The sequence below is a fragment of the Candidatus Omnitrophota bacterium genome (assembly GCA_041648975.1).
Classification (GTDB): Bacteria; Omnitrophota; Gorgyraeia; order 2-01-FULL-45-10; family 2-01-FULL-45-10; genus JAQUSE01.
In genome coordinates this window covers 1-46,761 of the sequence record JBAZNZ010000021.1, presented here as the reverse complement: position 1 = coordinate 46,761, position 46,761 = coordinate 1, and the positions used below count along the sequence as shown (strand labels likewise).

The following is a 46,761-nucleotide window of genomic DNA, read 5'->3' as shown; positions in this document are numbered from 1 at the left end:
CGAATTAATGACTCGCTCATCAATATTTCTTTGTTTCATGTAACGTAAAGCCTGAATAACCAAGCCGCTCACGCGCCCGGCAGTCGCCATATTTTTTGGTGATGTCTTCCTAAACATAATGTGCCAGTTACCAACTTGAACCACCCGGGTAGAGCCGTCTGTTAATAAAGCAATCTTTGCCGGTACTTGATCGGACAACCCCAGCAAGTTAGCCGCATATGCTCCTGAAGGCTGAATCTTAAGATTGTCTTTCTCGGCAAGCGCGGCAGTAACACGATTAACGTTTGGCGGCATTTCTCCAAAATCCGGATGTTTCCGTGGATAATCATAAAGCCCGCGCGCTAATCGGCGAATGTCACCAGATCGAACTAACCGGCTCAACGCTTGATCTACAGCGGCACGATTGCCAAGATCAAGAAAATGACTTGGGGCAAACACCCAGCCTTTTTTCTTGCCGATAATTCGACGAAGGATTTTACTCTCAATGGATTCTGTCATATTAATCGCTTTTCATTGTCAGAAATAATATATCGCACTTCTGACACAAAGTAAAGCTGTTTTTAAGCTCCGGCGCCATTTCACACCCTAAAATGTCCATTGCCTTAAAATGTCCACTTTTTAGTGGCTTTGGCTAAGTGGAAGCCAAACCACGGCCTTTTTGGCCGCGGACATTTCGATTTAGTGGACATTTACGTGTCCATCCATGTCCATCAAAATGGCCCTTTTTGACCTTCCCGGACACCCACAAGACACCCCTTAAATCGCCTGTTTTCCGACGCTGGACGCTTGTTTTGGCCGGGTTGACCACTTATGCCCAAACCCCAAAAGTGATGGACATGGACATCGATTTTTTTGACCACTATCACTGGCTCCTTGCGCCTCGCCCGACCCTCACCGAGGCCCATTTCCAAGGACCCACGGCCGCCTCCCAGCATAAAAAATCCCTATGACCTCGCTTTTCAAAACGACCATAGGGATGAGTTGTTATTACAACAGGTTTTGAGACTTAAAGATGCTCTCTATGATCGTCCGGGCAGTCTTGCCCGATGGATTATCGCCTCCGGTAATGTTACACGCGAAAACGTAGGTCGTACCGTTATGTTCAAGAAAACCTACAAACCATCCCACATTCCATTTACCATCCGGCCCCGTGCCGGATCCGGTCTTACCGTAAAGCGTTCCTTTACCGGTCTTCTCTGCCTGCATAATATCGCGTAGTATCGCGATATTCTTTTCAGAGAACGGAAGTTTACCATCCAAAAGCTTATTCAAAAGAACAACCTGCTCATCCGCGCTGATCTTGATGGATGTAGTATCCGGACGCGGAAGCCAGAAAATATCGATCCCTGATGAAATATCCTGTGAGCCGTAGCCGATCTTTTCAATATATTCCTTCATCCGGGCTTCGCCTATTTCCCGCGCCAATATCTGATATGCAGGAACGGCCGACACCCGAAACGCCTCACGTAGCGTTAAGTCCTGATTCCACCCTTCTATATCACGCTTCACCTCATCCCACTTATACCACGGCTCATCAGCGTCCTTGATAAGCCCGAGCTCCAGCCCGATAAGAGTGTTGAAAATCTTGAATGTCGAACAGGGCGCAAGGCGCTGGTTAGCGCGCGCAGAATTAATATTGACCATCTCACCGGTTGCGCGATTATAGATCACCAGAGCCGCGTCATACCCTTGCAAAAGAGACCTGTCGATCTCTTGAGCAAACGCAACCGCGCTCATAAGCAAAAATCCAACGATCAAAGCGAATTTTTTCATGCTCATGCCTTTTTATTCCCCAACGACCGCCTCGGCCAAACTCCTCATCGCATTACTATAATCCTGCCACCGGCCATCCAAAAGTCCGGATAAATACTTTTTTCATAATTTCCTATAAATAAACAAGTTATGGTTATTTGACATATTTCATATTTACTAACACGACCGTACGTATATCTCTCTATTAAATTGAGCCTCTTTTACCTATTACTTTACCGTCTTTAATAACAAGCTCAAGTTTATTTGTCGTGGCCGCACCAACGCCAGCACTTATAATAGTATAAACAACTCCCCCAATGAGATCGCGACCAACATTACCTGTGCCATGTAATATTTGGTAATCTGCCTCGGAATCCCTGATGGCGTTTCCTACACTTTTTTCCACATCGTCATATATCCAAACCACCGCATCATCATATTTGCCGGTATCAATCTTACTAGGTTGTCCCAATAACCGCAAAACGTCTTCTTTAGTCATACCATTTTTTAATTTTAGCATTATTCTTTTTTGACTTGATTTGCGATATTTTGTCACATCATTTTTTACGTAGTCTGGCAACATATCGAATACAGAGTTTTTGTCTATCTTGCTTTCTAACCCATCAATAGTTTCTTTCGTTAGCAGCATATCTTTTGAATTTCCAACATAAAAAAATTTTTCGTCTATGACTTTATCGTCATCTGCGTAATAAACAATTAATTTCCATATCCCATTTTTTTCTGTCTCCAACCGTATATCTTTTTTAAATCTGGCATAATAATTTATACTACCCGACGCGCGCGATATAGATAAACGGTCGTTTGTATAAACTTTTCCATCTGGAGAAAATATGTACAGAAAAACTGCGGGACTAAGTACCATATCGCCACCATAAACGTTAAGTAAATAACTTATTTTTTCTACAGGACTGATGCAAAAGGTAGGTTGATAAATTCTTTGCTGACCGAAATAATGATCAAAATTATGCAGTAAATATGAGGTAAGTTTAAAATCATACGATTTATCTGTTAATCTGGCCACTTCATCATGTTTTTGGATTTGATTGTTAAGATTTGCGGTCTCGGTTTCGGACGGCTCTTTATTAGTTCCATATGAAAAATAACGTTGCTCGATCACATTATCATTCCATATAAAGCGGACGGCCCAGACCCCACTGGAGATGCCTTTTGTATCTAAAGAATAAATACGCTCCAGGACTTTTGGCCTGAATGGGCTGGCCACATCAAAAACATCGTTAGTTTCCTTAAACCATAATTCCCCCTCCGGAGAAAACCACTCAACAGATTGGATACTCCCCATACCTCCGGTATCTTTAGAAAAATCTACCCAATACTTAATAGTCTTTACGCGCTCCCCAAAAACTTTTTTATATGTCTCCGGATCCTTAGGGTCATACCTATCTATCAAACCTGAAGACGTAATTAAAGAAGATTCCCCACTAAATTGCTCGGCATATAATATATGCGTTGTAAAAGCCGCACAAACAAAAAAAATTATTATCTTTTTCATCACTTTTCTCCATAAATATCTTCCATAAAATCTATTTCCCTGAGCGCCTGTTGATACACCGCCGTTTTGGTCAATCCAATGATATGAATGATAGGAAATATTTTCCTGGCCATCTATTATTCCAACAATTTGCGCGATAAACGGTGGAGGTCGGGATTTGCAAGAGCCAGTACCTTTTTCTTTACGGCGCGGGAAAAATATTCCTTTTCCGTTTTAGTAAAGACTTCTCCTTTCAATTTTTTCAAGAACAACTCTTTCTGCTTAGGTGAAAAAACCTGCGACATAGCATATTCAAGACCCATTTCGTCCTTAGCCGATAGAAGATCGTGCAGGCCTTCTGCCTGTTTCCGGAAATAGGTGGTTACAACAGACTTTAACCTTTCGGCCGACATCGTGCGCCCACCGACATTCAGACTTTTATCCTTTTCGAGCGCGTCAAGAAATGCCGCATATTCTTTTTTCTTCTCCGAGCTAAGCGAATCATACAAGGAGCCAGTCCATGAAAATTTCATATTGAGATTCTTGTAAAGGGCAAGAGACATGGCCACTAAAGTTGCTAACAAGGGCTTATCAAACAGTTTCTTAAGAGATGCCGCGACTGTATTATAATTAAAAAGCCCCTTTTCAGCGCTGGTAGCAAGCACAACAGGAAATCCTTCCCAGAAACGGAGGTCTTTAGACTGTACGACATCCGCCAGAGTAAGGTTAGCGTCCTCCGCCTCTTCCGTCTCAAAGAGAGGAAAACCCAATTTTCGTAAACGCTTTAAAAGATCTTTATCTCTCATGGCGCAAGCCTTTCCTTATTTATAAGTTTTTTGAAATGTTCAAGATTTTTTAGGACTCTATCTTCAGAAACATCATATGATGCAGTCTCATTGAAACGCTTAGTAAGCTCTTTTATATCTATCTCCTTAACTTTTGCCCTCATAAGCATCAAACATAAAACCATCGTCTCTTGCCCATCCTGCGCCGCTTGCGCTCTTATACCCAAGATCTTTCAATGTCTTTATAAGTTAGCGGCATTCTTCGGTTACAGGCACAAGAAGGTCGATGTCTTTTGTCGATGGCTTAACATCTAAAAGTGTAAGCGCAGTACCACCACAAGCAATGAGGTGAACCTTTCTTTTAAGAAAGCCGTTCCATATGCCAAGTCGATCCCATAATCCTGTTTTATCTATTCTATATTCCATACAATTAGTTGTATTGTTTTATACAATTCTATGTATTAAAGTATACAATATAAGTGCTGTTTTATCAAGCCTTATAAATTACATGCCGCTACTGGCTCGCTATCATCTATTTCACCGCGACGACGAGCATCTCGAAATCTTTGGTGGTCAACTTGTCATTCCTTGAAAACGCTCCCAGCTTCGCGCCAAAAATATCGATCTTTTTGAACCCGAGCGTCTTTAAAAGCCACGTTATCTCGCTGGGCACGTAATAACGCTCGTTACACTTAAGCTCCCTTTTATTGCCGGAATCGTCTTCAAAAACAGCGGTGTTATAATCACGGAAAGTCATCAGATCAAAGGAGCACTCCTTGCACCGGGACTGGCCTTCTTTCTCGGCCGACTTATAGAACTCATTGACCGAATGAAACAGCGGGAACAATCCGTTTAATGTAGTGAAAATAAGCTTTCCTTTATCGTTCAGCGCTTTTGTCGCGTTCTTGAGAATCTCAAAGTTCATCTCATCTGTTTCCATAAGAGAAAACCCGCCTTCGCAAAGCATAATTGCCAGATCAAATTCACCGTCAAACGGAAGATTGCGGGCATCTTGTATTTGGAAGTCGATGGTCACCCTTGCCTCTTCGGCCTTTTCCCTTGCCCCCTTGATCTGATTCCCGGAAAGATCAACGCCGGTCACATTATATCCCCTCTTTGTCAGTTCAATCGCATGACGGCCGGTACCGCAACCGATGTCGATGATCTTTAAGGACTTATCGCGGGCTATCTCCTCTTCGATAAAATCACATTCACCCGCAGTGCCCTGAACAAAACACTCCTTATCATATTTCCGCGCGTAGTTCTCATATAACGACTCATACCATTGTTTCATTGTCATATCATTATATCCCCGCCTTCTTCTTCGCGGCCCTTAGAACCGGATCGAAATGCTCGAACTTCAGGAATTGGCATATGAGATTGAATGCGGGCCTCAGCATCCTGTTTCTCAGTTTGGCATATATGTAAAGCGGCACCAGATCAAAGCCGAGCCTCAGCTTAGGCTCATAAGCCGTTATACCCATCTCATATTTCTTTATCTTATGCTTGATACACCAGATCAACGCTTCCCTGAACTTCAGAAAATAGAGGTGATATTTATGCGCGACGGAATAATCCAGCCCGACGAAATAGTCTATGAACCGCTCCTGCGACACCATCGAAAAAAGGAACGCGACTATCTTTCCGTCGATCTTCCAGAGAAAAAATTTCGCGCGCCCCGGCATGTTGACTGATATGTCCCTGAAAAAAGCCTCAGGCAGCAGCTCGAAGTTCATGTCATGGCGAGATACTATTTCGAGATACATCTTGTAGACAGCCTTCATTTCGTCCGCTTCAAGGCTATCGACGATCTTCAGGTCGATCTTCACATGGCCGTCGACTTTCTTGAATTTCCTGCGCAGGTCATAACGCGTAGCGCCGCTCAGCGTCTTAAGATACTCTTCGAAATCTTTATGCCATACATTAAGCTCTGTGTTCGGCAGGCTGTCAAACTTCGCGAATCCGGCCCTTTGAAGAGGGTCGAGTATTTCTGTATAGGGCCCGTCAAAGTCCTTGAACGCGACGATCGACGCCTTACTCTTTTTCGCGATATGGTCCATCTTGCGAAGCATTGCTTTGAACACCGCGCTTTTATCGCCGGCCAACCCGATCTTGCCCTGCGCCATAGGCACACCACAGACTAATGTCTTTATGCTGAAGATGTTCGGCTTCAATCTCTTTATCGAGTTGGTGATACGCCGCAGAGGGCCGTTTATGCTTGTATCGAGCGAATAGTCCACCAGGAAACAGGCAGTGGCGCCGACAGGATGGTTTTTGTCGTAGACTATTATATAATAGAACGAGAATTGGGTTATGCCGGAGCTGTCGATCGTCCTAAAAAAATCGTAGTTCTCCAATACGTCCGGATAGACCTTCTTCCAGTCATGCGCGGGTATCTCCGATATCTTCCGCGTGACTTTTATCCTTAATCCTGTCTTCTTATGGCGTTTCGATACTATCATTTTATTACCATTACGCGTATATCTCTCTTCTCATCATGAAAAATGGGACAAATGCAAGAAGCTCGATAACTATTATAGAGGTTATTACAAACGATAACGACCTGTCATATAAGAAGCCCAGCAACGCGCTTCCCAGGAAGAACGCCAGGCCGTATGCGGTATTGAATATGCCATATCCCGTGCCGCGCTTTGCCAGAGAGGTAATATCGGCTATCGCTGACCTCATGATCGTCTCATGGATGCCCATTACGACCCCCCAGCAGAGCACGCCTATTATTATCAGAGAATGATCCTTTGAAAATATAAAAAGCGGCATTAAAAGCGATAATAACGGTATTATCGCAAGCAGATTCAATCCGGCATTGCGGTTATTTCTTTTATTTTTCAATACATCATACGCTTTACCGATCGCGAGGGCGGAGGCCGCGTCAATTCCCATTGCGATAGTATAAGATAACGGTATCTGCGCGTCGGACAGCGCGGAAGTGGACTTAAAATGAAAGGCGATAAGGATGAAACTGCAAAAACCCGCTGTCGTAATGAAAGTAAATAATGTATACAGCCAAAAAACCCTTGAGAGCTTATCCGGCATCTCATCTTTTCGCGTTGTCTCCAGGGTATCGGTATCAGGAACTTTACGGTAGGTAAAAAATAGGCAAAGCATCACCAGCAGGAACGGGATCCATAAAAACGCGTATCCTCTCCGGTAATCGGAGACGCCCGCCTCTTTGCCGGCCATCATGAAAAAGACTGCGAATATGAGAGGCCCCGCGACCGCCCCGACCTGATCCATCGCCTCATGCAGGCCGAACCCGAATCCCGTTCCGACCTGCGAACTTGCCTGCGAAAGTATCGTATCTCTCGCCGGACTGCGGATAGCTTTTCCGATCCGTTCCAGTATTATGAAGAGGGCCGCTGTCTGCCAGACGCCCGCCAAGGCAAGCAAAGGCACGCTGACCAGCATTCCATACCCCAGAAACGTAAAGAGCCAGTAATATCTTGTCTTATCCGAAAAATATCCTGAAACAAGGCGCAGCGCGTATCCGAAGAATTCTCCCGCTCCGGCTATTATTCCCAAAGCAGTCGCATTAACGGCAAGAAGTTTCAGATAAGGCCCGTTAATGCTGCGCGCTCCTTCATAAACGATATCGCCGAAGAGGCTGACCAACCCGAACGAAATAATAACGCCAAAGGCTCTTCTTCTCGTCATATTAAAATAAGGCTTAAAGCCATCACCGCCATGCCCGTTATAACGCCGAAAATAGATATATGATAGCCGTCGCTCTGGCAGGAAAGAGGAAGAAGTTCATCAAAACTGATAAAGACCATCACCCCCGCAACGAATGCAAGCATGAAAGAGAGGATGGAATGGTTTAAAAAAGGTATGAGGACCAATATTGTTATGACCGCGCCGGCCGGTTCCGCGAATCCGGCCAGGAATGAATACCAGAAGGCCTTCCTCTTGCTCTTCGTAGCGTAGAAGATCGGCATAGCTACGGCTATCCCTTCCGGAATATTATGCAAAGCTATAGCGATGGCCAGCATAACGCCTACCTTGATATTTACGAGCGCGCTCATGAAAACCGCCATGCCTTCCGGAAAGTTATGGATACCTATGCCTAAGGCCATGAATATCCCGGCAGTCATAAGCCGCTTGTCATGGTGGCCCACTTTTATACGTTCGGCTATATATTCATGAGGGATGAAAAAGTCGATGAGCATTACGGTGATTATTCCGACAAAAAACGCGACATTGGCGTTCAGGGGGCCTATATCGCGGATCGAAGACGGTAGAAGTTCGACGAACGAAACATATATCATAACGCCGCCCGACAGTCCCAAAAAGAACTGAAGGTAGCTCTTCTTAAAATCCTTAACAAAAAAAGTTATGAAGCTGCCGGCTACCGTGAATATACCCGCTAGAAAGCTAAGCAGTAAAGGCAGCCATATCCTGTTAATATCCATATAGTATCTTTTAACCGGGCTACTTTATTATATCGATGACCGCGTTTATTACATCGTCCGTGTCCTTATCGGTCAATTTTGCCGAAACGGGTAGCGACACGGTCCTTTCCGAGATCCATTCCGCGTTTGGAAAATCTCCGCGGCGGTAACCGAAGGTCTTCCTGTAATAAGGATGTAGGTGCAGGGCTATATAATGGACGCCCACACCGATCCTCCTCAGGGTCATTTCATGCAAAAAAGCGTCCCTCGTGATCCTGAGGCGAGCTATGTCGAGCAACAAGGTATACAGGTGGTAAGCATGCTTGATATCCTTGCTTTCCGGCGCCGGCAAGAACAGAGGCAGGCCTTCGAATGCCTCGTTATATTTTCTCCAAATACTGCGGCGCTTTCGCCAGTACCTATCTATCCTGGGCAGCTGATGCATCCCGATAGCCGCCTGCAGGTCAGTCATGTTATATTTATAGCCGGAATATATGACCTGGTAGTGCTTATACCCTTTATCGGAAAACCGCCGCCATGCGTCTTTCGTCATGCCGTGGAGGGCCAGTATCTTTATCTTCTCTTCGTATCTCGGGTTACCGGTCACTACCATGCCGCCTTCGCCTGTAGTGATATTCTTTGTGACATAAAAACTGAAGCAGCCCAGGTCGCCGAGCGTGCCCGTCTTCTTGCCGCGGTATTCAGCTTCGATAGCGTGGGCACAGTCTTCTATCACTTTCAGGCGGTATCTCCGGGCAATATCCATTATCTTATCCATATCGCATGGCCGCCCGGCAAAATGGACAGGAACTATAGCTTTTGTCTTCTTATTGATCTTTTTCTCTATGTCCCCGGGATCTATGTTCATAGTATCCCGGCGGCAATCCGCGAATACCGGCCTTGCCCCGGCGTGTATGACCGCATTTGCGGTGGCTGCGAATGTCAGTGTCGGGACGATGACTTCATCGCCCGGTTTGATCCCGGCTGAGAGCATGGAAAGATGCAAGGCTGCCGTGCAAGAATTGACGGCGACGGCATATCTTGTCCCTTTATACTTCCTGAACATATCTTCAAATTTCCGGACCTTGGGCCCCGTACCGAGCCAGCCGGACTTCATCGAGGCAACGACCTCGCCGACCTCACCCGCTTCTATCAACGGGCTGCCGAAAACCAGAAAATCTTTTCTAATACAACGCATAGCCGCCTTTACCGGTTATTGAAAGACCGCGGGCTCTTCGGAGAGCGTATCCTTGAACTGGCTTGCGAATAACTCGCCGTACCTTAAGTTTTTCCTCACCAGTTCTTCATGAGTCCCGGACTCCATAGTTGAGGAATCCTTTAAAAAATATACCATGTCCATCTTCTCTACCGTCGATAGGCGGTGCGAGACTATTATAACCGTAGAGTCTTTGAACTCCCGTTTTATATTGTCGATGATCTTATCTTCCGTCTCCGAATCGAGAGACGACATCGCCTCATCCAGGACGAGTAACCTGGGCTTTGATATGAACGCCCTGGCGATAGCGATACGCTGCTTCTGGCCCTCGGAAAGGCTGTGGCCCGCTTCCCCTACATTGGAATCATACCCGTCCCTTGATCTTATTATAAATTCATGCGCCTCGGCAAGTTTTGCGGCTTCTATCATATCCTGCCTCGTAGAGCCTCCGGCGCCGTACAGGATGTTGTTCGCTATCGTATCGTTCCACAGGTAGGACTGCTGAAGGGCAATGCTTGTCTGAGATTTAAGAGAAGCAAGCTTTATCTTTTTTATATCAACCCCGTCAATATATATACCGCCTTCCCCGGGTTCATAGAGACGCGATATAAGGGAGATCATAGTGGTCTTCCCGGATCCCGACAGGCCCACAAAGGCCGCCTTGGAATAAGGCTCGACGAGAAAACTGATGCCGTCGATGACGGAGGCGTCTTTCCGGTATCCGAACGATACATCCCTGAATTCTACGCTGCCCGTCTCGATTATATGATCAGCCGCGCCGGGCGAATCGCATATGGACGGTTCTGTTTCCAGGATCTCGCCGATACGTTTCTCGGCCACGCGCCCTACGACTATATTCTGATAAAAATCGTATATGGATTTCAATAACCCCATCATCTGCGCCACATATATGGCGATGGCTGTCAGACTCCCCAAAGTCATCTCGCCTCTTATTACCTGAAAGCCGCCGAATAAAACCACGACTCCCGACAGGGCCTTGCTGAGGATCGCCCCGGAGACATTGAAGACGCCCGTCATTCTGGCATCCTTCAGTTCCGCTTCCATGACATCCTTAAGGCCGGCTTCGAACTTCTTTATCTCATTTTTTTCCCTTCCGAACGATTTTATGAGGTGCATGTGGCTGAATGTTTCGTGCAGGTTTTTAAATAACTTCTGGATCTTCGCCATCTTTGAGCGGGCTATGTTCCCGATCCATCTCAATATCAGCGTAGATTGTATGTGGGATATCGGGACAAGCATCAAGGCGAACAACGCCAGCTTCCAATTTAAATAGAATATAACCGCGACAATAGCTAAAAACCTGAATAGAAGCACGGGAAAGCGCGGTATCTGGTCACTCAGCAACGCGCTGACCGATTCGGTATCATTGCGCAGTCTGTAGACATACTCGCCGCTTGAACGGTCGGCGTGATAAGCGAACGGCAGGTCCTGCAAACGTTTAAAGAGGTCCCTGGAGATGTCGAAATTCACTTTTCTGCTCAGGAGTCTGGAGCGGTCGCTTTTTACAAAATCGAGCAGGTTACCTATCAAAAAAAAGGCGGCGCCGACCGAGGCGAGCAATATAAAAAGCTTGATATCCCTGTTGCCGTAAGCATTATCTATCGTAAGCTTGGCAAAGTATGGATTTATGATCCCGAGAAGTACGCTGACGACGCCCAATGACATTGTCAGCAATACGAGTTTCCAATAAGGTATGAGATAACTGAAAAATCCCGCGCGACCGATCTTCGCCATATCAGCAACCCTGCCTTGCGCAAAGCGCCTCTTCTATCTTCACCCAGAACTCGCCGTCCAGAGTGCAGCGCAGTTTGAATGACGGGACTGCCTTTACTAAACGGCAGACATTATTGAACAGGTCTTTTTTACGGCCGGTTTCCCCGCCGGGATTCCTGCCCGCATGGCCCTTAAAAAACGCCTGATGGGCCGAGAGATTCATAAGGGCCGCGGCCATGGCGCCGCCGACAGGCTCAACCTCATCGACCGGGGCCTGTTCCAGAAAAAATACCGCATCAAGAGCGACATTCTTTTCCACCTTCCAGGTGTTGTTTGCGCGCTTCCACAAATAATCGCTCCATGTCGGAAAAGGATGGGCGAGATACCCTTTTATCTTATCATATATTATCAGAACCTCGTCATCGCAAAGCGCTTTCCGCGGCGGCGGTATCCGGCGGCAGCAGGTAGATTTGCCGGTATTCCCCGGGGCCGCGATCACTATGCCGCGGCCGTCGCGCTCTATCAACCCGGCATGGAGAGGAACGCCTCCTGTCCTTTGCGCTTTGATGTATATGGAATATAACGCATGCCACATCTGTATGATATCCATATCCTCATTGGCTACAGCGGATATCTCGCAGATAACGTCATCTAAAAAAATATTATACCATATCTTTAATACCCGGGCATCGTATAACGACCACGCATCCGCAGGAACGTCTTTCCCCAGGATATCCGCCAGTTCATTTCTTGAGTTCGGGGTTCCCTTGTCACTTATAATTTTTTTGCGGCTGAAGACCACTTTTGAATGGCCGTCCGGAAGCGAGCGTTCCAGTTCCAGTATGGAAGCAAATTTCTCCAGCCATCCGCTTGAATCCGCGGTAGCCGCCAGAGATAAACATTGCCCGTTCCCGAATCGCAGGTTATAGGTATCTTTTATCACTTTATATAATCCTCGACAAACAACCGGAAAGGTTTTCGCACATACCATTTATCCTGCCAGGGGCGGCGGCGCGCTATCAACAGATTGCCCATGAAGACCTGGATGTCCTCTCCGTGGGGGCGTTTAAATACTACCGTACGTATCTTCTCCCGGCATGGGATGAGGCGCAGCGCTATTCCCGTCTTAGCCAGCTTGATATAAGCGTTGCCGAATAGATACGACAGCGCCCGGCCCGAAGATTGCTTAGTTTTAAATAAAAACGCGTATGCCCGCCCAATGGCCCCCCCATATATCCGGAAACGCTTTTTCCCTCTCTCGAAATATTCGACCTTCCCGACTATCTTTTCGGAAGATACGGATAACGTATCGACCTTATTATTATTATCACCCTTTGTAAGTATCTTTCCCTGCTTTACCGATACTACTCGATGGGCTATTTTATGTTCGCAGTCATTGGAAAAAAAAACGATCACGTCGCCCGGACGGATCTTCTTTCCATTATATGGAGCGACATCCAGCATGTCCAAAGGCGATAACGTCGGTTTCATGCTGTTGCCTATACAGACCAGCTTTTCCGTTTTCATGCTGCCTCCCAATTACTTCGGAACGCTTCCCGCTTTCGGCATCTTGCGTGTAGCCGGGAATAGCCCCGCCTTCTCCGCCTCTTCGCAATACCAGAACCCGGCCCACAGGTTCCTCGAGCGGTAGTAGTTCTGCGCCACACAGCTTCCGAGGCACCGCGACTTCATGATACAGTCGCCGCATATGCCTTCCAGGCGCTTGGGCATCCCTTCGCGCAGCTCTTTTAAGACCGACGTATTATTATACATCCTCAAGGCGGTCTTTGGCGACATGGCCGAAGACGAGTTCCGGGACGCTCTCGCCTATGCCGCAGAGCGCGTAAGAGCCGTTCGCCAGCACTCCGAGTATGCCCAGTATGCCGCATGTACCGCATCCGCTCGGGTTCTCACCGTACATCTTACCCAAAGACCTGAATGCCGGCGTATGATGGTAATAAAGCCGCAATTTCGTCTTCCCCTGCAATACATCATCCGCCCACCTGCCCAGGCTTACAAGTTCCTGGATACTCAAAGTCTCATTCTGCTTATGCATATCTTCACCGCGCGCCGTAGGCTGTACTATATTGAACTTGACCGAGCCCGCGCCCAGGGATTCGGCAAGGCGGACCATCTCCTCGAGGCTGTCTTTATTACAGCGCATCAACGTCATGATGATCTGAGGCTTCAGGCCCACAGCGACCAGGTTCCGGATGCCCTCTTTCGCTTTATCAAAACAACCTTCCACCCCGCGCACCCATTCATGCGTCTTCGCATCGGGGGAATCTATGCTAACAGATACAAACGGACTTTTATTTTCCTTTATCTTTTTCGCAAGTTCCGGCGTGCAAAGAACACCATTCGTTTCAATGATAAGACGCAGGTCGTTCGCCTTTACATGATCCAGAATATCGTTTATCCGGAGATGCAGGAGCGGCTCCCCGCCTGTCAGCTTAACGCCTGATAATCCCAGCGGCTTGGCCTGTTCAATTATGGATTTGAACAGCTCAATGTCAAGCGCCGGATACTCGCGGCCGTTCGCCTGGAACTTAGGCGCTATCCAGCAATGCCTGCAGGCCAGATTACAGCCTTCGGTAAGATAAAAATATATCTGGTTCAATGAATATTTGGGATTGATCGTCTCTTTAAAATCTGTCCGGGTGGTATTCATACTTTCTCCAATTCCATATCCGGCAGCCTTCCGCCTTCTTCCAGAAACCGTTTAAGGCACGCGTCGGGGCTGGGGCAGTCATCGCGGCCGGTAAACGTATACGCGAGCGCCGGGCAGTTGCCGGTGCAGTAATTAACATAATCACAATCCATACAATATGGAAAATCGCTCAATGGGATATCCCTTCGCTCCCGTAACCGTTTAAGTTCCGGATGGTTCTGCCAAACCTCTTCGAGCGGATCGTGATTTATCCGGCCAAGCTCAATATGGCTTAACTGAACACACGGTACCATGACACCATCCGCGCGGACGCCTATCTTGGAATTCACCCCGCCGCAGGCAACAAGATGGCCTCTCCCGGGCATGCCTTCTATGCCTTCCTTGCGGGCCTTCTCCATCTTAAGCCACATATTCGCCTCTGCCAAAGGCCCGGCGGCCGCGCTTATACGACCGCCGTATTTTTTATTGAGCTTCAATAACGTCTCCATCGCCAGCACCCTCTCTTCGGGAGTAAGCTGGACCTGTTCGGCGTTTGCCCGGCATAGCCCCATATGCGAGGCGCTGTTCGTCCCGAAAGAGGGAAGCCCTATATCCTCCAGCAATAATTTCGCTATCCCCTCCAGATCGCGGACGTTCTCGCGGTGAATCGTGACACGCACCGCGGCTCGGATACCGTTTCGCCTAAGAGCCCTCATCCCCTCGAGGGCTTTGATAAAATTGCCTTCGCCGCGCATCGCGTCGTGCGTGGTCGGGATGGAGCCGTCGATCGAAACCTGGACATAATTGCATCTTTTTGTGGAAGCCAGGAATTTCGCGATGTCGTCCGTTATCAGCGTGCCGTTGGACAGGATGTCGAAACGCATGCGGTTCCCGACAATCCCCTTGACAAGCTCTTTCAAATCATCCCTGCAAAAAGCCTCTCCTCCGCACAGACAGACGTTCATCACGGCGCGGGCGTTGAGCTCCTCAAAAAACTTAAGCCACTCCTCTGTCGGCAGGTCCCTGTCTGTATCGCCAGCGCTTGAGAAATGGCTGCAGTATTTGCATCGGAGATTGCACTTATTCGTTATGTCTATCTCTACGGCTTTGGGCGTCCTCATTATCTTCATACTGATACCATCTCTTTCCGGGTTTTTACAGCGCTCTATAAGAGACACTAAATCCTCCATCGCCCTCTACTGCATGATATATTTTTCATAAGTCTTAACGTGATATACCATAATACCTAAGCCGCAGCTTGTTTCCAGGCACGCTTTTTATTTTTTGACTTCGTATCCCGCAAGGCCGTGCTTCATGAGGTCCTGGAGGAAATCATCGATATGCTTGGACGCGTCCGGCGGCATGCCGTCGCAGACAGGTTTCAGCTCTTTGATTATATCTTCCGTGATGTGCTTGCCGTCAAGCCTTTTCCAGATAAACACGGATACAGGATCGATCGTAAAGATATCGTTCGTATCCGGATCGAATAAAAGCGCCCAGTCATCGAACTCCTCTCTCAACACCACCATCGGATTAGCTATAAGTTTATTATTTTCAGTCATGATCAGGTTCCTCCATTTTTTACTTTCGCATCTTTAATTGCACGACACCGCAAATTTTTCGCCCCGAAAATATATCCTTCGGCAGATCATTCTTAAGCAGTCGAAAAAATCTTTCGAATACAGAAAGCTCAGAATAAAAAAATACCAGATTCTTCCGGAGAAGCGCGACCTGTGCATCCATTTTACGGAGGACTCCATAACGGCTTTCCTGTTTATCCATATCTTTAAAAAGGTTTCCTTGGCCGGGCCGGGTTTTATCTTTTTTAAAAAAGCTTCCGGCGCTTCGCATCCGAATAACTCACAGGCCAGCTTAACGGCAAAATATACGGCGGTCCTGCTGCGAAGATAGTCACGGCTGCACGCGATGCGCTCCCAGTCCAGGGTATCGCCGTACCGCGAGATTATCACGCTGAGATCGTAGATGTAGCTTGCGTCAAGCGACATCGAGAGCAGCGAGAAATATATAAACAATTTCTCATCGGACGGAATAGCCGCTTTATTGCCGTCGATATCGAGCTCCCTGAGGCCCTGCCACAGGCCTGCCTGGTCCGGAAACATAAACGGATCGAATATCATCCGGTGCAGGTCAAGGCATAAATTGCCGAGCGGATTCCGCGTCTGCTTTGTAAGGCTCACCTGCCCGACATATTTCAGCGTATCTTTATACGATAGCCCGCCTTCCGTTCTTTCGGCAAAGGCCCAGCCGGCGCTCCTTAACACGCCGATAGCCTTCTCGGCGTTTTCCGGCTTTACCAGGAGATCGATGTCGGAAGACGTCCTGCGCAGAGCCGGGTCTCCATGGAGATATCTTGCCATTATCGGTCCCTTTAACGGCATTGCCTTGATCCCGGAGTCCTGGAGACAGCGGATCGTCTCAAAAGATTCCCTCTCCAGCAGTACATTCCTTTTAAGATTAAACGCAAAGATCCCCCTGAGCTCCGACAAAAAATCCTGCGGCAAGTTGTCGGGCTTCATGCTCATCAGGCGTTCGTAAAACGCCGGAAAGAGCCTGTATTTCAGCGCGGCTTTAAGAAGCCTTTTCCAGTCATCGCTTTCGAGACAGGCAATCTTCCCGCAAACCAGGCGCTTATCGGCGCCGTTGTCTTTCCGCAGCACCGACAAGAGAAGGTCCTCTATTTTTTTACGTTGATCCACTTTTCGAACCTTTTTTTGCGTGATTTATTGCGCCGAGGTGACAGCCGCGACAACTGCGGCGCCTATGCCGGAGCCGTCTTTCGTCAAAGATATTTTTATACGGGCCTCTTTCCTGTTGGATATCTCTCTCAATGCCTTCTGGATGTTCCCCGCAAAACCCGGATGTTTTTCGTAAAGCGAGCCGTCAACCGCTACGGTATGAGACCTCTTCATGCCCGGGTCTATTTTTGTAATGACCGCCGCAATGCATGAAGAAACAATGCGACTGGCCCGTAAAGATACTATTTCACACACTTTTTTACAGGCTTGCCGGTCCTGCAATGTAGAGCCGGGAACACCGGCCTTTTTTAAAAATCTACCGGTCTTGCCCAAATTTCTCGACTTATCCGCTTCTATCGCAGATACATATTCCGTTTTGAATTCTCTTATTCCGCCAAAACATCCGCCCAGGCCTTTAAGCGCAAAATACGCGATCCTGCCCAGATACATTCCTGAAATCATCTTCTCAAGCATCTGTTCACGCGGATTATTGCATTCCCTGTCCAGCAATCTGTCATAAGGCGTCGCTTTCAACCTGTCGAAGTTGCCCCATTCTATATTAACTATCATTTCACCGCTTCGCAAGGATGGGCCGCGCCATTTCCGTATATTCGCAAGCCTTTCGGCGTAGCAGGCATTCGTTCCGGTCCCTAAAATAAGGCCGACATCGCATGTCTTATCGCAATAACTCCCGGCGGCAAGCGTAGCAACCGTATCGTTGACGAGCGCCGCCACCTTAACATTGTTAAGACCGCTGCGGAGAAACGCGTCGTTAAGCAAACCGGCAACGTCTTTACCCACAGTCCCTTTTAGTTCAAACCCTTTGGTCCAGCCATGAAGCCTGCCGGAAGCTGCAGCGGTCTGTTCTACGGGAAAAGAGAAAGTGAAACCGGCCTTTACCTCAGCGGCCCCATCCATCTTATTGCGCTTTAAAAAAGACTTAAGGCATCCGGCAATAAAATCGAACAGCCTCCCGCCCTCGCCGCGTATATATTTTTTCCCCAGGACAAATTTTTCCGATTTGACCCGGCCAAACCGGCCGCGCCCTTTAAGCTCCAGTTCCAGTATCCTGAAATTTGTGCCGCCGAGGTCAAGGGCGATAAACTTTCCTTTTTCTCTTCCGGTAGGACGGTCCACATAGGCAGGTATCATCTTAAGCGAGCTATTTTGTCTCCGCAGCCCCTTATCCATCTCCGAATGAAAATCCCTTATTATTTTTTTCATTTCCGGCAATGGAACGTGGAACATCTTCTCTATACGAACTAACTTTTTTTCATACTGACTCATCGGCTTAACCTTGATCTATGATATCACCTGCGAGGTGTGATGGGCCTAAGTAATCACACCTCGTAGGTGTAATATAAGGCGCTACCTGCTAATATTCAATATCTTGTATTTCAAAACGCCTCTAGGCACCTTTATATCTACGGTATCGCCCTTCTTATGGTTCATCAGGCCAGACCCTACCGGAGAAGATACGGATATCTTGTTCTGGCTGTAATCCGCCTCTTCTTCCGACACTAGGGTATACTCCAATTCCTCGCCGTTTGTGAGATCTTTCAGCTTCACGGTCGCGCCTATCAGGACCTCGTCCTTCGACATGTTCTCTTCGTCTATTATCTGCGCCGTCGCCAGCCTCTCATTGAGCTCGGCTATCTTCTTCTCGTTCAGCCCCTGAGCTTCTTTAGCTGCGTCGTATTCGGCGTTCTCGCTTATATCGCCATGGCTTCTCGCCTCGCCTATCGCTTTCGACAGCTCTTTACGCTTTGTGTTCTTCAGATACTCCAGCTCTTTTCTCAGCTTCTCATAGCCTTCCGGCGTCAGATACGCCCTGCCTTTAGCCATATTTTACTTCTCCTTGTTTAAAAAATTTTTCATATCGGGCGCCAGCGGCGATTCAAATCTCATCTTCTCTTTCGTCACCGGGTGCGTAAATTCCATCGCCCCGGCATGAAGGGCCGTTCTTCTGAACCTCAATTTGAAGTCTTTCCTGAAGGCGTAAACGCTCTCGCCGACTATCGGGTGGCCTATCGCTTTTAAGTGTATGCGGATCTGGTTCGTCCTGCCCGTTACCGGTTCCACTTCCAGGATACTGAAATTTCCCCTTCTCCCCAGAACCTTGTATTTGGTTACAGCCGATTCCAGCCTTTTCTTGTTCCTATTATATATTCCGCTCTTTATAATATCAAAGTTTTTTTTGACTAAACCGTGGACAAAGGCTACATAGGTCTTCTTGACCGTTTTCTTCCTGAATTCTTCCATCATGAGGCCCTGGATCTTCTTGCCTTTTGCGTAAATTATCAAGCCTGACGTCTCGCGGTCTAACCGGTGACAGGGATGCGCGTTTTCCTCTATGCCGCGCCTGTCGAGCTCGCGATTCAGCTCATCCGTGAGGGTATTCTTCTCGCCCTTCGGGGTGGGGATAACGAGCATGCCGGAAGGCTTGTCTATTATCATAAGCCAATTATCTTCATATATAATATTATACATAGGGGCATGCATAGAATAGCGATATTATACCATTTCCGGGGCAAAAAAGGTATCGCGGAAAGTATATAGCATTAAATTTTTCGGGTCCCCGCCTGCCAGCGAGAGACTGCTTCAGGCGGGCAGGCTGCCGCGGCTTGGACTTTTTCTTTTAAATGGCTCGTATGGGTTTATCCCGCCATCTGTTTAGCTCGGGGCGGGATCCCGCCTCAAGCCTCACTCCGGGCGGGACAATCTATCACGGGTATATTCTGTGCGCGTATCTACGTATCCCGAACTATAGTCTTTAACATTCGGGCACCCCATCCAATCCGCCTGTCGTTAGCTCCATCGGATTGGGTTTACAATCTGTAGTCGTAGGGGAGGTTTAAACCTCCCCTACGACATAAGCGCGTATCTATGTGCGCCGAACTAGACTCTTCTGTATTCGGGACACCCCATCCCTGCCCGCCAGACTTAGCTTGCTGCGATCAGGCGGGCATACTTCGCCCTTTATTGAGAAAAAGTCTCAAGCCGCGTCACCCGAAAAATTTCTAGCTGGAAGCAGGCTGGAAAACCTAATAGAGGCTTAGGTTAGAGTATGAAACCTACTCCGAGGAGGATGGGAAGCCCTGCATCCGGAGCGGCTTCTCGAGGCTGCAGCGGTGGAGCAGGCTTTCATCCTGAAAAAGTTTCAGCGTAGGACCGTCAGCCGCTATCTTTCCCTTGTGCAGGACGATGGTGCGCTCGCATAGGTCCATTGCCATGTCCAGGTCATGGGTAGCGATAATCTTCGTATGACGGAATGTCTTCAGCAGTTCTATCAGCCTTGCGCGCGATTTCGGGTCGAGGCTGGATGTGGGCTCGTCCATCACCAGAATATCCGGAGACATAGCCAGGACGGTCGCGATAGAAACAGACCGTTTCTCCCCCTGAGAAAGTTTGTAAGGCGGCCGCTTCCTGAGATGCTCTACTCCGACGGTCTTGAGAGCTTCCATAGCTTTGCGCTCAGCCTCCGTATCCGTAAGGCCGAGGTTCAGGGGCCCGAATGCCACGTCATCAAAGACCGTAGGCATGAATAACTGGTCATCCGGATTCTGGAAGACTATGCCTACCGCGCGGCGTATTATCTTCAGATTCCCGGAGGACACGAGTGAGTCGCCGATACGCAGAGTGCCTTTTACGGCGGACAGGTAACCGTTTAGATGCAGCAAAAGAGTGGATTTCCCGGCTCCGTTCTCCCCGACAAGGGCCACCGATTCTCCGTGGGATATCCGGAACGATATCCCGTCCAGTCCCGGCGTGCCGTCCGGATAAGTAAAATGCAGGTCATTAGCTTCTACTATGTGATGGCTCATTGAAAAATCCCCGTAACCAGCGCTCCCGCTTTTGACGGAAGATCAAAAGATCTCAGCAGAATAAATAAGAGCAGCCATCCGGCTGTAAACAGGACCTCCCGGGAGCCGATATCCATCTTTCTTATAACGCGGATACGGCCATCGAATCCGCGGGAACGCATCGCGCAATAAATGCGCTCGGCGCGATCCAGGGTGCGCAGTAATAAATGGCCTGTAAGAGAAACGAAAGTCTTGACATTCATGGCCCGGGAATCGAACGTCCGGAAAGAACGCGCCCTGATCAACCGATGCGCTTCGTCGTTCAGGACAAACGTATACCTGTGAAAAAACATAAGCTGCGTCACAAAAACTCTCGGAACTCCGAATTTTATCAATGAATCACAAACCGCGCCGAACCCCGTAGAGGCGACCAGGACCAAAGCGGCGGTCACCGTCAGTACAAAACGCAATAAGATGGATAGGAAAGATATCCAGCCGCCGGAAATATTAACCGCCCCGATCTGGATGAGAGTCCCTTTGTCTATCATCGGATTAAAAATACCTACTAACAGAGCAAATGGCGAAACGATCAGGACTTTTTTCAGAAGATACCCTGCCGGGAGACCGCTCGAGGCGATAAGCGCTACAGGGTATATAAAAAAAGGCAGCAGCGCCAGGACAGCGTATTTATGAAACGAGACTACCAGGACGATAAACGCCAGCGTAGTGATGACTTTGGCTCTTGGATCCAGGCGATGCAACGGACTGTCTCCTGCGGCCAATGTATCCATATACCCGATATCGAATGAATTTTTGCCGATATTGTTCAAATCGCGTTTCTCCTGCGCTTCAGCGCTAAGCCGATCAGGGCTACCATAGAGAGAACCAAGACTCCTCCTACAAGCCCCGATACGGACGTCCCCGGATCGATGGACGGCCACTTTGTTGTTTCGCCGGCCGCGGATCCGGCTCCGGCGGCGCTATCCTTAAAACCATAATCGGGCAAGAACGCCGTTTTTTCCTGGAACCGGGCCAGAGAGGCATGCGCGCCGGCGTTGTTTTCCAATTCTTCCTTGCCGGATACCTTCGACATGGCCCATTCCAACCCGTCCGGATTACTCGACGCGAACCAGCTGAGAGCCCCGCCAATAATCACAGCTGCTACCGCCAAACCGGACAGCATCTTTTTCATCTCGATCTTGCCTATAGAAGCAGCTCGTTCTTTCGTCTCTAAAATTTCCGGGCGGGCCTTCCATACAAAATTGACGACGCAGGCGGTAACGAGCCCTTCCACGACGCCGATCGCCAGGTGTATCGGCTGCATTAACAGGACAAACGCCCTGAAAGGGAGCTCCGACACCCCCGATAACACCGTTTCCATGACAACTCCGAACGCGCCCAGCTGCAGCCCCACGACAGCCGCGATGACCGAACCGAGTATTATCTTTCTTTGTGAGGGATGATCACCGGCGATCTTACGGTAGATCAAAGGATATGCGATGAAGCACGGGAAGAAACCGAGGTTGAACATGTTGCATCCGAGCGTAAGAAGGCCGCCGTCGGCAAAAAAGAGCGCCTGGACTACCAGCACCGACGCCATGACGAGGAACGCGGCATAAGGCCCGAGCAAAATGGCCAAAATCATGCCTCCCCCAAGGTGCCCGCTGGAACCGGTAGCCGGGATACTGAAATTTATCATCTGCGCCGCAAAGATGAACGCGCCCAGTACTCCCATAAGCGGGATCTTGCGGTCATCCGCTTCCTCCCTGACTTTTTTGGCGCTGTAACCGATGAGCCCCGCTGAAGCCGCCCACATTACACCGCCCACAGCGGGAGATATCAAAGCGTCTGCCATATGCATAATAGGTTTCTCCTTAATTTAGAAATCCAACTGCCCTCTTACGCCGTATACGAATATAGTATCGTTATCTCCCTGGTACTCCTCGCTTATGCCCCGCGGATTCCATATCCACTGGAAATCGGGCGTGATGGCGAGCCATTTCAGGATCTGGCACTTATAGTATATTTCGAGATGGCCTTCCGCGGCGACGCCATCCCCGTTATTGATATTCTTCAGGTTCTCTTTGGGGAATACCTGGCCTATGCCGAAAGCGGCGACGTCGCCGGACCTGTGCCAATACTTGCCCGTCATCTGCAGACCGCTTGACCAGGAGACATGTGAAGGCGCAGAGTTCACACTTGAACTCGAGGCGAGGGCAAGGGCCGGATTCTGCCATCCAAGCCTGGCAAAACCTCCGAAGACATCCGTTATCATCTGGTCGACGCTGAAACCGAAACCCGTATTCATGTTCTTTGTATCATCCGGGGCGGATTCATCCTGCCTGACAAGTTTTGAATGGTCCCTGGAGTTGATCCACCAGTAGAAACGGTAATTGCCGTCCCATCGCTCCGGATCCAGTTTAAGGAGCTTGGAAGGTTTGAAATTTATCTGCCCGGAAGCGAAGACCCTGTCAAAGATGTCCTCATAATTATTATCGGCGTCAAAGTAAGTCGCTTCCAACGACAGGTATGGAGCGAATTCGGGAGCTAATATGACGCGACCGCCCAACGTATTGTCGTCGGGCCATTCTATGGCGGGGTTCTGCTTAAAGATGCGGCCGATGAATTGAGTGCACTCGTCGTGCGCGTATTCATTCTGGTCGATGTAATTGGCCGGATCCATCTTGCCCGCCGTTAACGCAACCTGTTTATTGAACAGATAGTGCTCATACCAGAGTTCTGTGACGGGGACGTTGGCGTCGGTATCATTCTGGTCCCTATTAACATTGCTATACAGGTAAAGCTCGTTCTCGACGCCGTTGCCCTGGCCCGGCTCAAGATGTATCAAGGCAAGCCCCCAATCGTCAAAGGCCTTCCTGATAAATATATCGGACGACCACGCCGCGTCTGTCAGTGACGCTTCCGTATCGAGCGCATTATTGGCGTTAGGAGTCCCCTGCAGGACAAATGTGGCGTCCGCTGTTATCTCGATGCCGCAGGGCGGCACAGTCACCCCTTCTCCCGGCTTATATGAGATCAGCGATTCCTTTATCTCTCTGACCGTAGTTGAGCTCGTAGTTATGGCGCATCCCTGGACTTCCAGCCTCTTTTCAAGCTCGGCTACACGCAGCTTCAAAGAGTCCAGTTCGCCCAACTTGGTCTTAAGGGCATTTATCTCCGCCATCATATCCACCTCGCCGGCAAACCCGGGCGCGGAGCCTGCGGCAACGATGAAATACCCAGTAAGCGCTATGCATAACATACGTAAAACGTATTTCGACATCTCCTCCTCCTTATTTTATGCCTCGACTTATACATTCGTGACACTAATATTTAAATCGTGCTATTAGCGGCTAAAAAAAATTATATCCTCTTCCCCGTGCTCGACATCCCCAGCGTCGTATGCTTGACCCCTTTGGCGGATTTTAACGCGTCGGCAAGTTCCCGCACCTCAGGCGCCGCCCCTTTTATGGCTATTATCTCAAGGCAGTTATCGTGGTCAAGATGTATGTGCTGGGTCGACATTATGATCTTATTGAAGTCATGCTGGAGGCTCATCAATTTATTGACAAGCTCTCTCTTATGATGGTCGTAGATCATGATGACGGCGCCTGCCACTTCCTTACCTTCTTCCCATTCTTTCTTCACCAGTTCCTGCCGGACGAGGTCGGAAAAAGCCTTTGACCTGTTCTTATAGCCTTTTTCCGCTATCAGGCGGTCAAACCTGGCCAGGAGATCTTTTTCTGCGGATATCCCGAACCGCGCCAATCCTGCCATGACTCTCCTTTGCTATTATTTTAAATATTGTAGCACAAAATGCTGACATGTCAAATTTTTTTTTAAAATGCGCCGCCGCTTCCCTTCCCCAGCATTTCGTCCATCTTGGGTATGAGGACGCTAAGTTTGATGGGCTTTACGATATAGTCTTCACAGTAGAGATACGACGTTTTAGATCTCGATTCGTCGTCCTCAAGAGCGGTGAGCATGATGACCGGAATAGAGATGGTCTTCTCGTCTTCTTTCAGCCTCTTCAGGACCTCCAACCCGTTCATATGCGGCATCATTATGTCCAGCAGTATCAGGTCCGGTCTCTCCGTCTTGGCGGACTGGAGGCCTTCTTTGCCGTTCGTCGCCGTAAATACCCTGTACCTGCCCAGCAATTCAAGGTTCTCCTTCAGGAAAGAACAGAACTCCTTCTCGTCGTCTATCACCAGGACTTTTTTCATATCTACCTTCCTTTTTTTAAATTGGATATGCGCATTCTATTTTTTGGCGCCCTGCTGGGCCCGGACGTCGGATTCATCCTCTATCTCGCCGACAATCTCTTCCAATAGGTCCTCCAGCGTCACTATGCCCTCCAATTTATTCCTGTCGTCGACCACTATAGCTATATGCGTGTGGCCTTTTTGGAACTCCTTCAGGAGTTCCGGCACCTTCTTGGAGCCGGAGACAAATGTGGCCGGATAGATTATATCCTGCAAAAGTATAAGGCCTCTGTTGCATGACAGGCCCAACAGGTCTTTCATATTTATTACTCCCACTATATTATCGGGGTTATCCTTGTAGACTGGGATCCTGGAATAACCCGACTCCTGGACTTTATCCAGGATATCGTCGATATTCGCGTTTATGTCGATAGAGGTTATGTCTTTCCTGGGAGCCATGACATTCCTGACGACGACCTCGCTGAAATTCAATATCCTGAAAAGCATCCTGGACTTGTCTTTGTGCAGGACGCCTTCCTCTTCCCCCGCCTGTATTATCGTCTTTATCTCCTCCTCTGTCACGAGGGCCGACCTTCTTTCGGAACTTGCTCCCAGCATCCGTATCATCGCCTTCGTTATAACCTCGACTATCTTTACAACAGGCGAGAATACCGCAATGAGCGCCTTCATCGGCATCGCGAGCATCATAGCCATCTTCTCCGAATAGAGCGTAGCAAGCGTCTTCGCCGTAACTTCCGATATTATTATAAGGAACGACGCCACGGCGGTCGCTACGGCAAGCTCCGCCTGGCCGCTATTACCCGTAAAATGTATGACCATAGCAGTCACGAGCACGGCTATCAGGGCGCCGACGACGTTGTTCGTGACGAGTATCGTCCCGAAGAACCTCTCGGGTATCTCCACGACCTTCAGGATTATCTTCGCCGCCTTGGAACCGCCCGAAGCCAGCCGCCTGAGCTTAAGGCGGTTTGCGGCGATGAAAGATATCTCCGACGCCGCCGTTATCCCGGCAAACAGCACTAATAACAATAGCAAGGCGACTTTTGCCAACGCATCTATGGTCAAGGTTTTACTATGCCTCCCGATACGATAAGCTTAATGCCCGCCTCTATAGATATATCCAGTATCTTCACCTGGCTTTTAGGTATGAGCGTGAGGAATCCGCTTAACGGCGTAGGCGTAGTCCCGATAAATACATGCAAAAGTTCCGCGCCGGCGGCGTCATTCGCCTGCTTAAAGCTGTCATTCGTAAGGAACCCGACGGACCAGACCCCCTTAGACGGATATTCCACAAGGACCACTTTTTTAAACGCCGGGCTCTCCTTGGAAAATATGGAATTGATTATCTGCCTGGCAGACGGATATACTATACTGATGAACGGGAATCTGAGGAACCAGCTCTCAAGCATCTTAAACATCTTCTTATTGGTGATCTTTGTGGCTATAAAACCGATGATGAAGATGGTCAGGATGCCCAGGATAAACCCCAGCCCCGGGATGGTGAATCCAAAATATTTCATAAGGTAGAAGTTTATCACCTTGCCCCATATGCCGTCGATGAACCGGAATACGATATAAAGAAGATACACCGTCAGGAACACCGGCAAAGTGATCAGCAGACCCGCGCCGAAATAATGCTTTATATTTGACATACAGACACCTCTCTTTACGCTACCGCACCATTTATCTATGCCCGGCGGGCATAAGACTTACGACCGTTAACGCTATTGTCAGGAAGACCATTATTATAACAGTTGCCCAGGCTATTGTATTGAAAAAAGCGGAATTCGTGTATTTTCCCATCAGGCGCTTGTCGTTAATGAGCAAGAGCATGAATATCAGCACAAAAGGCAGGAAGACCGAATTTGCCGCCTGTGAAAGCAACATCACCATTATCAGATTTATCTTCGGGAACATTATGATACCGGCGCCCATTATTATAAGTGCCGTAAATAGAAAATAGAACTGCGGGGCTTCTTTCAGGCGTTTGTCGACGCCCGCTTCCCAGCCGAGGCCTTCGCATACCGAATAAGCCGTCGCGAGCGGCAGTATCATGGCCGAAAAGATGGAGGCGTTCAACAACCCGAACGCGAAAAGGGATGTACAGTAGTTCCCGGCGAGCGGCCGGAGGGCAAGAGCGGCGTCTTTGGCGGTCTCGATCCTCACGCCGCTCTTAAAGAGCGTGGCCGCGCACGATATTATTATGAATATGGCGATGACATTGACCACTATGCCGCCGATTATAACATCGAGCCGCGCGTATTTATAATCTTTTACGTTTATCCCTTTCTCGACTACGGAAGATTGCTGGTAAAACTGCATCCACGGCGCGATCGTCGTACCGACGACGCCCATTATCATAAGTATAAAGGCCTGGTTAAAAGAAAATGTCGGCTTTATGAACTCTTTCGCCACGGCCCCCCATTGGGGCTTTACGAGGAAACCGGTCATCACGTACGCCAGGTAGAAAAAGCACGCCGCCAGGAATATCTTCTCCACCGATTTGTACGTGCCCTTTACCACTATCCACCATATGAGAAAGGCCGCGATCGGAAGTGATATATAGCGCGATATCCCGAATATCTCGCAGCTCGCCGCGATGCCGGAAAATTCGCTTATGGTATTCGTGAGATTCGAGAAGAGAAAGACGGCCATCGCGTAAAAGGTCACCTTGACGCCGAACTTCTCTCTTATGAGGTCGGCGAGGCCTTTCCCCGTAACAACGCCCATCCTGGAACACATCTCCTGGATGACGATCAGCGCCAGCGCCATGGGAATAAATACCCAGAGCATGGAATAACCAAAATGCGCCCCGGCCACCGAGTAAGTCGCGATGCCGCCCGCGTCATTATCGACATTGGCCGTGATGATGCCGGGCCCCATGACGCCCAGGAATATCACGAGATTACGCCAGATACCCGGCCTTCCGTTATTTACACTATCGTTCATCGCCGTTACAGCCTCTTTGATGAAATACGCGGCCGCCTGCGCCACGCGATCGATATAAGCTGGCTCAATATATCGTCCATCGTTATTATGCCGTGTATTATCTTTTTTTCATCTACCACAGGTATCGCCGATATCTTGTATCTGTCCATCAAATAAGCCACCTCGTTAACGCTGTTCTTGAGGTAGACATATATCGTCTTGTGGAAAGTCGTCTTCAGCGCCGGGTCCCGGGTATCGGCGAAGAGCAGTCTCCTTAAGGTAGTCACGCCTTTCAGGTGATTCTTGTCGTCTACTATATAGATATACGGCACCGTATCGTATTCCTTTGTCTCGGTCCTGATATACTCTATCGCCGATCCGACCGACATGCCTTCGGACATGGAGACGAATTCTGTAGTCATAAGCCCGCCGGCCGAATCGCTCGAATACCCAAGGAGGGTCGAGAGTTTCTTTGCCCGGTTCGATTCTATGAGCGCAAGGAGGTTCGTTACCGTGCCGGAAGGAAGTTTCTCCAATAGATCTGTCGCCTCATCCGGCGACATATGCGTCACGATCTGGGCCGCTTCCGGCTTGTCCAATTCCTTTAAGATGGCCTTCTGCTCGGCAAAGTCGAGGTTCTCGAAGACATTTGCCTTGGTGTGTATATCAAGCGTCCTGAAAAGCGCCATCCTCTGTTTCGCGGTAAGGTCGAATATTATATCTCCGAGATCGGCCGCGGGAATGGCTAAAAGTTGTTTCTCCGAGACCGAAAGCTTCATCGTCATACTGGCGGGGTTTATCGTGACCGGCTGGATATTCTTCCAGGGAACAAGCTCCTCGGTCTTTAAATATTTCGAATCTTTATTTACCGCTTTGACTGCCAGGTCCACCGCCTTCTCCCACCCGAGCCTGCGGATGAGACTGCGCAGGCCTATGTCGACATGCGCAATCACAAACTCATGATCGACCCTCAGGAGGTGCACATCGTTGACGCGCCGTACCTTATGGTTATAAGTATCGACCACCTGCTGGTCCATGATGTCTCTTCTTACCAGGAATTCATACTCCTTGACCCCGGGGCCGTATTTTATATCGCCCGACGCTATGCTCAGCCTCACGTTATCTTCTATTACGGAGACGCTCGACCACGGCACACTGGCGTAAGTCTTCTTTAAGAACCCGTTCTCGATGATGAGCTCGCCGATCTTCGGGTAGACCTCTCCGGACTTCACGGATATGTCCCATATCCTTCCTGCGAATTTTCCTGAAACGTCCACGATATCTTTTTCGAGGACCGCGGAAAAATACAGGAACATGGCCGCGGCCTGTTCCCCGGCTTCTTTTACGATATCGGTCATGGCCCTCCCCGTCAAACGCTATTTCCGGCGGCCTGTACCGGTCGCCGCGACGCTGACTTTCCGGATATCGAGCTCGTTAATGACATCAAGAGCCCGGACAACATGGTCAAACTTTACCGCGCCGTCGACTTTAAGCACTACGCTTAAGGATGGGTTCTCCTCCAGCCTCGACCGGAGGTTCTGTTTAAGGTCGGCGCCTTTGACCTTTTCCTCGTTTATGAAATACTCCCCTGCCTTTGTTATAGCAAGCACCGTCTTTTCCGAACCCTCCATGGATACGGCGCTTGAGGCCTTGGGCAGATTCACCTCTATCTTTGATAAACGGCCGGAATTAAACGTATAAAGAAGGCTGAACGAAATGAAGAAGAAGATGAACATGTTGAGGACGATATCCGTCATTGCGACGGATTCGAGCGCGACGAGGTAATCCTTTTTCCCTTTTATGGAGATCATGACCCGGTCTTTGTCTCCGACAGCGTCTCTACAAGCCGCGTGGATGAGTCGCTCAGCTCATAAGATATATATTTCACCCTCGAGATGATGAAGTTGCATATAAGATAATACGGCACGGCTACTATCAGGCCCGCCGCCGTCGTTATCATAGCTTCGTAAATGCCGGAGGCAAGCGCCGATACCGTTATGTCCGGGCCCGCCTTCTCCCATGCCATAAAGGCCCTCATGAGGCCTGTGATAGTTCCCAGAAAGCCGAGGAGCGGCTCGATGCCTATTATCGATATGAGCCCGCCTATATACCTCTCAAGGTCTTTTACCTTGCTGTTACCTACCCTCTCCAGTACCCTCTCTATCTCGGAAAGCTGGAGAGCTCTCTTCTCGATGCCCGCTTTCAGAGTAGCCGCTACCGGATACCTGGAATTCCTCGCGCATTGCGAAAGAGCCGCGTCGAACTTCTTGTCCCTGACCTTGGCAAGGATCTCTTCGGTAAACTTAGCGGAGTCTATCCTGACCCTGTACAGCGTCCACAACTTGTCTATTATTATGGCGAGGCCCAGTATAGAACCGAGTATTATCGGTATCATGACCGGCCCGCCCTTTATTATGGCCCAAAGCATATTTTTTCCTCTCTACATAAGGCTCTTCACCAGCATCACGAGCCCTATCAGTGATATAACAGCCCCGCTTATTTTTGGTATCAAATGTTCCGCCTTCTCGCCATACCGTTTTCTTACCAGGGTCAGGATCCCGCCTACGGCAAGCCCAAAAGGCAGGAGGGATACGATAGTCCCCAATCCGAATACCGCGACCAGCAGCCCCCCTTGAAGCGGGCTCTGCGTCGAGGCCGCCATTACAAGTATAGCCATCTCTATCGGACACGGAGGAAGGCCGCGGATTATACCGAATAAAAATATGGAGAGGTCCCCTTTTAATCCTCCGAATTCTTTAGCGTAACAGTGGGACTCAAGCTTATGTGTATGGCTGAATACCAGAAGACCGAATGCCACGGTAAAAGACGACGCGATTATCTCCAGCTGTTTCGAAAATTTTGCCAGATACTGGGCGCCCAGATAACCGAATACGACGCCCAGGAACGTGTCGGCTATCATCATGCCTACACCGTACAGGAACACGAGAAAGAGTATCTTTTTTGTGTTCTTGCCGATAATGGTCGCATAAAGGCTCGCTATCGCCTTATCTTCGCACGGTTCGAGCACATGCAGAAGTCCTATCACAAATGCGGAAGTAAGAGTCAGGCTGTTCATGGTCTAAGCTCCCTTTTGGCCCAGGAAAAACGCTATGCTGTCCACCACTCCCTTTCTTATCATCATGACCGCTATGGCTGCGAGAAGAAGGCTGGCGATCTTGGAAAAGGCCTTTGAGCCTGCCTTTCCCAGGAAGTTCGATATAACCGCCGCGTAGGAAAAAGAGATCCACACGATCAGCAGATTGATGACGAACGACAATACGGTGTAGTACATACCATGGGTATCGAGCAGGATTATGATGGTGGTCAATACGGCAGGTCCGGTAATGAGAGGCGTGCCTATCGGCACAGCGCCTACTGTTTCAATTGAAAGCTTCTGAGCTTTTTCATTCTGCAGAATATCCCTGAGGGAGATCGCCAGCAGAACCAGCCCTCCCGCGATCTTAAAATCCGATACCATTACGCCAAGGATCTTAAATATCCATTGGCCTAAAAACAGGAAGACTATCCCTATAGCAAACGCCGTTATTATGGACTGGAGCAGTATCCTGCGCTTTTCCGCTTTCTTCAGGTTCTCGGTAAAACCTATGAACATAGGCAATACGCCTATTGCGTCCATGGCAACAAATATTGGAATAAATGCCAGCAGGAATTCTTTCATTTGCTACCTTTCGTATCTACTTGTTATAGTGGATTATATCATATAATTATAAGCTAAGGCAAGCTCACGGAAATAAAAAGGCAGGGGTCGGATATACATGATCCAACTCCTGCCTTTTAGAAAAAATTTAAGGTAATTTAAATATCCAGCGACTTACTTGGATAACTTGCCCTTTATGATCCTCTCGGCCTCAAGCCAGTCCTCGTGCGAATGCCCGGGCTTTTTGCCCCTCTTTTCGTAAAGCTCGAATGCCTTCTTTTCGATGAGCTTACGCACGTCTTCACTGGTCATCGTAGGGTTAGAAGACCTCCCTGTCCTAAATGTCGTCCTTGCCATAATTCCCTCCTCCTTTCTACATCCAATTTTGTACTTTACAGTATACCTCGTAATCAAAAATTTGCAAGTAAAAAATGTACCTTAACTTATCGAGACTTTAAGGAAATCCGGCACCGGTTTGTCCAGAAGCTTATATATATTCTTGAGATGCGTCCTGTAGAGCCTGTCGAAAGGATTGTCGCCGCCGGTATGGGCCTTACCGCCATACCACCAGTTCCAATCGCTCCCCTCCGCAATATAGAACTCCCGCCAGGCGTCCCTTATCTTGGCGCCGTCGCCGCTCGACGCCTTATGGAACTCTTTCGTGAATTTCACGAGGTCGCGCCTTACCCTGTCGAGGTAATCCCACGAGACATTGTCCTGTTCCTGCCCTATCCATATCTCGAAGTCATGGTTTATCCACGAGCCGGGGAATATGTTGGTCAAATTCCGTCTTGCGGGCTCAAGTTCAAGGAACTCGCTTACTGTGGCGGAGCCCGCTTCATGCTGTTTATCAAGGTTGGCGTAAAGGGTCTCGAAGAACCGCCTGCCGTTATCCTCGAAATATTCCCATGCGTTCTCACCATCCATGACTATGGCCAATAACCCCCTGTCCGTATCGCGCCTGAGGTTATCCGAAGTCCGTTTTATGTGGCCTATCAGGTCCCATGCGGCGTCGGACGGGTTCCAGGAATTATAACTGAAGCTTATCATGTCCGACAGGTTCTTATCCCTGAAGACCATCGCTATGCGCCTCGAATCCCTTTTAAAATTATAAGGCCGGTATATGATCCTCCTGTCAAAGAGCTCAATGCCGCGGTATTGCTTGTCATACATGGACAGCGTATTGAACAGGATATCTTCATCCGTCGCGACCCAATCTATTCCTTTCGATATCATGATATCCAGCGCTTCCTCGGAGACGCTGCCTTCGGACGGCCACATGCCGCGGGGAGGCGCGCCGAATTGCTCTGTATGGTACTTTATGGCTTCTTCTATATGCCATTCCGCGTCTTCAGGATGCGCGAATTTCCTTTTGGGCAAGGGCATGCCGGGCATCGATATCCTGGCTATCGAAGTATCGCAGAGAAGCGGTAATATCGGATGATAAAAAGGCGTCGTAGTTATCTCTATCCTGCCGCTATCCTGCAGCCTTTTATATAACGGGACGATCTGGGCAAGCACCTCTCTCTGCTTGGCCACGATATATTCCTTATCTGCCTCCGTATATCCCCTCTTCTTGTCGACAAGGTCTTTAAGGTTTATGTCCTCTTCTATGGTTATCGAGTGGAACCAGGCGAGGTTATACAATACCTGCAGATCGAGAAAATCCTGGGCGGAAAAGATCTTGACGGCGTTCTTCAGGCTTATGCCGGCGAGAGGTTTGATGCCTTTCTTCAGTAAAAGTTCGGCGTACCGGTCATTCGGCTCTATGAAGCGCTTAAAATTGACCTTGAAAAAATTATTTAAAAGCTCCGCCTTGTCCTGGAACGTCAGGTGGAGAGCTTTCTTCAGGGTGAGGTCGAGGAAGGTGTCGGTCGCGTCGTTGTGGACGTAATCGTTTATCTGTTCGATCATCGACGGGACTAGATTGAAGACTGCCTTTATCTCATCGAACTCCTCTATCAGGGCTGCCATCGGGTAATAATCTTTTATGCCGTGGAGCCTCGTCCATGGCATGAGGTACTTGTCCGAAAGAGGATCCTTGTAGTAAGGCTGGTGCATGTGCCACAGAAAAGAAACGCTTAATCTCTTTTTTGTATCCATATTTTTACTGTGTGCTATACACCGAGTAATCTATATCGTGGAAAATACTGTACTTATCTTCCAGCCACTTTACATATTCTTCGTCGAGAGAGCCCTGTTTCACCTGCTCGTAAAGCTCGGTGAAGTGCTCCGCGTGTTCCCTGAACCTCTCGACTGCGTAAGGAACGTGGGAACCGGTCTTCATTATGAACGCCCAATCGCTCGACTGCGCAAGCAGGAGCTCGCGCGCCATCTGGTTCAGCGTCCTGCAAAGAAGACCCTTAGCGTTCCTGTTATTATTCGCGGCTTCGACCATGCGCTCGACCATCTTATGGAGGTGCCTGTACACCCAGTCGTTCGATCCCTCTAGCCACACCTCACTGTATCCCTTCCATCCCCAGCTTGAAGCCGCGGGTGTGAGAACCTGGTATTTTTTATAAATCTTCAGGTACTCACCCGGAGTTGTAAGCGCTATGGTCTTCTGGTCGTATCTTATCTTCCTCATGAGAAAATCGATCCACTGCGGCCCCTCGAACCACCAATGGCCGAAGAGCTCGGCGTCGTACGGCGCGACTATGACGGGCAGCCTGTCGCCCATCTGTCCAAGCAGGTGCTCGGCCTGCTTTTCCCTGTTGAACATAAAATTACCGGCCTGGTCCGCCGCCCTGGCGCGCGCAGTCTCCGGCACATACGGTTCCTTGTGGCCGCCGGCTCCGGTTATCTTATAATATTTTATTCCGGTATTTATCCTCACACCGTCGGCATTTATGTAAGGGCGGATATAGTCGTAATCAAGATCAAAACCGATATCGCGATAGAACTCCCTGTAATTATGATCGCCCGGATATCCCTCAACGGCGCTCCATACGGCTTTGGAGGACTCCGTATCCCTGCCATAAACGCCTACGCCGTTTTTAGTAAGATACGCGCTGAAAACGCCGAACCTCGGGCGGGGCGTGCCGAACAGTATGCCGTGGGTATCTACGAGAAAATATCTTATTCCTTCTTTTTTAATCACTTCGTCATCGCCGGGATTGAATCCGCATTCGGGAAGCCAGATACCGGCGGGTCTCTTTCCGAATACTTTCTGGTACAGGTCGGCTCCGACCCTTACCTGCGCTCTCACGGAAGCCTTTCTCTCCACTTCCATCAATGGCAGGTAGCCGTGCGTCGCGCAGCACGTTATTACCTCCAGATGGCCCGTCTCCTGAAAGTGCTTGAACGCATTGACGAGGTTCATCTTGTACTCATCGACAAATATGTGCCTTGCCTCCCAGAACAAAGTATGGTACATATGGGCAAGTTTATTGAAGGCCTCCTCCCACTTAGTCCTGTCGATCTCCTTGGCGGAAAGCTCAATGAGTTTATCGAGATGTTTGAGGTATTTGTATTGCAGATGCGGGTCCATGAGCATGGACATGAGCGTCGGCGAGAGCGATATGGTCAGCTTATACTCGACCTTATCTCTTTCCAGACCGGCCAATACTTTTATGATGGGAATATATGTCTCTGTTATGGCTTCAAATAGCCAGTCTTCTTCAAGAAAGTCGTCAAACTCCGGATGGCGTACATATGGAAGGTGCGCATGAAGGACTATCGCGAGATAACCTTTCAGCATAAGGTTTACTCTGTCTTTCTGGATACGATCGGCGTTATGCGGCGGCTGTCTATGCCGTCCTTTGAGGTCGCCTCAACGGGGATGACCTGTTTCCCGTCGGGCAGAGCAAACCTCAGGGTGAATGTGCCGTCTTTCCTTAGATCTATCTTTTTCCCCTGCACGGTCAGTTTCGCGTCCGGCTCCGTCGCGCCGTAGACTATCAGCTCGCAGTTAACGACAAGCCAGAATTTTCTCTCGCCGGGTTTCCTGTAAAATGACGCGGCGCTCGATATGCCTCCGGAAGATATCTGCTCCTCCAGGCGCTTCTTGATCATCTCCCTTACTTCCAGCGAACCTTTTCCTACGCCGAAACCTCCCGATAACCCGAACATCTTCCAATATTCGTCCTCAGGGACCATCCACTCCGCGTCGAGCTGGTCCGACATGCCAAAACGGGGGGTCTTGACCATATTGGAACGGGCCAGGGGGTAGAAACTGCCTTTTTTCGTAACGATACCTATGTCGACGATCCATGCCCTGTCCGGAGAGCCTACATTGATATACCAGTTGGTCGCCAGCCCTCTGAGCTCTATATCGAAATATGAGCGGGCGTTCTTGCCGTTAAAGCTTACGTCGGTAACATCATACACCCGGAGAACGGACTTAGCGATACTATCTCCGGAGGCCTCTATCTTCCTTACGGCCTCTTCCTCGTTTGCCTTCCTGATCTCCCAATATGTGAATACCCACCATGGATCGCGCGCCAGAAGGACTATCTTATTGTCGCCGTAACCTTGAGGGAACCTGAATTGCCTGTTTTCGCGTGTTCTTGAAGGTGTTTGTGCCATAATAACGCCCCCCTTTTTCAGAGATCGTCAAATTCGCCGTCCGACTCTTCCGTATCCTTATCGGCGGCGCCTCTCTTGCCGTGGCAGAACTGGTAGTCAGAACAACTGACACAGCATAAATCGTTTAAATGGCCCTCCTCTTCACAGCTCGTGTAGCGGGGGCAGTTTTCACAACACATCTTTATGTCTCTTAGCGGATAGATAATAAGAAATTGGGATTATAATAGAATTAATAGTCTTCTTCGTTCTCTGTCGACGCTTCGAGCGGCGCTTCTTCTTCCTTCTCTATCACAACGGATACCGCGACATTCTTTCCGTCCTTGACCGCATATATGATGTCAGCCCAGTTGCCCTGCTTTATTCCCGACAGATCGGACGCGTTCTCGATCTTCGTGTCCTTATCGAGCTCGACGCTTATTGTCTTTTCCTCGTCCATATCGTAGTCATAATATTGGACGGATACGGAATTCGTCGCGGGATCAGTGGCCATGACTTCGCCGTATATGGATATATCATTAGGCTGGCCGGCCCCTTCGCCTGCGATAGCCGCGGCGGGCATGACATCGGGCTGCTCCGGGCTTGCGTCCTGCGAAAATACCGGGACCGCCAATATTAAAGTCGCCGCCACCGCGACAATTATGCCTGCTAAATTTTTAACTTTCATAAAACACCCCCCTATCTTTATCGTATACAAATTACCATACACATAAAACAAAAGTCAAGAATAACTTAAACGGCTAATCTCTTACCGTCCCTGCTGAACAGGGGATCTTTCCTGAACGATAGTTTATTGAGCGCGTATTTGAACGCTGTGTTAAGCACGCCGAACCCGTATGTGACGCTTCTGGGAAAATTGATGGACGAAGAATCCTTCGTATAGCTTGAAGGGCAGGTTATCTCCGCTACCCTATACCCGAAATAAAAGGCCTGCAGGAGCATCTGGTTATCGAAAACGAAATCGTCTGAATCCTCCAGTATCGGAAGCGATAGAAGGACATCGCGCGAGAATGCCCTGTAACCGGTATGGTACTCAGACAGCTTCTCTTTTATGACAATATTTTCCGTTAATGTCAGGAGCCTGTTGGCCACATACTTATAGAAAGGCATCCCGCCCTTAAGGGCCTTGTTACCGAGGATCCTGGAGCCCAGGACCACATCGAACATGCCGGATGTTATGAGGCCCGCCATAGGCGTTATCAGTTTGGGAGGATATTGATAATCAGGATGGAGCATCACTACTACATCGGCGCCGAGCCTTAACGCTTCCCTGTAGCAGGTCTTCTGGTTCCCGCCGTAACCCCTATTCTCATTATGGACAAATACCTTGATACCCAAAGATTTCGCGACATCGACAGTCCTGTCTTTCGAAACATCGTCGGTAAGGACTATATCGTCTACTATATCTTTGGGTATCTCTTCGTAAGTCCGGCGCAGAGTCTTTTCCGCGTTATACGCGGGCATTATGACTACTATCTTTTTACCGTTCAGCAAATTATTCCGCCTTCTGGCCGCACAGCATTATCTAGTTGCGATCCTGTCCTGCAGTTCTTTATTATCGGCCAAAAGCTTGTCGTAAGACGCCTTGAGGGTCACTTTTTCATCGAGTATCTTATCGTATTCGCCTTTAAGCGCGGCCTTCTCATTGTTCATGATCTCCAGCCTGGTCGACAGATCCATCTTCTCTTTTAAGAGATCGTCGAATTCCCTCTTCAGGGCCTCTTTTGACGCCGTGAGAACACTGACTTTTTCCTCTAATCCCACCTTCTCGTTCAGCAGGGCCTCGTATTTATCTTTCGACACACCGCATCCCGCAAGGCTTATAAGGGATACGCACATAATGAACAGGACTAAGAACCGGATATACCTCATCTACTTACGCCTCCTCTCTAAAATAAACTAGTTCTGGACTTCCTGGGAAACCAGGTATCTTTCCAACTCTGCCCAGGTCTTCGGCCCAACCCTGCCGTCGACCTTCAGGCCCTGCGCCTTCTGAAAACTCTCTATGGCCTTTTTTGTCCTGGGGCCTATCTTACCGTCGATCGCGCCTGTGTAATATCCGGCCGCTTTCAACGCTCTCTGTATATCCTTATTCCTTTCGAGCTTTATCTGCGGGGCGGGGGCCGTCGCCTGCGCCATCGGCGGCGTCGCCGTAGGCGGGATCGTTTCCGTCGCGATCGTCTGAGCCGGTTCTTCGATATCTATTGTTTCTTCCATCGTCGCGATAGCCTCCGACGAGGCGAGCTCTTCGGCAGTCTTATCCACCTTTGCCTTACACCCGATAAATATTAACGGCACAACGACTATCGCCGCCAATAATATCATCAACAATCTCCTGTTCATTCCCTCCTCCTTTCGGAAATTTTTTATAAAAGCAATTATACCGCCTATTGAACCTTTGTCAAGTTATATATGACTGCATCTTCATTTTACCGTGCCGAACCTGGTCGTCAGCACCGCTCCGAAACCCGCTATCAGGAACACTACCTTGATAACAGCTCCGACAACGGGGATGAAACCTACCAGGAACAGGATCAGTATACCTAAGACCACATCGACAAAAGGCGGCGGTATTTTTTTGAAAGATAGCAATATATTCTTGCCTATGTATATCGCCGCGGCGATATATCCTATTATCAGGGCAAGCGCCGCCAGCAGTATCTCGAGAGGTATCAGTATTACCCCGACTATACTTATGGCAAGAAGGACCGCTACCGGGACGATCAATATAGTCCAGAGCACGCCCCATAGCAGCATTTTTACGAAGGATCGCTCCAGCGCATTGACGGCAGTCCCCATATGTTCGGGGATGAGCGCCGTAAGCAAGATGGCAAGACCAAGAAAACCCAGCAGAGTCAACAGGCTTATGGTCGCCCACAACGTTATCCATCCGCCTTTCAGGAAGGTCGCCGCCGACGGTATGAAGTTGGGCATGTAGACCTGAGTTATCCTGCCCGCGACGGCAGCCGACGCATCCTTGACTACCTCCCCGCCGACAGCTACGACCTGCCCGCCCACATATGCGCCGGGTTTTAACACGACAGACCCGCCTACCGCCACAACGCTATTCCCTACCCGTCCCGAGACCGTAATATTCCCGCCGACAGACACTACATCGTCAACGTCCATGCCTTCGGATATCTCCGTGTCTTCATATATCTTTATTATGTTCTGGCCTTTTGCAAACGCGGGTTCGGGCGATAACAGCATAAGGATAACGCCTGTCATGGCAACCAATAATACCGACTTTTTCATTATCAGGCCCTCAATTTTATTTGGAATGAACGGCTATAGCCGTCAAAAAAGTTTCTATCCTGCTCAACGCCTCTTTCAGTTTATCGAGGCTGGAAGCATATGATATCCTGATATAACCTTCTCCCGAAGGCCCGAACGCCGTACCCGGGACTACAGCGACCTTCTCCCTCTTCAGGAGCCGGTTAGCGAATTCCATGGATGAAAGGCCCGTCTTTTTTATCGACGGGAAAGCGTAGAACGCCCCTTCCGGCCTGTGGCAGGGCAGCCCTATCTCATTCAAACGCGAGATAACGTACTCCCTCCTCCTCCTGTACTCCCGCTTCATCTCCTGGACGGCCTTCTCTCCGTGTTTGAGCGCCTCCAGCGCGGCCATCTGCGACATTATTGGCACGCACATCATCGTATACTGATGGACCTTGGTCATTGCCGCGATGATCTCGCGGGGGCCGCACGCATAACCGATCCTCCAGCCTGTCATGGCGTACGCCTTGGAGAACCCGTTAAGATATACGGTCCTCTCCTTCATGCGCGGAAGCGCGGGGAACGGGATATGTTTAAAATCGTAAGTGAGCTCGCAGTATATTTCGTCGCTTATCATGATGAGGCCGTGCTTTGAAACGGTCCGGGCGATCTTGCTTATCTCGGCCCTCGAATAAGAGGTTCCCGTCGGATTATTGGGATAGTTAAGGACGATGGCCTTCGTTTTTTTATCGCAGTGCCCGTCTATATCTTTAGGCGTGATCTTAAAACCGTTCTCCGGCTTTGTCTTTATATAGACAGGTTCGCCGAGAGCCAGGCCTGTCAGCGGCCCGTAAGAAACATAGGACGGTTCGGGCACCAGGACTTTATCGCCTTTATTTAAGAGCGCCCTTAACGTGAGATCGAACCCCTCGCTTACGCCGACGGTTATAAGGATCTCTTCTTCGGGATCGTAGTCGAGAGCGTACCTGTGCTTCAGATGCCTCGCGAGTTCCTGGCGCAGTTCCGCCAACCCTTTATTGGAAGTATAGGATGTGTACCCTTCCTCAAGAGAGTAGATCGCCCTTTCTATTATATTCCATGGAGTTACAAAATCCGGCTCTCCAACTCCGAGGGATATCACGTCTTTCATTCCTATGACAAGGTCGAAGAACGCGCGTATGCCCGACGGCGGCATCTGTTCGACGAGCTTGGAAATTTTCATGAAAGTTATAAGTCGTAAGTTTTAAGCTGTAAGTTTTAAACTTATAACTTACAACTTATAGCTTACAACTTCCTTTACAAAGTTATCGCCGGGCGTTTCGACCTCTCCGGCTGTTTCAATATATCACCGTCTTCCTTATATTTCTTCAATATAAAATGCGTAATAGTCCCGCGCACATTCTCCATGGCGGACAATTTTTCCGCGACGAAATTCGACACGGTGTGGATATTCTTCCCTTCGACCACGACGAGAAGGTCATAGGTCCCCGACATCAGATAACAGCTCGTCACTTCCGGGAACTGGTATATGCGCTCGGCCAGATGGTCGAACCCCACATTCTTCTGCGGGGTCAACTTCACTTCTATAAGGGCGCGGACATCCGAATTCTCATCCCTTTCCAGCTCCTTATTGATTACGGTCTTATACTTAAGTATGACCCCGTCCTTCTCCAGCTTCTTAATCATATTCGACACCGCCTTGGGCGTCATATTAAGCATCCTTGCGATATCTTCGACCGTAGCCCTGGCGTTCTTTTCAAGTATCTCGAGTATTTCGTTCATGATTACCTCCGATTTACTGTAGTCTCACTCTGGTAAATCGTCCCGAGGAGCTGTTATCTCACTCAGGCGACGAGGGACTACATCTAAAAAGACTGTTGTAACTTACCTTTCCGTATTTCTACGCTTTACCAAAAAGGGGCTGCCTCTTACTTACGAGAGCCGCCCCTTCTATCAACTACGAACTATAAACTATGAACTATTTGGTAGCCCCCTCTTCCGAACCCATTGACGCTCGAGCCGATCCGGTCTCATATTTACTCAAGATCTCCCATGTCCTGGATCCTACCACCCCGTCGGCAATGAGGCCGTTCGCTTTCTGGAATTCCTTTATAGCCCTCCTGGTGCCCTTGCCTTTTATGCCGTCTATCTTGCCGTCGTAAAATCCCGCGTTCTTTAAGCAGGTCTGGATGTCTTTTATATGCGCCTTGGACTTCCCGGGCCGCGCCTTCACGGATATATTCGTGCTGAGGGGCGCCTGTCTGACCACCTTCAATTCATCTATCTTCTGGGCCTGTTCGCTCGTTACGCGCTCGACCTCCGATTGTTTGGCCTCGACGCCTTCGACCTTCGTCTCGAGGGTCTCTACTCTCGACTTAATGCCGTAAACCTCTTCTTTAAACTTTTTTGGCACACTTCCGCAACCGGAAATAAACACAACACTCAAAACAAATACGGCAACTACACCAACCCTTCTGAACATCAGTTCTTTTCTCATACCCCAGCCCCCCGATTTGATGTAGCCTGACCCTGTCAAATCGTCCCGAGGAGCCCTAACCTCACTCAAGTGACGAGGGACTACATCCTGACCTTTCCGCTACTATAAAATTATATGTTATATCTTAATAAAATGCAAATCAAATATCTTCTTTTATTTTTTGCCTTTCATCAATCCTGCAGCTTCTTTCACCGACATGTTTTCGTGAACTATGCCGCGTAAAGCTTTTATCATACCTACCGCGTTTTTCGACTGCCAGATGTTGCGGCCCATATCCACGCCCTTGGCTCCCTGCTTTATCGCGTCATGCGCGAGCTTCAACACGTCCATTTCCGTATTGAGTTTGGGACCGCCGGCGATCACGACGGGCACCGGGCAGGACCTTACGATGCGTTCAAAATCGTCGCAATAATATGTCTTCACTGCCTGGGCGCCGAGCTCCGCGGCAATGCGGCAGCACAGGCTTAAGTACCTGGCGTCCCTCTTTTCGAGCTCTTTTCCTACAGCCGTTACTGCCAGGACAGGCATGCCGTAGCGCTGTCCCTGGTTCACCAGCTCGCCGAGGGAAAGCAGGGTCTGGTGCTCGTGTTCCGTCCCTACATATATCGAGAAGGCTACCGCCGAGGCATTCAACCTTATCGCCTCTTCCATCGACGTATGGATACCCTCATTCGATAAAGCCGGACCGGCAATACTGTTCCCGCCCGAGACCCTGAGTATCATCGGGATATCGACAGCGGCGTCAATACAGCTGCGCAGAACGCCTCTCGTCAGCATTAGAGCGTCGGTAAAAGGCATTAAAGGTTTAATGGTCTTTGCCGGATCTTCCAATTTCGATACGGGCCCCAGAAAATATCCGTGGTCGATCGCAAGCCAGACGGCTCTTCCGTCGGATGGTTTTATCAATCGCGCTAGCCTGTTCTTCATTCCCCAGTCCATGATACCCTCCTTGATCAGCCTAGTTTCTTCTTCATCATATTCAACTCGTCCAAGATCTCTTTCGGCATACGCGTACCGAATTTTTTATAGAACGCCTCAATGTCGGAGACTTCGCTCTTCCAGTCTCCGGCGTCTACGGCAAATAATTTCTCCATATTTTCCTGCGGAATATTAAGGCCCTGCAGATCAAGGTCCTTGATGTGCGGGACGAGGCCTATGGGCGTGGATCTCGCGTCAATGCTGTTATTGACCCTTTCTACGACCCATTTCAATACCCTGATATTGTCCCCGAAACCGGGCCATATATATTTGCCGTTATCGTCCACCCTGAACCAGTTCACTGAAAATACTTTTGGAGGCTTGGCCAGTTTCTTACCTATGCCGAGCCAATGGGCAAAATAATCGGCCATGTTATACCCGCAGAACGGAAGCATAGCCATAGGATCGCGCCTGACAACGCCTTCTTTGTGAATAGCCGCCGCGGTCGTCTCAGACCCCATTCTCGTGCCTAAGAATACGTTGTTCTGCCAGTTGAGCCCTTCAACTATAAGCGGCTGCAGTGACGTCCTCTTACCTCCGAATATTACGGCGGATATAGGCACGCCTTTCGGATTGTCGAATTCCGGAGAGAGTGTCGGAGCGTGAGTTATCGAAACGGTGAACCTGGAATTGGGATGGGCGGCTTTCGTGTTCATCGTGGTATCCCACGGCCTTCCCTGCCAATCGACCATGTGCACCGGCGCCTCCCCGTTCAATCCCTCCCACCACGGCTCATTCGTATCGGTGTTGAGCGCCGTATTCGTATATATCGTCGGATAGAAAGTCCCTTTCTTGAGGGTCTTCATCATGTTGGGGTTCGTCTTCATGGACGTCCCCGGCGCCACTCCGAAAAATCCCGCCTCAGGGTTTATGGCCCATAGCCGTCCGTCCGGACCGACATTAAGCCAGGCGATATCATCGCCCAGGATCCATACTTTATATCCCGGCAGGACCGATTCGAGCATCGCGAGGTTGGTCTTGCCGCAGGCGCTCGGGAGAGCCGCGGCCATGTATGTGATATTTCCCTGCGGATCCTGGACGCCCATTATGACCATGTGCTCGGCGAGCCAGCCCTCTTTAAGGCCGAGCCATGAGGCTATCCTCAGAGAAAAACATTTCTTGCCTAAAAGAGCGTTGCCGCCATAGCCGGAGCCTACGCTCCATACGAAATGTTCGTCCGGAAAATGCATCACAAAACGTTTATGAGGCTCGAAATCGCCTATCGAATGCAGGCCCTTAACGAAGTTCTCGCTCTTCCCTATCTTATCGATCGCCGATTCCGTCATGCGCGTCATGATCCTCATGCTTATAGCGACGTACGATACGTCGGTAAGCTGTATGCAGGCCTTGGCATACGGCGATTGCGGGTGGCCCATCATATAAGGGAGCACATACATCGTTCTGCCGCGCATGCAGCCGTCGGAGAGCTTGCGCATAGCCGCCTTGGCTTCCTTGGGGTCCATCCAGTTGTTGTTCGGCCCCGCGGTCTGCTTGTCGGGGTGGCATACGTACGTCAGATGCTCTGTCCTGGCAACATCCGTAGGATGGCTCCTGTGGAGATAACTGTTCGGGAAGGTCTTCTTATTGAGCTCATAGAATATGGGGTTGCCGGTGATCTTCTCTTCCTTCATCCCTATCTCTATGATCCGGCGCGCTTCCTCTTCCGAACCGTCGCACCAATAGACACGTTTCGGCTTCGTCAGCCGTTCCTGTTCCTCAACCCATTTTTCGAGCGGTGTAGCCATAGCTTCCTTAAGTTTGCTTTACCCTATTTCTGCGGTTCTATTATAACCTTGATCGATTCTTTCGCTTCCGCAACCAGCCTGAACCCTTTGACAGCGTCCTCAAGGCCGAACCGATGCGTTATCATATCACATACCTTGACCTTTTTCGAGGCAATTTTTTTCAATGCCTCCCGGTGGTCGTCCGGGCTTCCGGCGTAAGAGCTCGTGACAGTGACTTCGTTGCGCCAGAAAAGGTCATTCACGGATAGCGGTATAGTCACTCCTTTGCCCGTTGCCGCAAATATCAGGATCGTGCCCCCTCGCTCAACCGACTTAAGTCCCTGCTCTATCGCGGAAGCGGCCCCGGCGCAGATGACGACGAGGTCCGCCAGCAAACCGCCGTTCATATCTTTCAACCGCTCCGGCGTATATTCGGCGGCGTTTATCGCGAGATGAGCGCCTGCCTTCTTAGCGGCTTTCAATCTGAAATCCGAAATATCTGTAGCGAAAATACGGCCGGCCCCGGCCGACCTGGCAAGTTTTATATGCAATAAGCCCGATATGCCGCTGCCGATCACGAGAACGCTCTTCCCTTTTTTCATCCCCGCAAGCCTATGCCCTCTGATCACACAGGCAAGCGGTTCTATAAATGTCGCTTCCTCAAAAGAGACGTTTTTCGGAATAATATATACGCCTTTTTCAACATTTATCTTAGGTACTCGGACGAATTCGGAGAACCCGCCCGGGTCAAAATTCGTCTTACGCAGCATATCGCAGACCGTCTCATGTCCGGCGCGGCAGAACCGGCATTTGCCGCACGGCACATGGTGCGACACTGAGACCCTGTCGCCGACTTTGTACCGCTTAACGCCTTTCCCGGTTTCGACTATGACGCCCGCTATCTCATGCCCGAGGACTAGAGGGACCCTATGTATACGGTACCACTCCAGGCAATCGGTACCGCATATCCCGCTCGCCTCGATGCGCACCAGTATCTCACCCGCCCCGGGCGTGGGCCGCGGCCTCTCTTCGAGGCGGACGTCGTTATTAGCATAGTACATCGCAACACGCATACTATCCTACTACCTTCTTTATCGCCGACACTATAAAGGCTTCGTCCCCTAATTTTCTATCCGGTATGTTTATCTCGCTTATGTCCGTCACGCCTTTATTTTGGAGGACGGTCTTTATGCTGTTGAAACATCTTTTAACGCCAAGGCCGCTTCCTGAAGTGAGAAGCAGTATCGCCTTCTTGCCGTTCAGGCCGGATATCTTATCGAGATAGGTGTTTAACGCCGGCGTCGGGGCGAACGCCCAGACCGGGGACCCTAATAATACGAGATCGTAATGGCTCGCGTCATACTTGACGCCGTCTTTCAGCTCCGCCCTCTTTTTGGTAAAAGCGGCCCGGCACTGCCCGCCAAAATCGTCTATCTCATTTACCGGCTTCAGCCTCTGCACATCGACTTCGCCCTTTTGTTTCATGACGTCGGCGAATATCTTTACCACTTTATCCGTATTGCCGCTGAACGAATAGTATGTTATCAATGCTTTCACTGCCCCTCCTTTGTAAAGTTTTATTATATTAACAAATGTAGTCCTATAATACAATAGGAAATTACCGATAAAATATTTTGTGACTGTTTATCTTTAGCAGCTTTACCGGCAGGCGCTCTTTCGGCTAATTTTGCCTTCAAGAGTGTTTATGTAAAGATGTATCTAATATGTTATTACAGCCCTTATGGCAACTATGGCGCCTATTACCTTAGGTAGTAGTTATTACCTTGGCAAAATCTTACGCCTCAAGAGCAACCTGCCGGTAGCTGTCTCGTGGCACAAAATATTTTACCTTAGCTGACGAGCAGGAATATTTTTCCCGCCCGGAAACATACGCGGGGCGGGATCCCGCCCCTAATCTTACTCCCGGCGGGACAATGTGCTCATCATAACGTCGGCTTAGGTTATTCAGCCTTATTCTATCTGGAAATTTTTCGGGTGACGCGGCTTGAGACTTTTTATGATAAGGGCGAAGTATGCCCGCCTGATCGCAGCAAGCTAAGTCTGGCGGGCAGGGATGGGGTGTCCCGAATACAGCAAGAATGGTTCGGGCATATAGATACGCGCTTATGTCGTAGGGGAGGTTTAAACCTCCCCTACAACTACAGATTGTAAACCCAATCCGATGGGACTTATGAAAGGCGGATTGGATGGGGTGCCCGAATGTTGAGAACTACAGTTCGGGATACATAGATACGCGCATAGAATATACCCGTGATAGATTGTCCCGCCCGGAGTTAGACTTGAGGCGGGATCCCGCCCCGAGCTAAACAGATGGCGGGATAAACCCATACGAGCCCTTTTGAAGAAAAAGTCCAAGCCGCGGCAGCCTGCCCGCCTG

53 protein-coding genes are annotated in these 46,761 nt (G+C 49.4%); all 53 read right to left on the bottom strand.

The window, feature by feature from the left end:
* Positions 1–498 (bottom strand): DUF6088 family protein (locus WC592_07405; GenBank protein ID MFA4982275.1); only part of this gene is annotated, 498 nt, incomplete at its 3' end.
* A gap of 489 nt (positions 499–987) precedes the next feature.
* Positions 988–1,773 (bottom strand): penicillin-binding transpeptidase domain-containing protein, encoded by a 786-nt coding sequence (locus tag WC592_07400; protein MFA4982274.1) that lies wholly within the window; start codon positions 1,771–1,773, stop codon positions 988–990.
* Between the two features lie 184 nt (positions 1,774–1,957).
* On the bottom strand, positions 1,958–3,283 hold the full coding sequence (locus WC592_07395) for a hypothetical protein (protein ID MFA4982273.1): 1,326 nt from the start codon (positions 3,281–3,283) through the stop codon (positions 1,958–1,960).
* 116 nt (positions 3,284–3,399) lie between these two features.
* A complete protein-coding gene (locus WC592_07390; GenBank protein MFA4982272.1) occupies positions 3,400–4,068 on the bottom strand; it encodes a hypothetical protein in 669 nt (222 codons plus the stop codon).
* Positions 4,065–4,274, bottom strand: a complete 210-nt coding sequence (locus WC592_07385) for a hypothetical protein (GenBank protein MFA4982271.1) — start codon at positions 4,272–4,274, stop codon at positions 4,065–4,067. Before WC592_07385 ends, WC592_07390 begins: the two co-directional genes overlap by 4 nt.
* A 22-nt stretch (positions 4,275–4,296) precedes the next feature.
* Positions 4,297–4,473 (bottom strand): hypothetical protein, encoded by a 177-nt coding sequence (locus WC592_07380; protein MFA4982270.1) that lies wholly within the window; start codon positions 4,471–4,473, stop codon positions 4,297–4,299.
* 106 nt (positions 4,474–4,579) lie between these two features.
* Positions 4,580–5,341, bottom strand: a complete 762-nt coding sequence (locus tag WC592_07375) for a class I SAM-dependent methyltransferase (protein MFA4982269.1) — start codon at positions 5,339–5,341, stop codon at positions 4,580–4,582.
* A gap of 10 nt (positions 5,342–5,351) precedes the next feature.
* Complete coding sequence (locus WC592_07370; GenBank protein ID MFA4982268.1) at positions 5,352–6,509, bottom strand: GNAT family N-acetyltransferase; 1,158 nt, start codon at positions 6,507–6,509, stop codon at positions 5,352–5,354.
* 10 nt (positions 6,510–6,519) lie between these two features.
* Entirely contained in the window at positions 6,520–7,719 is a 1,200-nt protein-coding gene (locus WC592_07365) for an MFS transporter (protein ID MFA4982267.1), read from the bottom strand.
* Positions 7,716–8,474 (bottom strand): zinc transporter ZupT, encoded by a 759-nt coding sequence (gene zupT / locus WC592_07360; protein ID MFA4982266.1) that lies wholly within the window; start codon positions 8,472–8,474, stop codon positions 7,716–7,718. The genes WC592_07365 and zupT overlap by 4 nt, the downstream gene beginning before the upstream one ends.
* Before the next feature lie 19 nt (positions 8,475–8,493).
* A complete protein-coding gene (locus tag WC592_07355) occupies positions 8,494–9,651 on the bottom strand; it encodes a DegT/DnrJ/EryC1/StrS family aminotransferase (GenBank protein ID MFA4982265.1) in 1,158 nt (385 codons plus the stop codon).
* A 15-nt stretch (positions 9,652–9,666) separates the two neighbouring features.
* Positions 9,667–11,424: an ABC transporter ATP-binding protein gene (locus tag WC592_07350; GenBank protein MFA4982264.1), complete on the bottom strand. Its 1,758-nt coding sequence runs from the start codon at positions 11,422–11,424 to the stop codon at positions 9,667–9,669.
* Position 11,425: 1 nt separating this feature from the next.
* Positions 11,426–12,346 (bottom strand): SynChlorMet cassette protein ScmC, encoded by a 921-nt coding sequence (gene scmC / locus WC592_07345; GenBank protein MFA4982263.1) that lies wholly within the window; start codon positions 12,344–12,346, stop codon positions 11,426–11,428.
* The gene (locus tag WC592_07340; GenBank protein MFA4982262.1) at positions 12,343–12,930 is read right to left on the bottom strand and encodes a signal peptidase I; all 588 of its coding nucleotides are present in this window, start codon (positions 12,928–12,930) and stop codon (positions 12,343–12,345) included. Before WC592_07340 ends, scmC begins: the two co-directional genes overlap by 4 nt.
* 12 nt (positions 12,931–12,942) lie before the next feature.
* Positions 12,943–13,176 carry a hypothetical protein gene (locus WC592_07335; GenBank protein ID MFA4982261.1) on the bottom strand — a complete coding sequence of 78 codons (234 nt, stop codon included), beginning with the start codon at positions 13,174–13,176 and terminating at the stop codon, positions 12,943–12,945.
* A complete protein-coding gene (scmF, locus tag WC592_07330) occupies positions 13,169–14,074 on the bottom strand; it encodes a SynChlorMet cassette radical SAM/SPASM protein ScmF (protein ID MFA4982260.1) in 906 nt (301 codons plus the stop codon). The genes WC592_07335 and scmF overlap by 8 nt, the downstream gene beginning before the upstream one ends.
* A complete protein-coding gene (scmE, locus tag WC592_07325; protein MFA4982259.1) occupies positions 14,071–15,183 on the bottom strand; it encodes a SynChlorMet cassette radical SAM/SPASM protein ScmE in 1,113 nt (370 codons plus the stop codon). Before scmE ends, scmF begins: the two co-directional genes overlap by 4 nt.
* A gap of 147 nt (positions 15,184–15,330) precedes the next feature.
* A complete protein-coding gene (gene scmD / locus WC592_07320; protein MFA4982258.1) occupies positions 15,331–15,615 on the bottom strand; it encodes a SynChlorMet cassette protein ScmD in 285 nt (94 codons plus the stop codon).
* Positions 15,616–15,648: 33 nt separating this feature from the next.
* The gene (locus WC592_07315) at positions 15,649–16,770 is read right to left on the bottom strand and encodes a nucleotidyltransferase family protein (protein ID MFA4982257.1); all 1,122 of its coding nucleotides are present in this window, start codon (positions 16,768–16,770) and stop codon (positions 15,649–15,651) included.
* Between the two features lie 24 nt (positions 16,771–16,794).
* Positions 16,795–18,096, bottom strand: a complete 1,302-nt coding sequence (locus WC592_07310) for a hypothetical protein (protein MFA4982256.1) — start codon at positions 18,094–18,096, stop codon at positions 16,795–16,797.
* 81 nt (positions 18,097–18,177) lie between these two features.
* Complete coding sequence (greA, locus tag WC592_07305; GenBank protein MFA4982255.1) at positions 18,178–18,654, bottom strand: transcription elongation factor GreA; 477 nt, start codon at positions 18,652–18,654, stop codon at positions 18,178–18,180.
* Between the two features lie 3 nt (positions 18,655–18,657).
* Positions 18,658–19,299: an RluA family pseudouridine synthase gene (locus tag WC592_07300; GenBank protein MFA4982254.1), complete on the bottom strand. Its 642-nt coding sequence runs from the start codon at positions 19,297–19,299 to the stop codon at positions 18,658–18,660.
* A gap of 584 nt (positions 19,300–19,883) precedes the next feature.
* Positions 19,884–20,633, bottom strand: coding sequence for an ABC transporter ATP-binding protein (locus WC592_07295; protein MFA4982253.1), 750 nt, complete (start codon positions 20,631–20,633; stop codon positions 19,884–19,886).
* Entirely contained in the window at positions 20,630–21,442 is an 813-nt protein-coding gene (cbiQ, locus tag WC592_07290) for a cobalt ECF transporter T component CbiQ (GenBank protein MFA4982252.1), read from the bottom strand. The genes WC592_07295 and cbiQ overlap by 4 nt, the downstream gene beginning before the upstream one ends.
* A complete protein-coding gene (locus WC592_07285; protein ID MFA4982251.1) occupies positions 21,439–22,473 on the bottom strand; it encodes an energy-coupling factor ABC transporter permease in 1,035 nt (344 codons plus the stop codon). Before WC592_07285 ends, cbiQ begins: the two co-directional genes overlap by 4 nt.
* 18 nt (positions 22,474–22,491) lie before the next feature.
* Complete coding sequence (locus WC592_07280; protein ID MFA4982250.1) at positions 22,492–23,895, bottom strand: carbohydrate porin; 1,404 nt, start codon at positions 23,893–23,895, stop codon at positions 22,492–22,494.
* Between the two features lie 80 nt (positions 23,896–23,975).
* The gene (nikR, locus tag WC592_07275) at positions 23,976–24,389 is read right to left on the bottom strand and encodes a nickel-responsive transcriptional regulator NikR (protein MFA4982249.1); all 414 of its coding nucleotides are present in this window, start codon (positions 24,387–24,389) and stop codon (positions 23,976–23,978) included.
* A gap of 62 nt (positions 24,390–24,451) precedes the next feature.
* Positions 24,452–24,838, bottom strand: coding sequence for a response regulator (locus WC592_07270; GenBank protein MFA4982248.1), 387 nt, complete (start codon positions 24,836–24,838; stop codon positions 24,452–24,454).
* Positions 24,839–24,874: 36 nt separating this feature from the next.
* Positions 24,875–25,903: a hemolysin family protein gene (locus WC592_07265; protein ID MFA4982247.1), complete on the bottom strand. Its 1,029-nt coding sequence runs from the start codon at positions 25,901–25,903 to the stop codon at positions 24,875–24,877.
* Positions 25,900–26,490 carry a DUF502 domain-containing protein gene (locus WC592_07260; GenBank protein ID MFA4982246.1) on the bottom strand — a complete coding sequence of 197 codons (591 nt, stop codon included), beginning with the start codon at positions 26,488–26,490 and terminating at the stop codon, positions 25,900–25,902. Before WC592_07260 ends, WC592_07265 begins: the two co-directional genes overlap by 4 nt.
* A 31-nt stretch (positions 26,491–26,521) precedes the next feature.
* On the bottom strand, positions 26,522–27,832 hold the full coding sequence (locus WC592_07255) for an Nramp family divalent metal transporter (protein ID MFA4982245.1): 1,311 nt from the start codon (positions 27,830–27,832) through the stop codon (positions 26,522–26,524).
* Positions 27,793–29,124 carry a CBS domain-containing protein gene (locus WC592_07250; GenBank protein ID MFA4982244.1) on the bottom strand — a complete coding sequence of 444 codons (1,332 nt, stop codon included), beginning with the start codon at positions 29,122–29,124 and terminating at the stop codon, positions 27,793–27,795. The genes WC592_07255 and WC592_07250 overlap by 40 nt, the downstream gene beginning before the upstream one ends.
* Positions 29,125–29,142: 18 nt before the next feature.
* Positions 29,143–29,577, bottom strand: a complete 435-nt coding sequence (locus WC592_07245) for a biopolymer transporter ExbD (protein MFA4982243.1) — start codon at positions 29,575–29,577, stop codon at positions 29,143–29,145.
* Positions 29,574–30,194, bottom strand: a complete 621-nt coding sequence (locus tag WC592_07240; GenBank protein MFA4982242.1) for a MotA/TolQ/ExbB proton channel family protein — start codon at positions 30,192–30,194, stop codon at positions 29,574–29,576. Before WC592_07240 ends, WC592_07245 begins: the two co-directional genes overlap by 4 nt.
* A gap of 12 nt (positions 30,195–30,206) precedes the next feature.
* Positions 30,207–30,842 (bottom strand): sulfite exporter TauE/SafE family protein, encoded by a 636-nt coding sequence (locus tag WC592_07235; GenBank protein ID MFA4982241.1) that lies wholly within the window; start codon positions 30,840–30,842, stop codon positions 30,207–30,209.
* Positions 30,843–30,845: 3 nt separating this feature from the next.
* Positions 30,846–31,445, bottom strand: a complete 600-nt coding sequence (locus WC592_07230; GenBank protein MFA4982240.1) for a MarC family protein — start codon at positions 31,443–31,445, stop codon at positions 30,846–30,848.
* 153 nt (positions 31,446–31,598) lie between these two features.
* Entirely contained in the window at positions 31,599–31,781 is a 183-nt protein-coding gene (locus WC592_07225; protein ID MFA4982239.1) for a DUF2934 domain-containing protein, read from the bottom strand.
* An 81-nt stretch (positions 31,782–31,862) separates the two neighbouring features.
* Positions 31,863–33,527 (bottom strand): glycoside hydrolase family 57 protein, encoded by a 1,665-nt coding sequence (locus WC592_07220; protein ID MFA4982238.1) that lies wholly within the window; start codon positions 33,525–33,527, stop codon positions 31,863–31,865.
* 4 nt (positions 33,528–33,531) lie between these two features.
* Positions 33,532–35,124, bottom strand: a complete 1,593-nt coding sequence (locus tag WC592_07215; protein ID MFA4982237.1) for a 1,4-alpha-glucan branching protein domain-containing protein — start codon at positions 35,122–35,124, stop codon at positions 33,532–33,534.
* 5 nt (positions 35,125–35,129) lie between these two features.
* Positions 35,130–35,951 (bottom strand): DUF4912 domain-containing protein, encoded by an 822-nt coding sequence (locus WC592_07210; GenBank protein MFA4982236.1) that lies wholly within the window; start codon positions 35,949–35,951, stop codon positions 35,130–35,132.
* A gap of 17 nt (positions 35,952–35,968) precedes the next feature.
* Positions 35,969–36,130: a hypothetical protein gene (locus WC592_07205; protein ID MFA4982235.1), complete on the bottom strand. Its 162-nt coding sequence runs from the start codon at positions 36,128–36,130 to the stop codon at positions 35,969–35,971.
* 50 nt (positions 36,131–36,180) lie between these two features.
* Positions 36,181–36,615 (bottom strand): hypothetical protein, encoded by a 435-nt coding sequence (locus WC592_07200; GenBank protein ID MFA4982234.1) that lies wholly within the window; start codon positions 36,613–36,615, stop codon positions 36,181–36,183.
* Positions 36,616–36,680: 65 nt separating this feature from the next.
* Positions 36,681–37,442 (bottom strand): glycosyltransferase family 2 protein, encoded by a 762-nt coding sequence (locus WC592_07195; protein ID MFA4982233.1) that lies wholly within the window; start codon positions 37,440–37,442, stop codon positions 36,681–36,683.
* Between the two features lie 27 nt (positions 37,443–37,469).
* A complete protein-coding gene (locus WC592_07190) occupies positions 37,470–37,820 on the bottom strand; it encodes a hypothetical protein (GenBank protein ID MFA4982232.1) in 351 nt (116 codons plus the stop codon).
* 27 nt (positions 37,821–37,847) lie between these two features.
* Complete coding sequence (locus WC592_07185) at positions 37,848–38,291, bottom strand: peptidoglycan-binding domain-containing protein (GenBank protein ID MFA4982231.1); 444 nt, start codon at positions 38,289–38,291, stop codon at positions 37,848–37,850.
* Positions 38,292–38,372: 81 nt separating this feature from the next.
* On the bottom strand, positions 38,373–39,203 hold the full coding sequence (locus tag WC592_07180) for a hypothetical protein (GenBank protein MFA4982230.1): 831 nt from the start codon (positions 39,201–39,203) through the stop codon (positions 38,373–38,375).
* 16 nt (positions 39,204–39,219) lie between these two features.
* A complete protein-coding gene (locus WC592_07175) occupies positions 39,220–40,386 on the bottom strand; it encodes an aminotransferase class I/II-fold pyridoxal phosphate-dependent enzyme (GenBank protein MFA4982229.1) in 1,167 nt (388 codons plus the stop codon).
* Positions 40,387–40,460: 74 nt separating this feature from the next.
* On the bottom strand, positions 40,461–40,949 hold the full coding sequence (locus WC592_07170) for an Lrp/AsnC family transcriptional regulator (GenBank protein ID MFA4982228.1): 489 nt from the start codon (positions 40,947–40,949) through the stop codon (positions 40,461–40,463).
* Positions 40,950–41,142: 193 nt separating this feature from the next.
* On the bottom strand, positions 41,143–41,661 hold the full coding sequence (locus WC592_07165; GenBank protein MFA4982227.1) for a peptidoglycan-binding domain-containing protein: 519 nt from the start codon (positions 41,659–41,661) through the stop codon (positions 41,143–41,145).
* Positions 41,662–41,814: 153 nt separating this feature from the next.
* On the bottom strand, positions 41,815–42,600 hold the full coding sequence (lsrF, locus tag WC592_07160; GenBank protein MFA4982226.1) for a 3-hydroxy-5-phosphonooxypentane-2,4-dione thiolase: 786 nt from the start codon (positions 42,598–42,600) through the stop codon (positions 41,815–41,817).
* 14 nt (positions 42,601–42,614) lie between these two features.
* Positions 42,615–44,384, bottom strand: a complete 1,770-nt coding sequence (locus WC592_07155) for a phosphoenolpyruvate carboxykinase (GTP) (protein MFA4982225.1) — start codon at positions 44,382–44,384, stop codon at positions 42,615–42,617.
* A 23-nt stretch (positions 44,385–44,407) separates the two neighbouring features.
* Positions 44,408–45,424 (bottom strand): zinc-dependent dehydrogenase, encoded by a 1,017-nt coding sequence (locus tag WC592_07150; protein ID MFA4982224.1) that lies wholly within the window; start codon positions 45,422–45,424, stop codon positions 44,408–44,410.
* Between the two features lie 13 nt (positions 45,425–45,437).
* Entirely contained in the window at positions 45,438–45,920 is a 483-nt protein-coding gene (locus tag WC592_07145) for an NAD(P)H-dependent oxidoreductase (protein MFA4982223.1), read from the bottom strand.
* Between the last annotated feature and the right edge of the window lie 841 nt (positions 45,921–46,761).

Coding starts and splice junctions, on each gene's coding strand:
- WC592_07400 (MFA4982274.1), bottom strand. CDS start 1,773: ATGAAAAAATTCGCTTTGATCGTTGGATTTTTGCTTATGAGCGCGGTT.
- WC592_07395 (MFA4982273.1), bottom strand. CDS start 3,283: ATGAAAAAGATAATAATTTTTTTTGTTTGTGCGGCTTTTACAACGCAT.
- WC592_07390 (MFA4982272.1), bottom strand. CDS start 4,068: ATGAGAGATAAAGATCTTTTAAAGCGTTTACGAAAATTGGGTTTTCCT.
- WC592_07380 (MFA4982270.1), bottom strand. CDS start 4,473: ATGGAATATAGAATAGATAAAACAGGATTATGGGATCGACTTGGCATA.
- WC592_07375 (MFA4982269.1), bottom strand. CDS start 5,341: ATGAAACAATGGTATGAGTCGTTATATGAGAACTACGCGCGGAAATAT.
- WC592_07370 (MFA4982268.1), bottom strand. CDS start 6,509: ATGATAGTATCGAAACGCCATAAGAAGACAGGATTAAGGATAAAAGTC.
- WC592_07365 (MFA4982267.1), bottom strand. CDS start 7,719: ATGACGAGAAGAAGAGCCTTTGGCGTTATTATTTCGTTCGGGTTGGTC.
- zupT (MFA4982266.1), bottom strand. CDS start 8,474: ATGGATATTAACAGGATATGGCTGCCTTTACTGCTTAGCTTTCTAGCG.
- WC592_07355 (MFA4982265.1), bottom strand. CDS start 9,651: ATGCGTTGTATTAGAAAAGATTTTCTGGTTTTCGGCAGCCCGTTGATA.
- WC592_07350 (MFA4982264.1), bottom strand. CDS start 11,424: ATGGCGAAGATCGGTCGCGCGGGATTTTTCAGTTATCTCATACCTTAT.
- WC592_07340 (MFA4982262.1), bottom strand. CDS start 12,930: ATGAAAACGGAAAAGCTGGTCTGTATAGGCAACAGCATGAAACCGACG.
- WC592_07335 (MFA4982261.1), bottom strand. CDS start 13,176: ATGTATAATAATACGTCGGTCTTAAAAGAGCTGCGCGAAGGGATGCCC.
- scmF (MFA4982260.1), bottom strand. CDS start 14,074: ATGAATACCACCCGGACAGATTTTAAAGAGACGATCAATCCCAAATAT.
- scmE (MFA4982259.1), bottom strand. CDS start 15,183: ATGAAGATAATGAGGACGCCCAAAGCCGTAGAGATAGACATAACGAAT.
- scmD (MFA4982258.1), bottom strand. CDS start 15,615: ATGACTGAAAATAATAAACTTATAGCTAATCCGATGGTGGTGTTGAGA.
- WC592_07310 (MFA4982256.1), bottom strand. CDS start 18,096: ATGAGTCAGTATGAAAAAAAGTTAGTTCGTATAGAGAAGATGTTCCAC.
- greA (MFA4982255.1), bottom strand. CDS start 18,654: ATGGCTAAAGGCAGGGCGTATCTGACGCCGGAAGGCTATGAGAAGCTG.
- WC592_07300 (MFA4982254.1), bottom strand. CDS start 19,299: ATGTATAATATTATATATGAAGATAATTGGCTTATGATAATAGACAAG.
- WC592_07295 (MFA4982253.1), bottom strand. CDS start 20,633: ATGAGCCATCACATAGTAGAAGCTAATGACCTGCATTTTACTTATCCG.
- WC592_07285 (MFA4982251.1), bottom strand. CDS start 22,473: ATGCATATGGCAGACGCTTTGATATCTCCCGCTGTGGGCGGTGTAATG.
- WC592_07280 (MFA4982250.1), bottom strand. CDS start 23,895: ATGTCGAAATACGTTTTACGTATGTTATGCATAGCGCTTACTGGGTAT.
- nikR (MFA4982249.1), bottom strand. CDS start 24,389: ATGGCAGGATTGGCGCGGTTCGGGATATCCGCAGAAAAAGATCTCCTG.
- WC592_07270 (MFA4982248.1), bottom strand. CDS start 24,838: ATGAAAAAAGTCCTGGTGATAGACGACGAGAAGGAGTTCTGTTCTTTC.
- WC592_07260 (MFA4982246.1), bottom strand. CDS start 26,490: ATGTCAAATATAAAGCATTATTTCGGCGCGGGTCTGCTGATCACTTTG.
- WC592_07250 (MFA4982244.1), bottom strand. CDS start 29,124: ATGACCGATATCGTAAAAGAAGCCGGGGAACAGGCCGCGGCCATGTTC.
- WC592_07245 (MFA4982243.1), bottom strand. CDS start 29,577: ATGATCTCCATAAAAGGGAAAAAGGATTACCTCGTCGCGCTCGAATCC.
- WC592_07240 (MFA4982242.1), bottom strand. CDS start 30,194: ATGCTTTGGGCCATAATAAAGGGCGGGCCGGTCATGATACCGATAATA.
- WC592_07235 (MFA4982241.1), bottom strand. CDS start 30,842: ATGAACAGCCTGACTCTTACTTCCGCATTTGTGATAGGACTTCTGCAT.
- WC592_07230 (MFA4982240.1), bottom strand. CDS start 31,445: ATGAAAGAATTCCTGCTGGCATTTATTCCAATATTTGTTGCCATGGAC.
- WC592_07225 (MFA4982239.1), bottom strand. CDS start 31,781: ATGGCAAGGACGACATTTAGGACAGGGAGGTCTTCTAACCCTACGATG.
- WC592_07220 (MFA4982238.1), bottom strand. CDS start 33,527: ATGGATACAAAAAAGAGATTAAGCGTTTCTTTTCTGTGGCACATGCAC.
- WC592_07215 (MFA4982237.1), bottom strand. CDS start 35,124: ATGCTGAAAGGTTATCTCGCGATAGTCCTTCATGCGCACCTTCCATAT.
- WC592_07210 (MFA4982236.1), bottom strand. CDS start 35,951: ATGGCACAAACACCTTCAAGAACACGCGAAAACAGGCAATTCAGGTTC.
- WC592_07205 (MFA4982235.1), bottom strand. CDS start 36,130: ATGTGTTGTGAAAACTGCCCCCGCTACACGAGCTGTGAAGAGGAGGGC.
- WC592_07200 (MFA4982234.1), bottom strand. CDS start 36,615: ATGAAAGTTAAAAATTTAGCAGGCATAATTGTCGCGGTGGCGGCGACT.
- WC592_07190 (MFA4982232.1), bottom strand. CDS start 37,820: ATGAGGTATATCCGGTTCTTAGTCCTGTTCATTATGTGCGTATCCCTT.
- WC592_07185 (MFA4982231.1), bottom strand. CDS start 38,291: ATGAACAGGAGATTGTTGATGATATTATTGGCGGCGATAGTCGTTGTG.
- WC592_07180 (MFA4982230.1), bottom strand. CDS start 39,203: ATGAAAAAGTCGGTATTATTGGTTGCCATGACAGGCGTTATCCTTATG.
- WC592_07175 (MFA4982229.1), bottom strand. CDS start 40,386: ATGAAAATTTCCAAGCTCGTCGAACAGATGCCGCCGTCGGGCATACGC.
- WC592_07165 (MFA4982227.1), bottom strand. CDS start 41,661: ATGAGAAAAGAACTGATGTTCAGAAGGGTTGGTGTAGTTGCCGTATTT.
- lsrF (MFA4982226.1), bottom strand. CDS start 42,600: ATGGACTGGGGAATGAAGAACAGGCTAGCGCGATTGATAAAACCATCC.
- WC592_07155 (MFA4982225.1), bottom strand. CDS start 44,384: ATGGCTACACCGCTCGAAAAATGGGTTGAGGAACAGGAACGGCTGACG.
- WC592_07150 (MFA4982224.1), bottom strand. CDS start 45,424: ATGTACTATGCTAATAACGACGTCCGCCTCGAAGAGAGGCCGCGGCCC.